At 66.0% G+C, this 41,672-nt stretch carries 35 protein-coding genes (1 of these 35 only partly in view); 21 read left to right on the forward strand and 14 right to left on the reverse strand.

Annotation, left to right across the window (positions count from 1 at the left end; all coding sequences use genetic code 11):
• Nucleotides 1-590: the 3' portion of a DUF4333 domain-containing protein gene (locus B4394_RS19500; protein ID WP_078316002.1), read on the forward strand. Its footprint begins 121 nt before the window's first position; the window shows 590 of its 711 coding nt (coding positions 122-711); the start codon falls outside the window, past its left edge; the stop codon is at nucleotides 588-590.
• A gap of 55 nt (nucleotides 591-645) precedes the next feature.
• On the opposite strand, the gene B4394_RS19505 is transcribed toward B4394_RS19500, so the two are convergent.
• Nucleotides 646-1,581, reverse strand: a complete 936-nt coding sequence (locus tag B4394_RS19505) for a 5'-3' exonuclease (protein ID WP_078311836.1) — start codon at nucleotides 1,579-1,581, stop codon at nucleotides 646-648.
• Between the two features lie 60 nt (nucleotides 1,582-1,641).
• Between B4394_RS19505 and B4394_RS19510 the strand changes: the two genes are divergently transcribed.
• Nucleotides 1,642-2,784 (forward strand): M24 family metallopeptidase, encoded by a 1,143-nt coding sequence (locus B4394_RS19510; RefSeq protein ID WP_078316003.1) that lies wholly within the window; start codon nucleotides 1,642-1,644, stop codon nucleotides 2,782-2,784.
• On the opposite strand, the gene B4394_RS19515 is transcribed toward B4394_RS19510, so the two are convergent.
• Entirely contained in the window at nucleotides 2,781-3,206 is a 426-nt protein-coding gene (locus B4394_RS19515) for a F420-dependent biliverdin reductase (protein WP_078311707.1), read from the reverse strand. The genes B4394_RS19510 and B4394_RS19515 overlap by 4 nt on opposite strands.
• Nucleotides 3,207-3,307: 101 nt before the next feature.
• Here B4394_RS19515 and dprE2 point away from each other — a divergent pair, with 101 nt between their 5' ends.
• The 4 genes from dprE2 to B4394_RS19535 are packed head-to-tail and all read left to right on the forward strand — an operon-like array spanning nucleotide 3,308 to nucleotide 6,748.
• The gene (dprE2, locus tag B4394_RS19520) at nucleotides 3,308-4,033 is read left to right on the forward strand and encodes a decaprenylphospho-beta-D-erythro-pentofuranosid-2-ulose 2-reductase (protein ID WP_078311834.1); all 726 of its coding nucleotides are present in this window, start codon (nucleotides 3,308-3,310) and stop codon (nucleotides 4,031-4,033) included.
• Complete coding sequence (gene cbiE, locus B4394_RS19525) at nucleotides 4,030-5,247, forward strand: precorrin-6y C5,15-methyltransferase (decarboxylating) subunit CbiE (RefSeq protein WP_078316016.1); 1,218 nt, start codon at nucleotides 4,030-4,032, stop codon at nucleotides 5,245-5,247. The genes dprE2 and cbiE overlap by 4 nt, the downstream gene beginning before the upstream one ends.
• Nucleotides 5,244-5,999 carry a precorrin-4 C(11)-methyltransferase gene (gene cobM / locus B4394_RS19530; protein ID WP_078316004.1) on the forward strand — a complete coding sequence of 252 codons (756 nt, stop codon included), beginning with the start codon at nucleotides 5,244-5,246 and terminating at the stop codon, nucleotides 5,997-5,999. Before cbiE ends, cobM begins: the two co-directional genes overlap by 4 nt.
• A gap of 20 nt (nucleotides 6,000-6,019) precedes the next feature.
• Nucleotides 6,020-6,748: a cobalt-precorrin-6A reductase gene (locus B4394_RS19535; protein WP_078316005.1), complete on the forward strand. Its 729-nt coding sequence runs from the start codon at nucleotides 6,020-6,022 to the stop codon at nucleotides 6,746-6,748.
• Here the strand turns inward: B4394_RS19535 and B4394_RS19540 are convergent.
• From B4394_RS19540 to cobG, 3 genes are read right to left on the reverse strand one after another with little or no spacing between them, the layout of a single operon-like run.
• Entirely contained in the window at nucleotides 6,720-8,198 is a 1,479-nt protein-coding gene (locus B4394_RS19540) for a precorrin-2 C(20)-methyltransferase (RefSeq protein ID WP_078316006.1), read from the reverse strand. The genes B4394_RS19535 and B4394_RS19540 overlap by 29 nt on opposite strands.
• The gene (locus tag B4394_RS19545) at nucleotides 8,195-8,821 is read right to left on the reverse strand and encodes a precorrin-8X methylmutase (RefSeq protein ID WP_078316007.1); all 627 of its coding nucleotides are present in this window, start codon (nucleotides 8,819-8,821) and stop codon (nucleotides 8,195-8,197) included. The genes B4394_RS19540 and B4394_RS19545 overlap by 4 nt, the downstream gene beginning before the upstream one ends.
• Before the next feature lie 9 nt (nucleotides 8,822-8,830).
• Nucleotides 8,831-9,991 (reverse strand): precorrin-3B synthase, encoded by a 1,161-nt coding sequence (cobG, locus tag B4394_RS19550; protein ID WP_078316008.1) that lies wholly within the window; start codon nucleotides 9,989-9,991, stop codon nucleotides 8,831-8,833.
• Nucleotides 9,992-10,024: 33 nt separating this feature from the next.
• On the opposite strand from cobG, the gene cobN reads away from it, so the two are divergent.
• The 7 genes from cobN (at nucleotide 10,025) to B4394_RS19585 (ending at nucleotide 19,225) form a co-directional block, all read left to right on the forward strand.
• Nucleotides 10,025-13,642: a cobaltochelatase subunit CobN gene (gene cobN, locus B4394_RS19555; protein WP_078316009.1), complete on the forward strand. Its 3,618-nt coding sequence runs from the start codon at nucleotides 10,025-10,027 to the stop codon at nucleotides 13,640-13,642.
• Between the two features lie 9 nt (nucleotides 13,643-13,651).
• Nucleotides 13,652-14,056, forward strand: coding sequence for a PPOX class F420-dependent oxidoreductase (locus B4394_RS19560; RefSeq protein ID WP_078311700.1), 405 nt, complete (start codon nucleotides 13,652-13,654; stop codon nucleotides 14,054-14,056).
• 10 nt (nucleotides 14,057-14,066) lie between these two features.
• The gene (locus B4394_RS19565; RefSeq protein ID WP_078311699.1) at nucleotides 14,067-14,468 is read left to right on the forward strand and encodes a PPOX class F420-dependent oxidoreductase; all 402 of its coding nucleotides are present in this window, start codon (nucleotides 14,067-14,069) and stop codon (nucleotides 14,466-14,468) included.
• A gap of 51 nt (nucleotides 14,469-14,519) precedes the next feature.
• Entirely contained in the window at nucleotides 14,520-15,032 is a 513-nt protein-coding gene (locus tag B4394_RS19570) for an FxsA family protein (protein ID WP_078311698.1), read from the forward strand.
• A gap of 92 nt (nucleotides 15,033-15,124) precedes the next feature.
• Complete coding sequence (locus B4394_RS19575; protein ID WP_078316017.1) at nucleotides 15,125-16,660, forward strand: amidohydrolase; 1,536 nt, start codon at nucleotides 15,125-15,127, stop codon at nucleotides 16,658-16,660.
• Complete coding sequence (gene lnt, locus B4394_RS19580) at nucleotides 16,653-18,458, forward strand: apolipoprotein N-acyltransferase (protein WP_078316010.1); 1,806 nt, start codon at nucleotides 16,653-16,655, stop codon at nucleotides 18,456-18,458. The genes B4394_RS19575 and lnt overlap by 8 nt, the downstream gene beginning before the upstream one ends.
• Before the next feature lie 5 nt (nucleotides 18,459-18,463).
• Nucleotides 18,464-19,225, forward strand: coding sequence for a polyprenol monophosphomannose synthase (locus B4394_RS19585; RefSeq protein ID WP_078311696.1), 762 nt, complete (start codon nucleotides 18,464-18,466; stop codon nucleotides 19,223-19,225).
• A gap of 12 nt (nucleotides 19,226-19,237) precedes the next feature.
• Here the strand turns inward: B4394_RS19585 and B4394_RS19590 are convergent, their stop codons facing one another.
• The 5 genes from B4394_RS19590 to B4394_RS19610 all read right to left on the reverse strand — a co-directional run bounded on the left by B4394_RS19590 (nucleotide 19,238) and on the right by B4394_RS19610 (nucleotide 24,933).
• Nucleotides 19,238-19,999, reverse strand: a complete 762-nt coding sequence (locus B4394_RS19590) for an SDR family NAD(P)-dependent oxidoreductase (protein WP_078316011.1) — start codon at nucleotides 19,997-19,999, stop codon at nucleotides 19,238-19,240.
• 23 nt (nucleotides 20,000-20,022) lie between these two features.
• The gene (locus tag B4394_RS19595; protein WP_043079148.1) at nucleotides 20,023-20,358 is read right to left on the reverse strand and encodes an RNA polymerase-binding protein RbpA; all 336 of its coding nucleotides are present in this window, start codon (nucleotides 20,356-20,358) and stop codon (nucleotides 20,023-20,025) included.
• Between the two features lie 202 nt (nucleotides 20,359-20,560).
• Complete coding sequence (locus B4394_RS19600) at nucleotides 20,561-21,457, reverse strand: class I SAM-dependent methyltransferase (RefSeq protein ID WP_078311694.1); 897 nt, start codon at nucleotides 21,455-21,457, stop codon at nucleotides 20,561-20,563.
• A gap of 45 nt (nucleotides 21,458-21,502) precedes the next feature.
• Entirely contained in the window at nucleotides 21,503-24,538 is a 3,036-nt protein-coding gene (locus B4394_RS19605) for an MMPL/RND family transporter (RefSeq protein WP_078316012.1), read from the reverse strand.
• On the reverse strand, nucleotides 24,535-24,933 hold the full coding sequence (locus B4394_RS19610) for an MmpS family transport accessory protein (RefSeq protein WP_078311692.1): 399 nt from the start codon (nucleotides 24,931-24,933) through the stop codon (nucleotides 24,535-24,537). Before B4394_RS19610 ends, B4394_RS19605 begins: the two co-directional genes overlap by 4 nt.
• Before the next feature lie 225 nt (nucleotides 24,934-25,158).
• Here B4394_RS19610 and B4394_RS19615 point away from each other — a divergent pair, with 225 nt between their 5' ends.
• Together B4394_RS19615 and B4394_RS19620 are read left to right on the forward strand one after the other, a co-directional pair.
• A complete protein-coding gene (locus B4394_RS19615) occupies nucleotides 25,159-31,563 on the forward strand; it encodes a type I polyketide synthase (protein WP_078316013.1) in 6,405 nt (2,134 codons plus the stop codon).
• Between the two features lie 75 nt (nucleotides 31,564-31,638).
• Nucleotides 31,639-32,358, forward strand: a complete 720-nt coding sequence (locus tag B4394_RS19620; protein ID WP_078311690.1) for a thioesterase II family protein — start codon at nucleotides 31,639-31,641, stop codon at nucleotides 32,356-32,358.
• Nucleotides 32,359-32,379: 21 nt separating this feature from the next.
• Here B4394_RS19620 and B4394_RS19625 read toward each other — a convergent pair whose 3' ends face one another.
• Nucleotides 32,380-32,745, reverse strand: coding sequence for a hypothetical protein (locus B4394_RS19625; protein WP_078311689.1), 366 nt, complete (start codon nucleotides 32,743-32,745; stop codon nucleotides 32,380-32,382).
• A gap of 275 nt (nucleotides 32,746-33,020) precedes the next feature.
• Between B4394_RS19625 and B4394_RS19630 the strand changes: the two genes are divergently transcribed.
• The 5 genes from B4394_RS19630 to B4394_RS19650 all read left to right on the forward strand — a co-directional run bounded on the left by B4394_RS19630 (nucleotide 33,021) and on the right by B4394_RS19650 (nucleotide 37,226).
• Nucleotides 33,021-33,350, forward strand: coding sequence for a hypothetical protein (locus B4394_RS19630; RefSeq protein ID WP_078311688.1), 330 nt, complete (start codon nucleotides 33,021-33,023; stop codon nucleotides 33,348-33,350).
• 138 nt (nucleotides 33,351-33,488) lie between these two features.
• Nucleotides 33,489-34,322, forward strand: coding sequence for an ABC transporter permease (locus tag B4394_RS19635; protein ID WP_078311687.1), 834 nt, complete (start codon nucleotides 33,489-33,491; stop codon nucleotides 34,320-34,322).
• Between the two features lie 10 nt (nucleotides 34,323-34,332).
• Nucleotides 34,333-35,082, forward strand: coding sequence for an ABC transporter ATP-binding protein (locus tag B4394_RS19640; protein WP_078311686.1), 750 nt, complete (start codon nucleotides 34,333-34,335; stop codon nucleotides 35,080-35,082).
• A complete protein-coding gene (locus B4394_RS19645) occupies nucleotides 35,063-36,088 on the forward strand; it encodes an ABC transporter substrate-binding protein (RefSeq protein WP_170915037.1) in 1,026 nt (341 codons plus the stop codon). The genes B4394_RS19640 and B4394_RS19645 overlap by 20 nt, the downstream gene beginning before the upstream one ends.
• A 40-nt stretch (nucleotides 36,089-36,128) precedes the next feature.
• The gene (locus B4394_RS19650) at nucleotides 36,129-37,226 is read left to right on the forward strand and encodes an LLM class flavin-dependent oxidoreductase (protein ID WP_078311684.1); all 1,098 of its coding nucleotides are present in this window, start codon (nucleotides 36,129-36,131) and stop codon (nucleotides 37,224-37,226) included.
• Here the strand turns inward: B4394_RS19650 and B4394_RS19655 are convergent.
• Nucleotides 37,223-38,107 carry an SCO6745 family protein gene (locus B4394_RS19655; protein ID WP_078311832.1) on the reverse strand — a complete coding sequence of 295 codons (885 nt, stop codon included), beginning with the start codon at nucleotides 38,105-38,107 and terminating at the stop codon, nucleotides 37,223-37,225. The genes B4394_RS19650 and B4394_RS19655 overlap by 4 nt on opposite strands.
• 79 nt (nucleotides 38,108-38,186) lie before the next feature.
• On the opposite strand from B4394_RS19655, the gene B4394_RS19660 reads away from it, so the two are divergent.
• The gene (locus tag B4394_RS19660; protein ID WP_078311683.1) at nucleotides 38,187-38,621 is read left to right on the forward strand and encodes a pyridoxamine 5'-phosphate oxidase family protein; all 435 of its coding nucleotides are present in this window, start codon (nucleotides 38,187-38,189) and stop codon (nucleotides 38,619-38,621) included.
• A gap of 13 nt (nucleotides 38,622-38,634) precedes the next feature.
• Here the strand turns inward: B4394_RS19660 and B4394_RS19665 are convergent, their stop codons facing one another.
• Together B4394_RS19665 and eccE are read right to left on the reverse strand one after the other, a co-directional pair.
• Nucleotides 38,635-40,491 (reverse strand): CocE/NonD family hydrolase, encoded by a 1,857-nt coding sequence (locus B4394_RS19665; RefSeq protein ID WP_078316018.1) that lies wholly within the window; start codon nucleotides 40,489-40,491, stop codon nucleotides 38,635-38,637.
• A gap of 83 nt (nucleotides 40,492-40,574) precedes the next feature.
• Nucleotides 40,575-41,528: a type VII secretion protein EccE gene (eccE, locus tag B4394_RS19670; RefSeq protein ID WP_078316019.1), complete on the reverse strand. Its 954-nt coding sequence runs from the start codon at nucleotides 41,526-41,528 to the stop codon at nucleotides 40,575-40,577.
• Nucleotides 41,529-41,672 lie beyond the last annotated feature (144 nt).

Genomic DNA, 41,672 nt, shown 5'->3' on the forward strand with positions numbered 1-41,672 from the left:
AGCAGCCGGCCTACGGTCAGGGACAGCAGTATCCGCAGTACCAGCAGCCGGGTTTCCCGGGTGGTGGATTTGGGGATCCTAGCCAGTTCGGCCAGCAGCCCGGTCAGCAGGGATTCGGCGAGCCGAGTCAGTTCGGACAGCCTGGCGCCTACGGCCAGCCGGGACAGTACGGACAACAGGGTGGATACCCGGGCCAGTACGGGCAGCAGCAGGGACAGCCGTTCCCGCAGTTCGGTGCCGGTAAGCCGCAGCGTTCCACCAAGACCATCGCGATCATCGGCGGCATTGTCGCGGCCGCGGTGATCCTGATCGTGGTACTGGTTACCGCCTTCCTGGCTCCCGGCTGGGCCATGACCACGACCCTGGACGTCAGCAAGGCGCAAGAGGGCGTGACCAAGGTTCTCACCGACGAGACCAACGGATACGGCGCCAAGAACGTCAAGGATGTCAAGTGCAATGACGGCAAAAACCCCGAGGTGAAGAAGGGTGCCACCTTCAACTGCGATGTCAGCATTGACGGCACCAAGCGTCAGGTCACCGTGACGTTCCAGAACGACAAGGGCACCTACGAGGTAGGCCGCCCCAAGTAAAGAGGTTCTCACGAAAACGCCGAGTGTGCCCTCCGCGCACTCGGCGTTTTTGTGTTCAGGGGAGTCCGTCGAGCGCCTTCTGCAAGCGTGTGATCGCCGACCCGATGCCCCATTCAGCGCCCAGTTCGGCGACGCGCTGCGGATCTCGCGCTGTCAGCGGTAGCGCATCGCTGTCCCGATCGATCGTGACCGGCGCATCCGCGGCCACCCGCACCACCGGTTCGGCAGCCGCGATGTAGTCGGTGGCGGCCAGCAGCCTGGCGCGAACCGCCTTGGACAGCCCGGATTTTGGATCGTCGGCGGCGGCGAGAATGCCGGTCAGCGACCCGTACTCGGCGAGCAGCTTGGCCGCCGTTTTCTCGCCTACGCCGGCGACACCGGGCAGCCCGTCGGACGGGTCGCCGCGCAGCAGAGCGAGCTCCGCGTACGCCGCGCCGGCACGCTCCGCGGGCACTCCGTACTGCTCGGAAACCTCTGCCGGCCCGAACAATGTGGCCTTGGCGAACCCGCGTCCCATGTAGAAGACGCGCACCGGGACCGGGGCATCGGTGACCACCTGCAGTAGGTCTCGATCTCCGCTGACCACGATGACCGGGTCCCGGCGTTCGGTCGCCGCCAGGGTGCCCAGCACGTCATCAGCCTCGAAGCCGGGTGCCCCCGCTGACGCGATACCGAATGCGTCCAACATGGCGGCGATCATGTCGACCTGGGGTGTCAGCTCGTCGGGCACCTCTTCAACGTCAACCTCTGTCGCGATCTCCTCGACGACTCTGTGCGCCTTGTAGGAGGGGATGGCGGCAACGCGCCAGGCCGGACGCCAATCCAGATCCAGGCACACCACCAGCCGATGGGGCCGGTGCAGGGTAACGAGCTGCGACATCGTGTCCAGGAACCCGCGGACGGCGTTGACGGGTCTGCCGTCGGGGGACGTGATGGAATCGGGAACTCCGAAGTACGAACGGAACCACAGGCTGGCGCCATCGAGCAGCAGGACGGGTCGCGCGAGATCATCTGACACGGCACTCAACCTATGCCAGATAGCCTGGACGGTATGGCAGCCCAGCGTTTCGAATCGGATGTGTACGCCAACCGCCTGCGACGTGCCGCCCAGGAGGCCGCGGCGGCCGGGGTGGCGGGACTGGTGATCACACCCGGATATGACTTGAGGTACCTGACGGGGTCGCGCGCGCAGACCTTTGAGCGGCTCACCGCATTGGTGGTGCCCGCCTCGGGAACGCCCTCTGTGGTGGCCCCACGGATGGAGCTTGCGGCGCTGCAAGATTCGGCGATCGGGGATCTCAACATCCCGATCAGCGATTGGGTCGACGGTGAGAATCCCTACGAGCTGGTGCGTGCGGCATTGGGTGGTGCGGGCGGTGCTGTGTCAGGCACCGTGGCGGTCACCGAGTCGATGCCCGCAATGCATCTGCTCCCGCTGACCGAATTGATCGGGACGGTGCCGGTACTGGCCACCGGGGTGCTGCGCCGACTGCGCATGGTCAAGGATGCCTCAGAGATCGATGCGCTGCGCAAGGCGGGCAGCGCGATCGACCGGGTGCACGCCCTGGTGCCCGAGCTGCTGGTGCCGGGGCGCACGGAGGCACAGGTGGCTGCCGATATCGCTGAAGCGATTGTGGCCGAGGGGCATTCGGAGGTCGCCTTCATCATCGTGGGTTCGGGCCCACACGGGGCCGACCCGCACCACGAGTGCTCCGAGCGCGAGCTGCGGGCCGGGGACATCGTGGTGGTGGATATCGGCGGCAGCTACGAGCCGGGTTACAACTCCGACTGCACGCGTACCTACAGCATTGGTGATCCTGACCCCGATGTGGCTCAACGCATTTCGATTCTTGAGCAGGCCCAGCAGGCCGCGGTTCGGGCGGCTCGCCCTGGTGTGAGCGCGCAGTCCGTGGATGCCGCCGCGCGCCGTGTTCTCGACGAGGCGGGGATGGGCGAGGCGTTCGTGCATCGCACCGGACACGGCATCGGGCTGTCGGTCCACGAGGAGCCGTACATCGTGGAGGGCAATGATCTGATCCTGGAGCCGGGAATGGCCTTCAGCATCGAGCCGGGCGTGTACTTTCCGGGACTGTGGGGCGCGCGGATCGAGGACATCGTCATCGTCACCGAAAACGGTTGCGAGTCGGTGAATTCACGGCCACACGGCCTGACGGTGGTGCCGTCCGGCCGCTAATCAGCCGGGGTGTCGCCGCGGTTCAGCAGATCCGAGGAGCCCAGCACCCGCTCGATCTTGACCTCGATGACCACCCGCTGCGGGTTGACGCGGGGAGTGCGGTAACGCTGCGCGTAGCGCAGTTCGGCGTCGCGCACGGCTTCCTTGTCGGTGACGACGGCGGCCGTGCCCTCCAGGGACAGCCAGCGGGCTCCGTCGACCTGACTCAGCACGGCGAGGCCACCGCGCTCGGCGTTGACGGCCTTCTGCGACCCGCCGGTGGTGATGACCCGCGCGATGTGAGTCGCGGGGTCGAAGGTGAAGCCGACGGCCACCACATGCGGGCTGTTGTCCTGCCGCAACGTGGTCAGCATCGCGAGATGGCGCTCGGAGAGGAACGCCAGCGCATCATCGGTAAGTCGGGTCGTAGGGGTGTTCGCCATCAACTCTCACGCTAGCGCAGGACATAATCGCTGACGTGACCGACACGGTGCGACACTCCGGCCAGCTTGGGGATGAACCGCGTCCGGGAAGACCGTCGACGGTGGTGATTTTCGGTGGCCGTAGCGAAATCGGGCTCGAGGTGGCTACGCGCCTCGCGCCGGGAAATGCCGTGGTTCTGGCCGCGCGCCGGGCCGAGGACCTGCAGGAGGAGGAACGACGCGTCCGTGACGCCGGTGCCGTTGCCGTCGACTGCGTCGAGTTCGACGCGGACCGGCTCGACACCCACGAATCCGTGTTGGCCGCGATCATCGAGCGACGGGGAGCCATCGATGTGGCGGTGCTCGCGTTCGGGCTGCTCGGCGACCAGACGCGCGCGGAAACAGATCCCGCTCATGCGGCGGCCATCGTGCACATCGATTACGTGGCACAGGTCGCCCTGCTGACTCAGTTGGCGGTTCGCATGCGCGGTGCCGGCCGCGGCGCGCTGGTGGTGTTCTCGTCGATCGCCGGATGGCGGGTACGGCGCGCCAATTACGTGTACGGATCCGCCAAGGCGGGACTGGACGGATTCGCGAGCGGTCTGGCCGATGCCCTGCACGGTTCCGGCGTACACCTGTTGATCGCGCGCCCGGGCTTCGTGATCGGGCGGATGGCGGCGGGCATGTCCCCGGCGCCATTGGCGAGCACACCGCCCCAGGTGGCAGAGGCGACCGTGCGGGCGCTGCGGCGCGGGAAGCGCACCGTGTGGATCCCGCGAGCACTGGGAACGTTGGCATTCGTCATGCGGTGGGTACCGTCGTCGGTATGGCGCAGAATGCCGCGATGAGTCCCTCGGGCGAAGAGCATCGAACTCAGATGATTACCGTGGTCGGGATAGGTGCGGACGGGGTCGACGGGCTATCGATGCGTTCTCGCCATGAATTGCAGCGTGCATCAGTCATTTTCGGCTCATTGCGCCAGCTGGAACTGCTGGCCGCCGAATCTCTGGCCGCCGAATGCCGAGTATGGCCCTCCCCGCTGCTGCCCGCGTTGCCCACCATGTTCGACGGTCTCGGTGACGTCCACGTCCTTGCCAGCGGTGACCCCATGTTGCATGGCGTTGGCACCACACTGACCCGGCTGTTTGGCGGCGAGCGGGTGCGGGTGTTTCCGCATGTATCCAGTGTGTCGTTGGCCTGTGCCCGAATGGGTTGGGCGGTGAACGATGTCGAGATCATCAGCCTGGTGAACGCGCCGGTCGACTCCGCCCGCAGGTTCGGCGGACGGGCGGTGGTGCTGAGCCGCAATGCCAACACTCCCGGGGACCTGGCGCGAGCCTTGACCCGAGCCGAGCTGGGCGACTCGCGGTTGACGGTCTGGGAACAGTTGGGCGGTGCGGCCGAGCGTTCGTTCGCCGGTGCCGCCCGCGGTTGGGATCATTCACCCGGCGACGCGTTGAATGTCATTGCCGTCGAATATGTTCCGGAGGTGGAGGGCACCGTCCTGCCGCTGGTCGCGGGGCTGCCCGAGGACGTGTTCGAGCACGATGGGCAGATCACCAAGCGTGAGATCCGGGCGGTCACTTTGGCGTCGCTGGCGCCGCGGCCGGGCCAACGGTTGTGGGACGTGGGCGCGGCCTCGGGCAGCATCGCGATCGAATGGTCACGCAGTGGCGCCGGCTGTAACGCCTCGGCCTTCGAGATCGAGTCGTCGCGGCGGGCCGCCATCACGGCCAACGCGGAGAAGTTTGGCGTCGATATCGAGGTTTTCGGCTCGGCGCCAAAGGATTTCGAGCAGGCCATGGCCCCGGACGCGATTTTCGTCGGTGGCGGCGTTACCGGACCCGGATTGCTTGAACGCTGCTGGGATCGGTTACCGAGCGGCGGCCGCATTGTCGTCAACGCAGTGACCGCGGAATCCGAAGCGCTTTTGTTGCAATGGTATTCCGGCCACGGGGGAGAGCTGCGCAGGTACCGCATCGAGGATGCCGCCCCCCTCGGTGGTTTTACCAGCTGGAGATCCCGGCTGCCTGTCACGCAATGGAGCGCGGAAAAGCCATGACGGTTTATTTCATCGGTGCCGGACCGGGCGCCGCCGACCTCATCACGGTGCGCGGGCAGCGGATCCTGCAACGGTGCCCGGTCTGCCTGTACGCGGGATCGATCATGCCGCGTGATCTTTTGGAGGTGTGCCCGCCGGACGCCCGGATCATCGACACCGGGCCACTGACCCTGGATGCGATCATCGGCGAGATATCCAGCGCCGACGCGCAGGGACTCGATGTCGCTCGGCTGCACTCGGGTGACCCCTCGCTGTACAGCGCCGTCGCTGAGCAGTGCCGCCGGCTGGATGCCCTCGGCATCGGTCATGAGATCGTGCCGGGTGTTCCGGCCTTCGCCGCCGCCGCGGCGGCGTTGGGCACCGAGCTCACCGTTCCCGGCGTCGCGCAGACCGTGACGATCACCCGGGTGTCGACGTTGTCCACCGCGATGCCCGCCGGCGAAGATCTGCGCACCCTGGCCGCGCCGGGGGCGACCCTGGCGTTGCATTTGGCGGCGGCTCAAATCGATACCGTGGTGGCTGATCTCGTCGCTGGGGGATACTCGCCGCAGACACCGGTTGCTGTGGTGGCGTATGCCAGCTGGCCATCCGAGATCATCCTTCGCGGCACTCTCGCGGATATCGCCGGGCAGATGACGGAAGCGGGTGTCACCAAGACGGCGGTCATTTTCGTCGGGAAGGTGCTTGCGGCAGAGGGTTTTACCGACAGCTATCTGTACTCGGCGGGACGCCGTAGAGGGGCTTCGCACTGATGCACCCATTAAGAAGAGTCTTGATCCTCGGAGGTTCGGCGGAGGCGCGCCAGCTGGCCGAGCGGCTGGTACCCCGCTTCGATGTCACCACCTCGCTCGCGGGGCGGGTGCGCAACCCGGCGGTACCGGCGGGCGAGCTGCGCGTCGGAGGATTCGGTGGCGAGGTAGGTCTGCGGACATGGCTGTTGGATAACAACATTGAAGCGGTGGTCGATGCCACCCATCCGTTCGCCGCGACGATCACCGAGAACGCCGTGGCGGCCTGCGGACGGCTGGGCATCCCTCACCTCATCCTGCGCCGCCCACCCTGGCCGACAGGCGATGCGACGGTGGTCTCTTCGGCGGCAGAGGCCAAGGATGCGGTGGTGGCGCAGGGTTTTTCGCGGGTGTTCCTGACCTCGGGACGCTCGAGCATCGGGGCGTTTCTGTTCTCGGACGCCTGGTTCCTGATCCGTGTGGTGGAGCCGGTGCCCGCCGACGAGCTACCCGAGCGGCATCATGTGTTGTTGTCGCGCGGGCCGTACTCGCTCGGCCAGGAAACCGAGCTGATGCGCCAGTATGAGATCGAAGTTCTGGTCACCAAGAACAGTGGGGGGACAATGACCTCCGCCAAGTTGGAAGCCGCTGCGGCGCTGGGTATTCCCGTCGTGATGATCGACAGGCCGGCATTACCGGAGAACGTGACCACCGTGACCACCGTGGACGCTGCGCAGCAGTGGGTTACGGAGCGGGATAACGCCGAGGCGTGAACACCTGAGGCCCGGAATCGGTGTCCTGCCACTGAGTCTGCGAGGAACCGATGATCAGCAGGGTGCGCATGTCCACCGCTGACGGGTCGAGCTCACCCAGCGTCGTCACCCGCACGGATTCTCCCGCGCCGCCGACATCGCGTCCCAACACGACCGGCGTCGCTGGGTCGCGGTGTTCCAACAGCACATCACGCATGGACGCCACCTGCCATGTCCGCGACTTCGAGGCCGGGTTGTACACGGCGAGCACGAGATCTGCGGCCGCCGCGGCACGTAGGCGGGATTCGATGATCTCCCATGGTTTGAGGCGATCGGACAGCGAGATCACCGCGTAGTCGTGGCCCAGGGGTGCCCCCACCCGGCTGGCCACGGCCTGCGCTGCCGTCATCGCCGGGAGCACCCGCACCGTGACATCGGGCCACGCACGGGCCTCTTCCATCACTGCGGCGGCCATCGCGAATACACCAGGGTCGCCAGAGGACACGACGGCCACCCGGCGCCCGCCCGCCGCGAGCTTGAAGGCCAGTTCGGCGCGTGCGGGTTCGTCGCGGTTGTCGCTGGCGTGACGAACCTGGCCGTCCCGGGCGGGGATGCGATCCAGGTACGGGCCGTAGCCGATGAGATCGGTGGCGCGCGCCAGTTCCTGACGGACCTCGGTGGTGGTCCAGTCGTGATGGCCCGGGCCCAATCCGACCACCGTCACCATCTCGTCGAGCCGGGTGTCGGTGATGGGTTGCGCCCCGGGAACCAGGACCAGTGAGAAGTACGGCACCGAGGACGGGTCGACATCGGCGGCGGGAAGCACCCGCTGCTCCGTGGTGCTGGCCCGCTCTACGTAGTAGGCGCGATCGAGCACGCCGGCGGTGTCCAATGCCTGTCGCACGGCGCCATACGAGCGGCCCAGTTTCATGATGACCGCGGCATCCGAATCGCCGAGTCTGCGGGCGATTTCGTCGGCCGGCAGAGTGCCGGGGATGACGGTGAGAATCTCGTCGCCCTCGACCAAGGGCGTCCCCGTCGCCGCGGACGCGGCGCTGACCGACGTCACACCGGGGATGATGACCGCATCGAATCTGTCGGTCAGACGGCGGTGCATGTGCATGTACGAGCTGTAGAACAGCGGATCGCCCTCGGCGAGCAATACCACATTGCGGCCCGAATCCAAGTGGGCGGCAATCCGATTCGCGGACTCTTCGTAGAAATCATCGATCGCGCCGCGGTATCCGCCCGGGTGCTCGGTCGTCTCGGTGGTGACCGGGTAGACCAGATGCTCCTCAAGCTGGCCGGGCCGCAGATACGGCTGCGCGATCGAGCGGGCAATGCTGCGCCCATGCCGTGCGCTGTGGAACGCCACCACATCGGCCTCGCCGATCACTCGCGCCGCCTTGACGGTCACCAGCTCGGGATCGCCGGGGCCCAGGCCCACGCCCCACAGGGTTCCTCTACTCATTCCTTATCGCTCGCCATCGCGTTCACCGCGGCGGCGGCCATCGCGCTGCCGCCCCGCCGACCCCGTACCAGGAGGTAGTCCATGCCACGCGGACGGTCGATCAGCTCCTGTTTGGACTGTGCCGAGCCGACGAAACCGACCGGGCCGCCCAGGACGGCCACCGGGGGAGCAACCCCTTCGTCGATGAGTTCGAGGATGCGGAACAGCGCGGTGGGGGCATTCCCGATCGCGGCGACCGATCCGGGCAACCGATCGGCCCAGAGGTCCACGGCGGCAGCCGATCTTGTGGTTCCGGTGCGCTGGGCCAATTCCGCGGCGCGCGGATCGGCCACCAGGGACACCACCTCGTTGTCGGCGGGGAGGCGCAGGCGGGTGATCCCGGCTGCGACCATCGACGAATCACACAGGATCGGGGCACCGGCGTCCAGGGACGCCCGGGTGCGTGTCACCACGTCGGGGGAGAAGGCGATCTCGCCGGGCAGATCCACCTGCCCGCAGGTGTGAATGAGCCGGACCACCACGCGCGCGACGTCGTCGGGGAATGCCGACAGATCGGCCTCAGCCCTGATGGTCGCGAACGATTGCCGATAGATCTCGGCTCCGTCTCGCACGTAGTCAAGCACGCGCTCACCCTACGGGTGCCGCTCCAGCGGCCGATAACCCAGCTCCGTCGCCACCAGCACCTGGCCTGTGGCGGGGGAGCCGCAGGCGCGTGGACAGCCAACCCAGTGCCGATGCACCGGGGAATGGATTCCGCTGGCGATCTCCTCGGCGACTTCGAGTCGCACATCGGCGTGCACGTCGGCCCGCGAGCGCCCACATCCGGGTAGTCCGGTGCATGAACTGGCATTGAGCCAGGGGGAGCGTTCGTCGAACACCAGGCCCAAAGGCGCCAGCACCCGCAGTACCACGTCGGCGTCTTCGTGGGGCAGATCGCACAGCAGTACAGATCGCCACGGGGTGATGACGACAGGTTTTTCGGCCGCCGCCAACAGCGCGGCCACTCTCGCCGGTAGCTGACCCAACGGAACCGCGGCGCCCAGTGTCACCATGTCGCTGGCAGAGTTACCCGAGGAAGGCTGCTCGATCCATCCCACGGGTGCACGTACCGTGGCCGTCGGATGAGGTGGGCCTTCGATCAGCGTCGCGCCGATCGCCTGAGCAAGGGTCTCCGCCGCGTCCGGCAGCTCCGCCACGCGCCACGCGTTCCCGCGGATGTGCACGAACGCCTGCGCGATCGCGAGCACGCGTTCCACGGCGGCATCTGGGTCGTCGATGCACACTGACGTGGTGCGGCCGTCGAGAATCAGTCGCCATCCACCTGGGTAATGCCGCAGTCCGATATCGGCCCCCATGGCCGTCATATCGCCCCGCCCGTCATCGAGGCTGAACAAAAAACGCCCCGGCAGGTCGGCGAGAACGGGAGCAGAGATCAGCCCGCGGTCCAGCGCGACGACCAGCGGACGCACATCGGGAAAGTCGCCGGACCGACCCGACAGCGGTGAGGCCACGATGTTGCGTACCCGTTCATGGCTCGGCGACGGCAGCAGCCCGGCCTCCGATAAGAGGGTGCCCACCGCATCCGCATCACGGATCGATCGCAGCTGAACATTGCCGCGGGAGGTCAGTTCCAATACCGGCGCGCCATAGTCGCCGGCCGCCTTCGCCAACGCGGCCAACTGCGCTGACGTGACCATTCCGCCGGGCAGCCGGATGCGTGCCAACGCTCCATCGGCAGCCTCGTGTAGACGCAGCGCGCCGGGGCACGCGTCGTCTGGGCTGGAGCGGGTCACCTACTCACCGTAGGACTACGGTACGAATGTCCTGTGAGCAATGCCCCGATCCTGATCCTGTCGACATCCGACACCGACCTGCTGAGTGCGCGTGCCAGTGGTGCGAACTATCGATGGGCCAACCCTTCTCGTATCCACGTCGACGACCTGCCGGCCCTGCTGGACGGGATGGGGACGGTGGTTGTTCGGCTTCTTGGTGGCCGTCGCGGTTGGGAAGAGGGCATCGATGCCGTCATCGCCTCCGGTGTGCCGGCCGTCGTGGTCTCCGGTGAGCAGGCTCCCGATGCCGAGCTCATGGAATGTTCGACCGTCCCGGGCGGCGTGGCCCTACAAGTGCACCGGTACCTGGCCGAGGGTGGGACGGCGAATCTGCAGCAGCTGCACGCCTTCTTGTCCGACACCGTGCTGATGACGGGAATCGGCTTCGAACCGCCGACGACAAACCCCGCCTGGGGGGTGCTACAGCGTACCGCCCGGAATGTCGACGGTCCCACCATCGCGGTCCTGTACTACCGCGCTCAGCAGCTGGCCGGAAACACCGCGTACATCGAGGCTCTCTGCACCGCCATTGAAAACCTTGGAGGACGGGCGCTTCCGGTGTATTGCGCCTCGCTGCGGACCGCGCCGGCGGAGCTTCTGCAGACCCTGGCGGCCGCCGACGCCATGGTGGTCACCGTGCTGGCCGCCGGTGGTGCGACTCCCGCGGCAGTGGGGGCCGGCGGAGCCGACGACGAGTGGAATGTCGGCCACCTTGCGGCCTTAGATATCCCAATCCTGCAGGGGTTGTGCCTGACCAGCCCCCGCGATGATTGGGACGCCAACGACGACGGTATGAGCCCGTTGGACGTCGCCACCCAGGTCGCGGTTCCCGAATTCGACGGACGCATCATCACCGTGCCCTTCTCGTTCAAGGAGATCGACAGCGACGGCCTTATCACCTACGTTCCCGACGCGGAGCGTTGCGCACGGGTGGCCGGTATCGCACTGCGGCACGCAAAGCTTCGATCCATCCCCGCCGGCGAGCGTCGGATAGCGGTGGTGTTCTCCGCGTATCCCACCAAGCACGCCAGGATCGGCAACGCGGTGGGACTGGACACCCCGGCGAGCGCGGTGGCGCTGCTGACAGCGATGCGTGCGGCGGGCTATGACGTGGGCGCCGACGGTGACATCCCCGGACTGCCCGCTACCGGTCGGCCCGCGACGGACGGCGACGGGGACACGCTGATTCATGCGCTCATCGAACGGGGCGGCCAAGATCCGGACTGGTTGACCGCGGAACAGCTGGCGGGCAACCCAATTCGTGTACCCGCGCGACAGTACCGGGAGTGGTTCGCGCGGCTGGCGCCCGGGCTCGCCGAGCAGGTGGTCGAACACTGGGGCCCACCACCGGGAGAACTATTCGTCGACACCAGCGTCAACCCCGACGGCGATATTGTGATTGCGGCGTTGCAAGCAGGCAATATCTTGCTTCTCGTACAGCCGCCGCGTGGATTCGGGGAGAATCCGGTAGCCATCTACCACGACCCCGACCTGCCACCCAGTCACCATTACCTCGCCGCGTACCGCTGGCTGTCGGCCGGACGCGAGGAGGGCGGGTTCGGCGCCGATGCTCTGGTACACCTGGGCAAGCATGGCAATCTGGAGTGGCTGCCCGGGAAAACCGTTGGCCTGTCGGCAGATTGTGCTACTGATGCTGCGATCGGTGATCTGCCGCTCATCTACCCTTTCCTGGTAAACGATCCGGGCGAGGGCACTCAGGCCAAAAGGCGCGCGCACGCGACCCTGGTCGACCACCTCATCCCGCCCATGGCCCGCGCCGAAACCTATGGGGATATAGCGCGTTTGGAGCAACTGCTCGATGAGCACGCGAACATCTCGGCGCTGGACCCGGCGAAACTGCCGGCAATCCGCCAGCAGATCTGGACGCTGATGCGTGCGGCGAAGATGGATCACGACCTGGGGCTGCAGGAGCGCCCCGACGAGGACGTCTTCGATGACATGTTGCTGCATGTCGACGGATGGCTCTGTGAGATCAAAGATGTGCAAATCCGCGACGGCCTGCACATTCTGGGCAGCGCGCCCATCGGGGGAGCTCAGGTTGATCTGGTGCTGTCGATCCTGCGTGCCCGACAGATGTGGGCCGGTGAACAATCGGTACCCGGATTGCGTCAGGCGCTCGGACTGGCCGAGGACGGCACCGACGACCGTGGGCGCGTCGATGAGATTGACCAGCAGGCGCATTCGCTGCTGACGGCGCTGCAGGCTACGGGCTGGAATCCCGGCGCGGTGGACGATCTCACCGATGACCCTCAGGTCGCGCAGATCCTGCGGTTCGCGGCGGCCGAGGTAGTGCCCAGGCTGGACGGAACCAACGGCGAGATTGACGCGATCCTGCGCGCTCTGGACGGCCGGTTCATCGAGGCTGGGCCCTCCGGCTCGCCGCTGCGGGGGCTTGTCAACGTGCTGCCTACCGGGCGCAATTTCTACTCGGTGGACCCCAAGGCGGTGCCGTCGAAGCTGGCCTGGGAGACCGGGCAGGCCATGGCGGACTCGCTGCTGGAGCGATACCGCACCGACTATGGAGATTGGCCGCGGTCTGTAGGTCTTTCGATATGGGGTACCTCGGCGATGCGGACCTCCGGTGACGATATCGCCGAAGTTCTTGCACTCCTGGGTGTTCGGCCAGTGTGGGATGAGGCCTCCCGGCGCGTGGTGAGCCTGGAGGCGATCTCCCTGGCAGAACTCGGGCGCCCACGGATCGATGTCACGGTGCGCATTTCCGGATTCTTCCGCGACGCCTTCCCGCATGTGGTGACCATGCTCGATGACGCGGTCGCGCTGGTGGCGGGTCTCGATGAACCCGCGGAGCAGAACTATCTGCGGGCGCATGCCGAATTGGATCGCGCCGAGCATGGGGATTGGCGACGCGCCACCATGCGCATCTTCGGTTCCAAGCCCGGCACTTATGGCGCAGGACTACTTCAGCTGATCGATAGCCAAAACTGGCGCAACGACTCGGATTTGGAGCAGGTCTACACCGCGTGGGGCGGATTCGCTTATGGTCGTGGATTGGATGGTGCCGCCGCGAGTGAAGATATGCGTCACCAGTATCGCCGGATCGCGGTCGCGGCGAAGAACACCGACACCCGCGAACACGATATTGCCGATTCGGACGACTACTTCCAGTACCACGGCGGCATGGTCGCCGCGGTGCGCGCACTCACTGGTAAGGCTCCGGCGGCGTATATCGGTGACAACACCCGACCGGACGCTGTGCGTACCCGCACGTTATCTGAAGAAACCACAAGAGTTTTCCGTGCACGTGTGGTCAATCCGCGGTGGCTGGAGGCGATGCGCCGGCACGGTTACAAGGGCGCGTTCGAAATGGCGGCCACCGTCGACTACCTGTTCGGGTACGACGCCACCGCGAATGTGATGGCCGACTGGATGTACGAGCAACTCACCAACAGCTATGTGCTCGATGAGCAGAACCGCAAGTTCATGCAGCAGTCCAACCCGTGGGCGCTTCATGGCATTGCCGAGAGGTTGCTGGAGGCGGCCAGTCGGGGCCTGTGGGAGAACCCGGATCAGCAAGTTTTGAGTGATTTGCGCTCAGTGTTCTTGGAGACCGAGGGCGAGCTGGAGTCGTAGCATCGGAGCATGGCCCGGAATATCGGCTTGGACATCGGCACCGTAGCGGCCGGCCGCTACATTCTGTTGACCACATTCACCAAAGATGGTGTGCCCAAGCCAACTCCGATGGGCTTCGTCGCCGAGGGCGATGAGCTCTTGCTGACCACGAGTGCGAACACCTGGAAGGTCCGAAGGATCCGGCGAGACCGGAAGGTGAGAGTGGCCGTCTGCACGCAGCGCGGCCGGGTGATCAGTCCGGTTGCCGATGCCACTGCGGTGATCGTCGAGGATCCGGCCTCGGTGGCGCGTATCCGGGAGGCGGTGGTCAAACGGTACGGACTACCCAGCCGGATCGTGACGGCGTGGTTGGACCGGCGCAACGGCGCCAGAGTCGGTATTTCGGTGACGCTCGGCGCGCCGGAAACGCTGTGAGGTTCCTAGACTGATCGGCATGGGTGCGAACCTCCCGGTGCCGACATTCGACGACGTCTGTGCCGCCAAATATGTCCTGTTGACCACCTACACCAAGGACGGTCACGCCAAACCGGCCGCGGTGTGGGCGGCACCCGAGGACGGCGAGCTTCTCGTGTGGACGGAAGCCAACTCCTGGAAGGTGCGCCGGATCCGCAATACCCCGCGCGTAACGCTGGCCGTCTGCGATGTGCGTGGCAAGGTCCGCAGCGGCGAGATCGAGGGCACCGCACGAGTCCTGGACCCCGACGGGACCGAGCGGGCGCGGGCGGCCATCACCCGGAAGTACGGCCTGCTGGGGTGGGTGCTGGTCAAGGCCAGCGTGCTGCGTCGAGGCACCAGCGGCACCATCGGGCTAGCCATCACCGCCTGACCCGGAACGCCGAACCGGGAACCCGGCGACGGGCCGGTGCGTTGTCCGGGTATGTGGCCAGGCCTGTTTCTCCTGTATGTGATCGTCGAGGTGTCCGCCCTGGTGGCGTTGACCTCGGCGGTGGGCATCGGCTGGACCATCATCGCCGTCGCCGCGGCCTTTGTCGTTGGTCTGATACTCGCGGGCTCGCAGGCCCGGCGCGCCGTGGATCAGCTGCGGCGGGGAGTGCGATCCCCCGGGGGCGCCGTCGCGGACGGTGCGCTCATCGCGCTCGGAACTGTCGCGGTGGTGATCCCGGGGCTGGTGTCCTCGGCTATTGGGCTGCTCATGCTGTTGCCCCCGACCCGTGCCGTCCTGCGGCCGGTGCTGACCCTCGTCGCGGCACGGCAGCTGAGCCGGCGCGCGCCCCTCATCACCGTCATTCCCGCCGGATACGGCGCGTTTCAGGCCAGCCGAACGCGGCCGAGCACCGTCGACTACATCGATGGTGAGGTCGTCGACGTGGCGGAAGATTCAGGCGAGCAGACCTCCAGGTACCGTCCCGGCCACGACCTGCCTGCGTAGACGTCCCTCGAACCCGGCAGAATTACCGAGTGCAGACTCAACTGCTCGTCAACGCGCGCGTGCATAGCCCGTCGCATCCGGCGGCGACCGCCATGGCCGTGACCGGCGATATCATCAGCTGGATCGGCGAGGACGACCTTGGTCGCGCAGAGTTCCCCGGCGCCGACATCGTCGACCTGGAGGGTGCCTTCGTCGCGCCCGCGTTCGTCGACGCCCACGTTCACCTCACCGCTCTGGGGCTGTCCATCATCGGGCTCGACCTGTCCGACATGACCTCACGCGAGCAATGCCTGGCCCGACTGGCCGCGTACGCCGGTGAGCATGCCGATGAGGTGATCTGGGGACACGGCTGGGACGAATCGCGATGGCCGGATCGGGAACCGCTGAGCACCGCCGAACTGGACGCGACAGCACCCGGCCGGGCCGTTTACCTCACCCGTATTGATGTGCACTCGGCCGCGGCGTCGACGGCGCTGCGCCGGCAGGTACCGGGACTTGCCGATGCCACGGGATTTCACCCCGAGCGTCCGCTGGCCGGGGCGGCTCACCACCTATTGCGGGCACACGCCCGCGGTGCGCTCTCCGTCAACGGGCGGGCGCGGGCACGGCGCGCGGCCCTCGACAGCGCGGCATCGCTGGGCCTGGTGTCGGTGCACGAATGCGGCGGGCCCGAGATCGGTGGGCTGGATGATTTCCGGGAGCTGTTGGCCACCGAGCATGGCGTGCAGGTCACCGGATACTGGGGTGAGCCAGCCCGCGACCCCGATCACGCGCGCGAGCTCATCGCCTCGACGGGGGCTGCCGGTCTGGCCGGTGACCTCTTCGTCGACGGCGCGCTGGGATCGCATACCGCCTGGCTGCAGGAGCCGTATCACGATGCGCCGCACACCTGCGGCACGATGCATCTGGACGCTGAAACGGTTGAGACGCATCTGGACTCGTGCACGCAGGCCGGCATCGCCGCAGGGTTCCACGTGATCGGCGACGCCGCCGTCACTCAGGTGATCGACGCGCTGGGCCGTGTCGCCGACCGTTATGGCGTGCCGGCGGTGGCTCGGTGTGGACATCGTCTTGAGCACCTCGAAATGGTCTCCGCGGCACAGGCCGAGCAACTCGGTCGCCTCGGGGTGATTGCCAGCGTGCAACCGGCATTTGATGCTCTCTGGGGTGGCCCAGATGGCATGTATGCGGAACGACTCGGCCCGGACCGAGGTGCTCAGCTAAACCCGCTGGCGCTGTTAGCATCCCAAGGCGTGCCTCTCGCGTTCGGTTCTGATGCCCCTGTCGCGCCCATGGATCCGTGGGTGACGGTGCGGGCAGCGGCACATCACCGCACCGCAAGCAGTTCCGTTTCGGTCCGCGCGGCATTCGGTGCCGCGACCCGGGGCGGCTGGCGTGCGCAGGGCGTTCATGACGGCGCGACCGGCACGTTGACGCCGGGAGCGCCTGCCAGCTATGCGGTTTGGGAGACAGGGGACTTGACCATCAACACCAGCCAACCGGGAGTGCAGCGGTGGTCCACGGACCCGCGCTCGCGGGTCCCGGCCCTGCCGGACTTATCGGACGCCGCTGCTGTGCTCCCCACATGCCTCCGGACCGTGCACCGCGGCACGGTGATCCATGGCTGAAGAAGCTGTCGGCGAATCCGTTGACGAGACTGTTGGCGAGGACATCGCGGATCGCGGTGTGGAGGCCAACGTTCCGGTAGACGAGGAGCCGCAGGCTCCGGGCAACGCCGGTCCCTCACGCGGTGCGGCCTTCGCCGGTGCGGTGCGTGCACGCGCTGTCGCGTTCGGCACGGCCTGGCTGCGCGCGGCGACCCGTCAGGGCGCGGCGTTGATCGGGGGCCTCGCATTGTGTGCGAGCTTCCCGCCGTGGGGTTACTGGTGGGCCGCGTTCCCGGCACTGTCGATCCTGGGATTGGTGTTGTGGTCGCCGAAGACCAGGTTGCGCGGCGGGCTCGGGTACGGCCTGCTGTTCGGTCTCGCGTTTTACATCCCGCTGCTGCCCTGGACAGGCCAGCTGGTCGGCGCCGTCCCGTGGCTGGCGCTGTCCTTGCTCTGTGCGACCTGGGTGGCCCTATTCGGTGTCTTGGCGGTCGCCGTGCGGAACCTGCCGGGTTGGCCGCTGTGGTTCGCCGCCGCGTGGTCCGCTGCCGAATGGGGTAAAGCGAGCGTTCCGTTTGGCGGGTTCCCTTGGGGCCGTATCGCTTTCGGGCAGGGCGACGGTCCAATGCTGAGCCTGGCGCGATACGGGGGAGCGCCGTTGGTGTCCTTCATGGTTGCCCTGGGGGCCTTCGCGGTGACCGCACTCGGTATCGAGATGTACCGCTGGTGGCGAAGCCCATCCTTGGGTCCGGACGGCGCCCGGCCGATGCCCTCGGTGCTGCTGCCCGGAGCCTGCGTGTGTCTTGTGCTGTTCGCCATGGCGGTGAGCTGGCAGCAGGTTCGGCACGCGAGCCACGGCGCCACGGATGGTCGGACCGTCACCGTCGCCGCGGTGCAGGGGAACGTTCCGCGTTTGGGGCTCGATTTCAACGCTCAACGCCGCGCTGTGCTCGACTACCACGTCAAGGAAACCCTCCTGCTGGCCCAGGACGTGAAGGCGGGCAAGGCTCCGGCACCTCAGTTCGTCGTGTGGCCGGAGAACTCCTCGGATATCGATCCGATCCGCAACGCCGACGCGGCCGAGGCCATCACCGAGGCATCACAGGCCATCGGTGTGCCCATCCTGGTCGGCGGCGTGCTGCGGCACCCCGATTCCACCCCCGAACAGCCCAAATCGATCAATTCGATCATCGTGTGGGATCCGAACACCGGCCCGGGGGAACGTCATGACAAGCAGATCGTGCAGCCGTTCGGAGAGTATCTGCCGTGGCGGAGTTTCTTCGCGCACTTCTCGGAGTACGCCGACCGCGCCGGGTACTTCGTGCCGGGAGACGGCAACGGTGTCGTCACCGCCGGTGGAGTGAAGATCGGTGTGACGACGTGCTGGGAGGTCCTGTTCGACAGGGCAGCGCGGCTGTCCACCCTCAACGGTGCCCAAATTCTGGCGGTGCCGAGCAACAACGCCCTGTTCGGCAGTGCGATGAGTGAACAGCAGCTGGCCATCTCCAAGGTTCGGGCGGTCGAGCACGACCGGGAGGTCATCGTCGTCGGCACCACCGGGATCAGCGCATTTATCTCTCCCGATGGTGTCGACGCGGGCCGCACCAAGTTTTTCGAACCGGCGTACATCGACATGCAAGTGCGACTGCACGACGACCTGACACCCGCCACACAATGGGGTCCCTGGATCGAATGGGCACTTGCTGTGATCGCTGGACTTGCCGTCCTGGCCTCGGCTGGCCTGGCGATACTGCACAATGGAGGGCTGAAGAGGCCGGAACGTGAGGTAGAGCCGGCCTCACCGATTAAGGAGACCTGACCGGAGTGGATCCCGTGACCGAACGTCCGAGCGCCCGGACCCTGGTGATCATTCCGACGTACAACGAGCGGGAGAATCTCCCGCTGATCCTTGGTCGGCTGCACAAGGCGCAACCCGATGTCCATGTGCTGATCGTCGATGACGGCAGCCCTGACGGCACCGGTGAACTTGCTGACGAGGCCGCGCTTGCCGACCCGGATCGCGTGCACGTCATGCATCGCAAGGAAAAGGGTGGCCTGGGAGCCGCCTACATTGCCGGCTTCGGTTGGGGCCTGGCCCGTCAGTATTCGGTGCTGGTGGAGATGGACGCCGACGGCAGTCACGCTCCTGAACAGCTGTCGCGGCTGCTCGATGCCGTCGACGCTGGAGCCGATCTGGCGATCGGTTCTCGCTACGTCCCCGGGGGCACCGTCGTCAACTGGCCCTGGCGGCGGTTGGTGCTATCCCGCAGCGCGAACGTCTATGCGCGGCTGGTGCTGGGCGTCAAGCCCCACGACATCACTGCGGGATACCGCGCGTACCGGCGTGAGGTGCTCGAAAAGCTGGATCTGGCGGCCGTCGAATCACACGGCTACTGCTTCCAGATCGACCTCACTCTGCGCACCATCGCGCACGGTTTCGAGGTTGCCGAGGTGCCGATCACCTTCACCGAACGCGCCATCGGTGAATCCAAGATGAGCGGATCGATCATCAACGAGGCCCTGGTCAAGGTCACCAAATGGGGTATCAGCAGTCGCCTCGATCGGGCGCGCGGCATCAATCGCTGAGGTACTCAGCCTTCACGCGTTGCGGGCCATCAGGCCGCCGTCGACGGGAATGACCGTGCCGGTGAGATAGGACGCGGCCGGCAGGCACAGGCTCAAGGTCATGTGTGCCACTTCCTCGGCGCGACCGTAGCGCCGTAGCGCGGTGCGCCGGCGGGCATAGGTGTCTTTGTCTTCGGAGGAGATCGCTGCCGTCATCGCGGTATCGATCGGCCCTGGGCAGATGCAGTTCACCGTGATGCCGTCGCGTCCAAGGTCGACGGCCAAACTCCTGGTCAGACCAGCCAGGCCGGACTTGGCCGCGACATATGGGCTGTCGTACGGGGTGGCGCCGAGAGCCTCCGTGGAGGCGATGTTCACCACGCGCGGGGCAGGGGAGTTACGCAGGAACGGAAGCGCCGCACGGACAATCCGTTGGGGTGCGGTCAGATGAACGGCCAGTGAGCGCGCCCAGGTCTCGCCGTAATCGGGGTCATCGAGGGACCTGAATGCCGCGAAACCGGCGTTGTTCACCACAATGTCCAGCCGGCCGAATCGCTCGGCGACGGCCGTCACCACCTCGGTGATCTGGGCATCATCGGTGACATCCAGTGCCCAAGGGGCGGCGGAATCGCCGATCTCAGCGGCGACCGCCTGTGCGTCCTCCAACCGAAGATCGGTGACCGCCACAAACGCGCCGTCCTCGGCGAAAACCCGGGCAGTTGCCTTCCCCATGCCGCTGCCGGCACCGGTGATGAGAACTGCCGAACCCGCGACGGATCTGCCGGAGGCACTCATCAGGCGAGTTACGCTGCCGCGCCCTAGCCCCTGCGACGGCCCTTGATCAGTTCCAGACGCTCCTTGAGCAGCTCGTCGAGTTCCTCAACGCTGCGGCGCTCCAGGAGCATGTCCCAGTGCGTACGGGGGGGCTTGACCTTCTTGGGCTCGGGCACATCGCCGTCGAGGAGGGTGCCTTCCAGGCCATTGCGGCACGCCCAGTTGGCAGGGATCTCGGCATCGTGGGCGAAGGGAACGTCGAACTCTTCACCGTTGTCGGTGCGGTAGCGAGCCATGCGGCGGGGCGCCAGGTCGTGGTCACGATCGGTTTCGTAGCTGACGGCGCCGAGTCGGCTGCCCCGTAGAACACGATCTGCCATGTGTACATCTCCTCTTCACTGCGGGTCTCTGCGGATCGGATCCCGCGCTCGAATTGCTGGTGGCTGTCTACCTCAACGCCGTACCCGCGCCATTAGTTCCCTGTTCGCGCAGGTTGTGGCCCTCATTATAGCTGGTGAACGCCGTTGTGGCGGTCACCGCTTTGCGTCTGCGACGCGTGGCGGGGTATCACGATTGCCCGAGTTAGGCGCGCTGTGCCGTGGTGATAGCTGCCCGGCCATCGGCGGGCGATCGGCTGGCATAGGTCGGTGCGTACCGCTGCAGTAGTTCGCGTGTGGTCAGGTGCTTTTGGCACTGGAACCCATGCGAGGCCAGCAGTGCGTCGGCGTCACCCGCGGTGAGGCCCGTCAGGTATGGCTCGCCAAAACGTGCGGCCGCCTCGGTCCACAGTCGGGCGCGTACAGACTTGCTGTCTCCACCGGTGACGACACTGGTGTCGAGGTAGTCGAAAACCAGCAGGCTCCCGGGCGCGCAGACCGTCGCGAGGTCGGCAAGTGTCGCGTCCAGTGCGTCCTGGGTGAGGTAGGCAGTCACACCGAGCCAGATGAACAGGCTCGGCCGGGTGGGATCGAATCCGTGGGCGAGGAGTCTTTCGCGCAATACGTCGTGTTCGAAATCGCAGGGCACCCAAACGATCTGATCGTTGTCATCGGGTGAACGGAGCTGTTCCATGACGGCGCGTTTGTCCGCTTGGGTGGTGGGCGCGTCGACTTCGAAGATCCTGACCGAACCGTGTGCCGCCCGCCGCAACGTGGTGGTGTCGAATCCGGCGCCCAGCAGCACAACCTGATCGACACCGTCGTTGATGGCGGCATCGAGGACATCATCGGTGTAGCGCACCCGTAAGACCAGGAAGAAGTGACCCGCAGCGCCGAACACAGATTTCAGTACTCCGATAAAACCGCGCGCCACCAATGGATGGATCAAACAGGCCCGTAGCAGGGGGCTGCGGATGAAATGCCGTGAGTACGGATCGTCGAGCAGGCGCCGCCGTGGCGGCTGCAACGTTTCCGCCGCGCGTTGGGCCGCGCAGGATTGCGCCGTAAAACTCGCCCGACGATCAAGACGACGACTACTCACACCGGTCTCCGCTTCTGGTGGCCAACACATTCCCCGCATCCACGTCTAGGTCCGGTGTCCGCCGGACGTTGAGCCGACCAATGCCGGATCCGACTCCCGCAGCGCGCGGCACGGCACGCGCATCGGCCACCAGAACCACCGGCCCAGGAGCGTCGCGATGGAGGGGATGACGAGCGAGCGGACGATGAGCGTGTCGAGCAAGAGTCCGACGCCGACGGTCGTGCCGATCTGCGCGAGCGTGCTCGAGTAACCCGCGATCAACGCGAACATCGTGAAGCCGAAGATCAGGCCCGCGGTGGTGACCACGCTGCCCGTCCCCACCATGGCGCGGATGATCCCGGTTTTTATCCCGGCGCGGAGCTCTTCCTTGAACCGGGCCACGAGCAACAAGTTGTAATCGGCGCCGACCGCGACAAGGAAGATGAAGGAACACGGTGCGACGGCCCAGTGCAAAGGCAGACCGATGCCGTACTGCCAGATGGCGACACTGAGCCCCCACGCGGAAAGAAAGGACAGTCCCACGGTGCCCACGACGGCGACCGCGGCGACGAAGCTGCGCAACAACAGCAGCACGACGCAGAACACGAAGGCGAACGCCGCGACCGCACTGGTGAGGAAATCCTCCTTCGCGAAGGCCGCGATGTTGAGCAGCGTGCCGCCGGCTCCTCCGATGCTCACCGTGCTCCCGCCGAGTGACGTGCCCTTGAGCGCCGCCTTGGCCGCGGGGACGATCTTTGCGCTGTAGTCCATGCTCTCGCGGCTGAACGAATTCACGTCACCCATGACGAGCATGCGGGTGATCTTGCCGTCCGGAGAGAAGAAGACGGAGAGCGCGGATTGGAACAACGGGGATTCGAAGGCCTGGCTCGGAAGGAAGAAGTACCCGCTCGGGTCTCCCTTCATATAGGTGTCGGCGATCTCTCGTAGGAACTGGGTGACTTCGTTCATCTGCACCAGCAGCGAGTCCGCCATGCCGCGGATCGGCGTCAGTGTGCGTTGCGAGTCGGCGAGAAAACGGTCCAGCAGCCGGACCTGGGCCACCAAGTTGGGCAATGATTCCGAGGCGACGCGGGACGCGTCCACGATGTCCTCGAACTTGCGTCCCCCCGTCTGATTGAGTCCGTCGAGGACGGCCAGACCGGTGAGCGCGGCGTTGCAGGGGAGGAGCTGCTTGCAGTCGGGAACCATGTCGACGAGCTGGCCCGCCGCGTCGATGCCATCCGCGACGAGCGGCTGCATTTCGTTATGGATCCCTTTCGCCACCTTCAACAGCTCAATGAGACGTTGCCGGGTGGCTGCGCCGGTGCCGCCGGGCAGCTCGACCGCGCGCTGGGTTACCTCAAGGTCTTTGAGCACCACCTTGACCCCCACGGACAGCTGATCGATCTGACCGGTGATTCTGGCGATGCCGTTGAGCTGCGTGCTCACCATCTCGGCTATCTGGGACATCCGTTCGCCGATGTATCCGCCCTGATAGGTCAGGGTGCCTTGGGGAAGTGGCGTGATGAGCGGGCGGGTGATGCCTTGCACCGCCTGGACGCCTTCCACGGAGTAGACGGCGTTCGTCAGCTTCGCGAGTGCGATCAGGTCGGCGGAGTTGCGCATGTCGTGATCGGACTCGACGAAGAGCAGATTCGGGTTCAGCAGATTGGGCGGCAAGTGCCGATCCGCGGCATCGAGACCCAGGTTCGCCTCGGTGTTGGCCGGTTGGGCCGCACGCTCGTTGTAACTGATCACATAGGTTGGCAGCACAAGAATCGCGAGTGCCAGCACGGCGAGGCTGCCGGCGAGCACCGGACCCGGCCAGCGGACCACGTGGGTGGCGATGCGCCGCCAGCGCCGGACGGCGCGCTCTCCGCGCGGTTCGTACAGTCCGAGCCTGCATCCGATCGCGAGCAGTGCGGGGCCAAGGGTCAGCGCCGCGGCAAGTGCGGTGAGGATGCCGATGGTGCAGGGCAGACCGGAGGTGGAAAAAGCGGCGAGTCTGGTCAGCGTCATGCACGCGGTCGCGCCCGCCACGGTCAGCCCCGAGGCGAAGATGATGCGCTGCACGCTTTTCAGTGCGGTGTAGTACGCCGTGGTCGGGTCCTGGCCGGCTCGTCGTGCCTCCTGATATCTGCCGAGCAGGAAGATGCCGTAGTCGGTCCCCGCGCCCAGCACGATTCCGGCGAGCAGGCTTGACGCGAATATGGAAATGCCGATGATCTCGTGCTGGCCGAGAAGGGCGACGATCGGCCGGGCCGTGACCAGAGCGACGGCCACTACGAGCAGTGGCATCGCGGCCGTGAATAGCGAGCGGTAAGTCAACGACATGATGATGGTGATGCAAATGGCGCAGGCGAAGATGATCGGCAGGATCGATCGGTTGATCGCGAGCAGCTCGTCGTTCACGACCGCGGATGGACCGGTCACGTAGATCTTGACGCCGTCCGGCGGCGGATACGCCTTGACGATGTCGCGCACGGCCTGAGTGGATTCCATGGCCAGCGCGGTGCCCATGTTGCCACCCAGGTTGAGGTAGCTGAAGGAGGCCTTCCGATCCTGGCTTTCGAACGCCGGAGCAAACGATGGGTCGGACCATAGGTCGATCGTCGTGATGACGTGTTTCTTGTCGGCCTTGAACTTCTCCATCAGGTTCGCGTAGTAGCGGTGCATCTCCGCGCCGAACGGCTGGTCGCCCTCGGCGAGCACCGCGACGAAGTTGTTCGTACCGCCGTTGCCAAAATACTTGCCCATGTTGGACAGTGCCTGCACCGACGAGGCCTGATCGGGCAAGAAGGACAGGGCGTGTCCCTCAATCACCTTCTCCAACTGAGGGCCTGCGGCATTGAGCCCGCACGCGAGTAATACCCATAGGACAACAATGGGTATGGAGAGTCCATACAGCAGTCGGGCGTACAGGGGTCGGTGCTGTTCGGTGCCCGCGTAGGTCTCACGACGGAACGGCACCGAGAATTCCCCGCGCACTCGGCGACCGAAGGCGCGCGATCGGGCGGCGAACCCATCAGCTGCGGCAGGCGCGGCAGGTGTGCCGGGAGCGGGTATCGGGCCGGTATCCGCTTCGGCCTCGTCTGCGGTCATGCGACTTGCACTTTGCAACTGGCGATACCGCCGGTGGCCGTCGCGACTTGTTCATCGCGGACCTGTCCGTTGACGGTGATCCGGCATCCGACGCCAGCGGCATTGGATTGCACGACCATGCTGGTCACCAGGGAGGGCTCCACGGTGCGCAGCGCCTCCTGCCATGGCAGGACCGCGCCGACATTCTGGTTGTGGCCGTTGTCATCAAGATAGGACACCGTCGCCGGCGTCCCGGCGGGCCCGATGGCTTCGTACTGGATGGTCCGCTCGGAGAGGCTGCCGAGTACAGGGAGACGGCTCACGGTTCCCACCGCCTCATCGGGGATCTCGCTCGACCGCAACTTCAGAATGAACACGGCCGCGACCGTAAGGACCGCCAGCACAACAAGATACACCCAGGCGCTTCTCATCAAGCGACCTTTGGAGGAAGCGGCAAATCCATTGTGAAACACCCTTCGTGTTGCCAATCAGGCGCGTACAGTGCGAATTCCACAGGATGACACGGCAGGCAAAGCTTCTTTGATGGTGACGATGATTGCAGATGAGTTAAGAGCGTCCCGCTGTTTCGGCAAAAGTTCCATTGTTTCCGGACGGTCCAGTAACTAGGAGAGGGCAGAGCATTGGTCGCGGTGGCCATTATTGGCATTGGATGCAGGTTCCCCGGGGGCATTGAAGACGCGGATTCCTTCTGGGAGTTCGTATTGCGCAGAGGCGACGCCGTGGCCGATATCCCGAAGGATCGGTGGGATGCGGACAAGTACTACGACCCCGACCCTGACACCCCGGGCCGGATGTACACCCGGCGCGGCAGCTTCCTGACCCAAGGATTCCGGCGGTTCGACGCGGACTTCTTTGGGATCTCGCACCGCGAGGCCGCCGTCCTGGACCCACAGCAGCGGCTCCTTCTCGAAACCTCGTGGGAGGCACTCGACGACGCGGGCATCGCTGGAAAAGCGTTGGGCGGCAAAGTGGGAACGTTCATCGGCGGCTTCATGAACGACAACATGGTCAGCCGGGCACTCGCCCGCAACCTTGAGAAGATCAACAACTTCGCCGCGTTCAGTGCGTCTCAGACTTTGCTGTCCAACCGGATCGCTCATGCGCTGGACCTGTGGGGGCCGAGCATGACCGTGGACACGGCGTGCTCGTCCTCCCTGGTGACAACGCACCTTGCGGTGCGGGCGGTCGCGAGCGGTGAGTGCGATGTGGCGCTCGCGGGTGGTGTGAACGCCATGTTCCAGCCGGAAACCTTCATCACGATGTGTAAGGGCAGGTTTCTCGCCGCAGACGGGCGTTGCAAGTCATTCGATGCGGCCGCCGATGGCTACGGTCGTGGCGAGGGCGTCGGTGTCGTCGTGCTCAAAAACCTCGAACAGGCACAGCGCGACGGCGACCGCATCTATGCGGTGATCCGGGGCAGCGGTGTCAATCAGGACGGCAGAACGATAGCGCTGCCGGTGCCGAATCCGGTGTCGCAGCAGCGGCTTGCGGAGCAGGTGCTCGAGGAGGCAGGTGTCGACCCCGCCCTCGTCGGGTACATCGAGGCGCATGGCACGGGGACGAGCGTCGGCGACCCGCTGGAGGCGGAGGCGTTGGGACATTCGTACGGTCAGGCAGCCGGCCGCACACAGCCTCTGCTGATCGGATCGGTGAAGAACAATTTCGGGCACACCGAGGCCGCGGCGGGCGTCGCGGGTCTGATCAAGGCCGCGCTCACCGTCCAGCGCAGGACTGTTTTGCCGCAGGTTGTCCTCGACAAGCTCAACCCCGCAATCCCGTTCGACGAGCTTGGGATTCGGATTCCGACTGAGGTTCAGACCTATCCCGATCTGGGCGCTCCGGCGTACGCCGCGGTGAACAGCTTTGGCTATGGCGGGACCAACGCACACGTCCTTGTGGAGGGGCCGCCGGCACCCGTGGCCGCGGAGCCTGCTGTGCCGGTCAGGGACAGCATCCGGATCTTCCCGGTCTCCGCCCGCAGTGGTGCCGCCCTCCACGAGGTCGCCCGGCGGTACGCCGCGCTCCTGGAGCCCGGGGAGGGCACAGCGGGCACAGTCTCCGATGAGGCCGCGCAACGCCTGAAGACCGCGGTCACCGGCCGCAGGGCACACCATTACCTCCGTAAGGGCTTCATCTACCGCGGCGCGGATGACCTTCTCGCGCAGCTGAATTCCTATGCCGAAAGTGACGAAGCGGCACCCGCGCGTGCCCTGGTCGAAGGGATCTCCGATCCCGTGTTCGTCTTCAGTGGCATGGGTCCGCAGTGGTGGGGGATGGCGCGCGGTGTGTTGGAGCGCCCTGGCGCGTTCCGCGATGCCGCAGCCGAGATCGACGCGGTGTTCCAGGAGGTGTCGGGCTGGTCGGTGATCGCCGAGTTGCTGCGCGCTGAGGGCGACTCCCGTGTCAGCCGCACGGAGATAGCCCAGCCGGCGAACTTCCTTGTCCAGGCAGCACTTGCGAAGCACCTCGAACAGTTCGGAATCCGTCCCACGGCGGTAGTGGGACACAGTGTCGGGGAGGTGGCCGCGGCGTATGTGAGCGGTGCGTTGTCCCTGCGGGACGCGGCCACGGTGTCTTATCACCGTTCCCGCCTGCAGGCCAAGACGGCAGGCTCCGGCGGCATGCTCGCCGTTGGTCTCGATGCCGAGGAAGCGCAGCGCCGGGCCGCGCGCTTCGGATCGGCGGTATGTGTCGCGGCGATCAACAGCGCCGCGGCGACCACGCTTTCCGGTGACTCGAAAGCCCTGCGGATACTGCACGATGAGCTTGCCGAAGACGGCGTCTTCGCCCGGATGCTGCATGTGGAGGTCCCGTATCACAGCCAGCTCATGGACCCCATCCTTGGTGAGCTCGCCGCATCGCTGGCCGGACTTGCCCCACGCCAGGCCGACGTGCCGCTGTATTCGACGGTCACCGGCGAGAAGACCGATGGTGAGGCATTTGCGGACCCTGACTATTGGCTGAAGAACGTGCGCGAAAGCGTGTTATTCGCGAAGGCGATCGACACGCTCATCGATGACCGGTATCGAGTGTTCCTGGAGCTTGGGCCGCACCCTGTGCTCCTCGGGAACATTCGTGAAAGCTTTGTGCGTCATAGTGTCTCGGGTGCCGCGGTCCCGACGCTGCATCGTGAGCAGGATGACGAGCAGTCGGTGCTGCAGGCCGTCACCGACTTGTACGCGGTAGGCGCGATCGATGCCCCCGGCGAGGCCGATCTCTACACGAACGGCTCGATCCCGCACATGGATCTGCCGAAGTACCCGTGGTCGCAAGAGGAACTGTGGGAGGAAGATCCCCTCACGCTGCGCGCGCGGTACGGGGACGCCGATCGCTTCGCCCTTCTCGGCGACAGGGCGGAGGCGCTGACGCCGCAGTGGGAAGTGACCCTGGCTCCGGCGAACCTGCCCTGGCTGCCGGACCATACGGTCCTCGGTTCGGTCGTGCTGCCCGGAACCGCGTATCTCGATGCCGCGCTGTCCGCCGTGCGTCAACGTTCTGGCCGTGGCCAGGCCGGGCTGGACTCGGTGGTCTTCGCGGTGCCTTTGGTCGTTGCCGAACACGATGCGCCGATCACCCGCCTCACCGTGGACGAGCCCACTAAGCGGTTTACCGTCAACGGCCGTTCCGCGCACACCCAGCTGTGGACGGCACATGCCAACGGCAGACTGGTCGAGGCGAATCTAGGGACATTGCGGATCGATGTTCCGCAGTCCGGGCACGACACGATCTTCGACGGCGCAGACGTCTATAAGGGGTTGGCGGCGGTCGGACTGTCCTACGGTCCCGCCTTTCAGCGGATCCAGAGTGCGCGCATCGGTTCGGCGGGCTGCGTCGCGCAGCTGGCGAGCCCCGAAGCGGTACCCGAGCCCGGGGTTGACCCCAAGCACGCTGTCCACCCCGCACTCGCCGACGCGGCCTTGCAGTGCATCGCGGTCCTCTTGGCCGCGCGTCCGGAGCTGGACATACCTCCCACGGCGCATATTCCGGCTTCGGTGGACCGGGTGCGGCTGTACCACGAGGTGCCCGAGGACCCCATCGCGGTCGTCGAGATCACGAGCACGCAGCCGCTGCGCGCGAACGCCTACCTCGCTTCGCCCGATGGCGACGTGGCCCTGGCCATGACCGGAGTGACGCTGCGGCCGGTGGGAGCGGCGTCGGACCCGCTGTCCGAGCTTGAGCAGTACTTTTACGAGCCTCGGTGGGAGCCGTTCGACGAGGAGCCGGAAGGGCAAGAGGGACAACGTGTCCCGGCACCGGTTACCGCTGCTCGCGCGGCGAACGCGGTCGTCGAGATCGGGGGCGTCAGCGCAGCTGTCGCCGAAGGCGTCCGCCGAGCGGCCGGCGCCGGTGTACCGATCCTGCGCGCCGAATCGCACCAGGGAGCAGATCTCGCCGAGACGTTCGGGGAAGCGTTGCGCGCAGACACGTTCTTGCGCGTGCTGGTGGCCGTCGGCTCCGGGAAGTCCTCGGTAGAGAACCTTCATCAACTCGTCGTGGTCGCGCAGGCGTTGCGGACGGTCATGGAGGCCGAGACCGACCGCGGTGTCGTGAATCCGGACGTGCAGGTCGTCGTCGTGAGCACGCATGCCTTCCTGGCGCCGGGTGATCGTGGACTCGTCCTGGACCAGGCCACGCTCGTGGGGGCGCGCCGGGTGTTGGCGAACGAGCAGCATCCCGCCAAGTGGTCTCTGGTGGACCTGTCCGATTCGGTCACCGCAGACGAGGTGGCCGCAGAGATCAACGCGATGAATCGAGCGGAAGAAGTCGCGGTGCGCGCGGGTGTGCGGTGGACCCAGCGGATGCGTCGGTCGCTATCCGAACTCGTCGCGCCGTGGGAAGAGGCATTCGAGCCCACAGACCCGGACGTGGCCTACGAGGTGCAGATCCCGGATACGCGGACGCTCAAGGACATTGCGCTCCGTGCATGCGATCGCGTCGAGCCGGGACCCCGGCAAGTGGAGGTCCGCGTCGAGACTCTCGGACTCAACTACAAGGACCCGTTGAAGGTCCTCGGGATCCTGACTGAGCGTGAACTCGGCGAGACGTACTTCAAGCTGGATCCGGGCATGGAGGGTTTCGGTGTTGTCACGCGCGTCGGCTCCGCGGTCAGCGAGCTTCGGGTTGGCGAGAGCATCGCGGTCGCGGAGCGGGGTCTGCTGCGCCGCTACCTGACCTTCGACCTCGACGGCGGTGCCGCGTGGGAGCGGATAGACGAAGAGCATCTTCAGCGTGCGGACTTCGATCCGCTCGCGGTGGGTTCCGGTGTGCCGTTCTTCACGGCGGGCTATGCCTTCTACAAGCTGGCGGATCTGCAGCCCGGCGAGACAGTTCTTATCCACGGCGCGGCGGGCGGCATGGGCATGGGCGCGGTGCAGATCGCGGTCAACATGGGTGCGGTCGTGTACGCGACCGCCGGCAGCGAGGAGCGTCGGCGTGCGGCGCTGGAGCTCGGCGCCACCGCGGCCTTCGACTCGCGGTCGGTCGGGTTTGTCGACGACATACTGCGGGTCACCGAAGGGCGCGGGGTTGACGTCATCTACAACTCATTGCCCGGCGAGATGATCGCCCAGAACTTCGCAGTCGCCGGGGAGTTCTGCCGGATCATCGAAATCGGCAAGGCGGACATCTATTTCGGCGGAGCGATGGATCTCAAGCCGTTCAGCGGCAACCTGTCGTTCCACGCGATCGACATGGACCGCATGCTGCGGCTGCGTCCGGAAACATTCCGCGAGCTCAGGCGCGAGTGCACCGAGATGCTCACCTCCGGCAAGCTCACCCCGCTCCCGTTCACGCGGTTCCCGATCGACGAGGTCGTGGGGGCGTTCGAGGCGGTGTTCCGGGCGGCACACATGGGCCGGATCGTGCTGGATCTGCGTGATCAGACGCCTAAGCTGCTGCCGCGCAAGCCAGATCCGGCGCCGGTGCGCCCCGGTCACTCCTACCTCATCAGCGGTGGATTCGGCGGCTTCGGTCTGGCCACCGCACGTTCGTTGGCCAGGGCCGGGGCGACCCATCTGATCCTCGCGGGCCGCAGCGGTGCCACAACGGACGTTGCGCGAGCGCAGATCGAGGCGCTCAGGGCCGCCGACGTCGACGTGTGGGAAGAGCGGATCGACATCAGCGACTATGACCAGGTCGCGGATCTGATCGCGAAAGTGGAGGCCTCGGGCCATCCGCTGCGTGGCGTCTTCCATGCGGCCGCGGTCGCTCACGACGAGGTGCTCGCGGATATCAGCGCGGAGTCGTTGTACAAGGTGTTCGGGCCCAAGGTCGAGGGTGCGCTGAACCTCGACAGGGCCACGCGCGAGCACGATGTGCCACTCGACCACTTCGTGCTGTACTCCTCGATCAGTGGCCTCATCGGCATCGTTCCGCAGCTGACCTACGCGGCGGCGAACAGCACGCTGGACGGCCTCGCTCAGGCGCGGCACGCGGCCGGGCTGCCTGCTCTGTCGGTGAGCTGGGGTGCCATGAGCGGCGGTGGCATGGCCGAGGTTGAGGCCATTGTGAAGTTTCTCGATTCGGTTGGGCTGCGCCGCCTCAACATGGACCTCGGGGCGACACTCATGCACGAGTGCTCCCGTTTCCAGCTTCCGCACGTCGCCATCGCGGGTGTCGATTGGGGGGTCTTGCGCACGCCGCTGCCCTCGACGGCCAAGAGCACGCGCTTCGCGCATCTGTCCGCTGAGGCCGCCGCCGTGTCGAACGAACAGGCTGCCTTCCGTGCGGCGGTGTTGGCACTGCCGGAGGAGGAGCGCGGACCGATGGTTACCAAGGAACTGGCCAAGGAGCTCGCCAACGTGCTCAAGGTCGATGTGGACAGCATCGACCCCACGGGGCCGATCGCCGATTTGGGAATCGACTCCCTGATGGCGGTCGAGTTCGCCGCCCGCGCCGGCAAGCAGTTGAACATCCAGATCAGTGCGTTCCAGTTCACCCCCGACCTCACCCTCGAGGCTGTCGGTGCCCGGGTCGCATTACTCATTGCGCAAGGGGTCGGCGATCCCGAGCACGACGCGATATAGAGGATCCGCGTGACTGTTGCGACTCCGCTTGAATGTTGGTGGTGGCCCAGGGCGTATCAACCGTCCCTGCCCACCGTGCTGTTTTTCCCGGGCGCTGGGGCAAATCACGCCGGTGAGCAGCACTTGGTCCCGCACCTGGCGGGGGTGAATTTTGGGGTGTGGCGGATGCCGGGGCGCAGCACCCGGTCCACCGAACCATCTCCGGAGAGTCTGCGCGCGCTGTCGGAGGAGTGCGCGTCGGCGATCATCGGGCTCGGTTGCCGCCGACCGGTCCTCGCGGGAAAGAGTTTCGGCGGGCTGTTCGGCTACACGGTGTGTCAGGCATTGGAGTCGCGGGACTTCGCCGTGGGCCGGTTCGTTCCGGTGGTGAGCGGGCATCCGTCTCTCTGGCGAATGGATGCTCTCTACGCCAAGACCCGGGGGCACAACCCGAAACAACACGCACTCTGGAGACTTACCAACGATGAGCAGCGCGGCGCCTGGCCGCCGAAGAAGATTGCGGATGAGTCATTGCTGGAGCAGGCGCGGCTACATGCGGTGATCGATTTCAGTCTTGGCCTGCAATCGATTTCGCGTCGCCGGATCACGACGCCGATCACCGAGGTGAGCGCGAAGGATGATGAGGTGATTCCGAAGTTCGCGCCGCCGCGCCGATGGGCCCCGTACACGAAGGGGGAGTTCACGAGCATCCTCGTGACAGGCGGGCACTACTTCTACTGGTCGAACCCGCAGGCCTTGGCGAGCATCTTGACGCACGAGGCCGAGCTGGCCCTCGGCGGCTCGTACTCCTACTAGCCGCCGAGGGCCAGCGTCGTATTACGGGGTTTCGCGCTGGCAGTCCGGGCCGGTGTACTGCCAGTTCGGGTTGCTTGAGTATTCGCAGCCCGGGCCCACGTACTTCCAGTTCGGGGCCGGGGCAGGCAGGCGCCCGCCTTCGCCCTGCCAGTTGCGGCCGGAGTATCGCCAGCCCCACGCGTCGAACCAGCTGTCGGGGTTGACGCACCCTTCGACGTTTCCTGGTCCCCACGGGGGTGGGGGTGAGGGATACGGTCCGTTAAAGCACACATCCGTGGGGGCGGGGATCGGCTGCGCCGACGCCGGGCCCGCGCTCAACAGAGCGATCGGGGCGGCGATGACGCCTGCTGCTAACACGGCCTGCCCGACCATGATGATCTTGTTCATCGCACAACCTCCGACGCTGGATGCCGCTGTGATTCCGCAAGATTAGCGCACTGTCGCGCGTTTTCTCGGTAATTGTGGCAATTGCGCTCGCTGACATATCACTACGCGAACCGGCGTACGTCGCACCTGCGCTACCAGCCGTGTTGTCGATCAGAGGGGTGCCGACATCGCGCTCGCGGCGGAGGCCCATCGGTTCGCTGACCCCGATGCCATGAACCCTGCTGAGAGGTTGCCGCGCCAAGGGGGCGGCCGGGTCACCGCTACGCTCCTGAGACGTGGCACGTCGCAAACACGCTCAGCCCTGCAAGTGGTGCGGGCGCGAAGTCGATGACGCAGAGCTGGGTCGCCGGCGGCAGTATTGCCGCCAGTCCTGTCGCCAGCGCGCGTACGAACAGCGTGCGGCGGTCAAGGGCACCTCGGTGCCCGCCGACGCCGTGGTGCTGACCGCCGACGAAGCGACCGATCTGGCCGATCGGGTGTATCAGGCGAGGTGTGCGGCCGAGGATGTCGCGACGGCCGTCGACGAGGGCGCGACCCAGGACCAGCTGCGCCAGTTGTGCGAAGAATTGCTGCGCGCCACCAAGGCTGCCGACGGCTGGCGCTAGTTTCGGTCGTTCACCTCGGGTGAGGGATACCCGTCGAATCAGCGCGATATTAAGTCTTCACGGAATCCAAACGCGCCCATAGTTTGTCAATACTTGTCGAAACGCAGCCGCCGACCCGTGAGGATTCCCGAGCTTTTCATGACCACCCGTAATACGTTGGTGGCCGCTGCGGCGACTGACACCGACGCCCCGATATCCACCCCGTCCCGACGGGAGTGGATCCTCAGCCGGCGCTGGGAGATCATTCGATTTCTTTCGCCGTTCGTGGTGCTGCTTGTTTGGCAAGCGGGGAGTGGCTGGGGTCTGATCGATCCGGACATCCTGCCGGCGCCGTCGACGATCGGGCACGCCGGAATCGAGTTGGTCGGCAATGGTCAGCTCACCGCGGCACTGCGGGTCTCCGGCATCCGTGCCGCCGAAGGACTGCTGCTGGGTGGCTTGGCAGGCGTGGTGCTGGGCGCGGCGGTGGGTTTGTCGCGGCTCGTCGATGCCGTGGTGGACCCGACCATGCAGATGGTCCGGGCGTTGCCACACCTCGGGCTCATCCCGCTGTTCATCCTGTGGTTTGGAATCGGTGAGCTTCCCAAGGTGCTGATGGTGGCCCTCGGGGCGGCCTTCCCGCTGTACCTCAACACCACTTCCGCGATCCGGCAGGTTGACCCCAAACTTTTCGAAACCGCACAGGTACTTGGGTTTTCATTCTGGCAGCGGTTGCGCGTCATCATCATCCCCGGTGCTACTCCGCAGGTGCTTGTCGGGCTGCGTCAATCCCTGGCGTTGTCCTGGCTGACGCTCATCGTCGCCGAGCAGATCAACGCCGACGCCGGGGTCGGTTTCCTTATCAACAACGCGCGCGATTTCCTGCGTATCGACGTCATCATCTTCGGGCTCGTGGTCTACGCGCTGCTGGGCATCGTCACGGACGCCATTGTGCGCGTGCTGGAACGGCGCGCGCTGCGGTACCGATCATGAAAGGCACATCATGACAGCGGTTTTCGAGGTCACTGAACTGGCACGGCAATCTGCTGTACCGGCGGCAGAGCTGACATCGGTCACCAAATGGTACGGACGCAATCGCGTTCTCGATGACGTCTCACTGCGGGTGGGCCATGGCGAGATCGTCGCATTGGTGGGCCGCAGTGGTTCGGGCAAGTCGACGGTGCTGCGGGTGCTGTCCGGGTTGGCCGGCGACTACGAGGGCGAGCGTCAGGTGCTGGGCGCTCCCGCGGTGGCGTTCCAGGAGCCACGACTGTTCCCGTGGCGTTCGGTGCGCGACAACGTGTTGTACGGGCTCACCCGCACCAAGTCGTCCAAGGCGGAAGCGCTTTCCCGCATTGATCGGGCCCTTGATGAGGTGGGGCTTGCCGATAAGGCACAAGCCTGGCCGCTGACACTCTCGGGCGGACAGGCGCAACGCGTGTCCCTGGCGCGTGCGCTAGTCGCGGAGCCGCAGTTGCTGCTGCTCGACGAGCCCTTCGGCGCACTTGACGCGCTCACGCGACTCTCCATGCACCGACTGCTGTTGAACCTGTGGCGAGAGCACGAGTTCGGCGTGCTGCTCGTCACTCACGATGTGGACGAGGCGATATCTCTGGCCGACACCATCCTGGTGCTGGATGAGGGCCGGCTGGTGCACACATTGCGCATCGGCAATCCCCGTAAACCTCATGGCAAGCACGACGCCGAAACCGAGAAATACCGAGGAGAGCTCCTTGCGCAGCTTGGTGTTTAAGTCAATCGTCAGCGCGACCGTGATCCTGCTGTCTCTGACGGCCTGCACCTCCGGCCGCGACGGCAAGGGTGATACCGCTGTGCCGCAGCTTGTTCCGCTCTCAGAGCTGGCGAGCCTCACCCTGCGGGTGGGCGATCAGAAGGGTGGCACCGAGTCGCTGCTGCGGGCGGCGGGCGAGCTGGACAACGCGCCGTACAAGGTCGAATTCTCGACCTTCAGCTTTGGCCCCCCGCAGATTGAGGCGCTCACCGCGGGCAAGATCGACTTCGCGGTCACCGGCAATACACCGCCGATCTTCGGCGCGGCCTCCAAGGCGAGAATCAAAGTGGTGTCTGGGTATACCAATGACGCCTCCGGTGACCAGATCCTGGTTGCCGACACATCCCCGATCCATTCCGTCGCTGACCTGCGGGGTAAGAAGGTGGCTGTCGGGAAGGGCAGTTCGGCGAACGGTCATCTGTTACTTCAGCTGCAGAAGGCCGGTCTCACCATCAAGGACATCCAGCCGGTCTTCCTGCAGCCTGCCGATGCGTTCACCGCACTGAGTCAAGGCCAGGCTGACGCCTGGGCGATCTGGGATCCGTACACGGCGCTGGCCGACAAACAGCTGAAGGTTCGTACCCTGGTGACCGCGACCGGCGTCGCGAACGGGTACGGATTCGGCGTCGCATCGCAGGTGGCGCTGCGTGATGCTCAACGCAATACCGCATTGTCCGACCTGGTGCAGCGCATCGCGCGTGCCAGCGCATGGGCCCAGGCCCATCCACAGGAGTGGTACGGAAAGTACGCCGCGGCAATCGGAATCGACCCTGCGGCAGCAGAGCTGGCGCAGTCGCGCAGCCTGCGGCAACCAATACCGCTCGACGGCGAGGTGACGGCCTCGGAACAGAACCTGGCCGACCTGTTCGCGCAGTCGGGACAGATTCAGGGCAAGCCCACGTTCTCTGATTTCGTCGACAACCGCTTCAACGACGTCCTCACGCAGTTCTTCACCCAGTCCCACTAACCCATACGTCCTCGTATCCCACACAAGGAGAGCAATTCCCGTGGCCGCCAAGTTTTTCTGGTTTCTGCCCACCAATGGTGACAGCCGTTCCATCGTGGGTGCCTCGCATGCGTCCTCGCATCACACCATCCCGGTGGGGTACCGCGAGCCCAGCTTGCGCTATCTCGGTGAGATAGCTCGCGCGGCGGACCGATTGGGCTTCGAGGGTGTACTGACTCCCACCGGCACCTGGTGTGAGGACGCATGGCTGACGGCTTCGGCGCTGCTGGAGCAGACCGAGCGCCTGAAGTTCCTCGTGGCCTTTCGGCCGGGGTTGGTGCCGCCGACACTGGCCGCGCAGCAGGCAGCGACATTCCAGCGGTTCTCGGATGGGCGCTTGCTGCTGAACGTCGTCAGCGGCGGCGACGATACCGAGCAGCGCCGTTTCGGTGATTGGCTCACCCACGACGAACGGTACGAGCGCACCGGGGAGTTTTTGCAGATCGTCCGGGATATCTGGAAGGGCGAACCCGTCGACTATTCGGGCAAGCACTACACAGTGACCGATGCGCGCGTATCGGAGCCGCCAACACCGTTGCCGCAGTTGTATTTCGGAGGCTCGTCCTCGGCGGCGCTGCCGATTGCCGCCGAGCATGTCGACGTGTACCTGACCTGGGGTGAGCCGCCCGCGGCGGCGGCCGCGAAGATCGAGACGGTGCGCGCGTTGGCCAAGGAGCGAGGGCGCAACCTGCGATTCGGCATCCGCCTGCACACGATCAGCCGCGACACCTCCGAGGCGGCGTGGGCCGTCGCGAACTCTCTGGTCGGGGAGCTGACTCCCGATCAGATCGCCGCGGCGACGGCACTGCATTCCACATCCGAATCCGAGGGGCAGCGGCGCATGACGGCGCTGCACGGCGGTCGGCTCGACAAACTGGAGATCTACCCGAATCTGTGGGCGGGCGTCGGGCTGGTGCGTGGCGGCGCGGGCACGGCGCTGGTGGGCAGCCATGAAGAAGTCGCCAATCTGATTTCCGAATACCACGCGCTGGGGTTCGACGAATTCATCCTGTCCGGATACCCACACCTGGAAGAGGCGTACTGGTTCGCCGAGGGCGTGCTTCCGCTGCTCAAGAAGCGGGGAGCGCTGGCGGCCTAGCCCAGACCCGCGCTGTCGTCATCGAGGTCGTTGCGCTGCAACCCCATGGGTGTCGACGCCGGCAGATCGCCACCCGCGATGACCTGTCGTGTGATCGGCGTGAGCGCCCGAAAGAGAGCCTCCACCTCGCTGTCGGTCAGGGCATCGAGTACCGGCAGTGATGCCCGGTCGGTTCGGCTCTCGATATCGGTCTTCAGCGCCCGGCCCTGTGGCGTCAAGTCACCGCCGTCGAGCAGGCCGCGCCGAGTCAGGTTCTGTTCGATGACCGCCCACTCGCCGTCGTCATAGTCGCGGCTGCGCATGATGCCGTCCTTGGTGACCCGTCCCGCCGCAACGTGAAACACGTTCGATTCACGGCCGTCGATGCCCGCGGCGACCAGCGCGGCGACATGGGCATCGCCGCGCTGCTCGCGTAGCAGGGTGGCGGCATGCCACAGCACCGCCACGGGTTCATCGGGCCAGGGAACAGCGGTGAGCGCCGCGTACAGGGGGCGCCCGGCCGGAGAGGCGTTGCGGGCCGCCTTGCCCAGCAATTCGGCTGCGGTGCATAGGTTGTCATCCTCGGTGAGGCCGTAGCGCCGTAGTGCCGCGACGGCGCCGGCCTGCCGCGCGGCCAGCGCCTGCTCCGGGCTGACGGTATCCCAGGCCCCATCGAGGGATTTGGCGACTCGGAATGCGGCGAAGTTGTAAAAGACGGCCTCGACAAGTCTGGGGGCCGCCCTGCCCAGGGGTGCCGATCGGGTAGCGAAGTATCCGCGCCAGAATCCGCGGTAGCCGAGCTCGTCGGCGGCGGCGCGTGCCTCGGGGGCGAAGTAGGTGATGCCGTGTACCGGTTCGAAACGCTCGTAGAGACGCCGGGCGAGTGCGGGTGGACGTGCCATCGATCCAGTGAACCACGGCGTGCCCTCGCGGACTGTCGAGTCCGGTGCGGCTGTCGGTGCGGGCTCGTAGTGTGGTGTCATGGGATTGAGTTTGGAAGAACGACAGGCATTTTTGGCCGAGCCCCACGTGGCGGCAATCTCGGTGAGTGCCGGGGCGGACCGCGCGCCGCTGACGGTGCCGATCTGGTACTTCTATACCCCGGGCGGCGATCTTTGGGTTCCGACGGGCAAGGGATCGCGTAAGCACCAGCTGATCGAGGCCGCGGGTCGGCTGACGCTTATGGTCGACCGTGAGCAGCCGACGGTGCGGTACGTGAGTGTCGAGGGGCCGGTGACCAAGGTCGTGCCTCTCGAGCACGACCAGCATCGGCAGGTGGCTGCCCGGTACATCCCGGAGGAGCTGCTCGACGGGTATCTCACGTACTCGGAGGGGTACGGCGAGCAGATCGCTGTGTATGTCTCTCCGGAACACTGGCTCTCGGCGGACCTTGGTGGCCCGGAGAACTGGGGCTAGCGTTCCCGCGTGATCACCGGGGCAGCGGGAACTGTTCGGTTCCCTGATCGCCCGCGGGTATGACGGGCAGTGTGAGTGTGGACGGGTGCTCCGCATCATGAAGGATTGTCTGTGTGGCGGTGCGCAGCTCGGAGTTCTGTCCGAATGGTGCGCCCGTGTTCGGGTTGGGCGCGTACTGCGGGAAGTCGCTGCTGGAAATCTCCAGTCGGATGCGCTCTCCGGCGCGGAACTGGTAGCTCACCGGCCATACGTCGATGTGGTATCTGTGCGGCCGGCCCGCCGCTACGGGATGCGGGTCGGACAGCGATTGTGCCAGTGAGGTGCGGACAACTCCGTTGTTGAGATTGACGGCGGCACCATCGGATTGCACGACAACCAGTTTCGCGGTGAAGTCGGTGTCGGGGGCCGAGGACGCGGCCCATAGGTCGACGCTGATCGGTCCGGTGACCTCGGTTTCGGTGGTGAGCGGCTCGCTGGTGTAGGTCAGCACATCGGGGCGCTGTTCCACGGCGGTCTGGTCGTAGCGACCTTCCGGAGCCGAATCCGCGGCACAGCAGGAGTGCCCACCCGCGCTCGGTACCGGATTGGCCGGGTCGTAGCGGTAGGTGTCGGGTGGATCATGGGGTGGGGCCGAATTACCGAGCCTTCCCTCGTGCTTCGCGCCGGGACCGCCCAAGTGATACACGGTCCAATTCGTCTGCGGTAGCGGCCAGGAGGGGCCGTTCTTCCATCGGTTGGCGCCCATCAGGTAGTAGTCGACGCGGGGTGACTCGGGAGCGACACCATTGTCCGTGCCCTTGAGGAAGTGGTCGAACCATGCCAGTTGCAGCTCGTTCACGGGGCTGCTGGCGCCGGTTCCCAGGCTCTTCAACAATGGTGAAGGGCTGGATGTTTCACGGCCCCAGGCCAGATGATCCCAGGGGCCGATGACGATGCGCTGATGTCGGCGCGCCTCCGGCGACCCGCCCCGTGCGGACATGCCGGCGAAGTTCTCCAGGCCGCCGCGCAGGAAGGCGTCGTACCAGCCTTCGAAGTGCAGCACCGGCACCTTCACGTTCTCGTACCGATCCCGGATGCTCCACCGCTGCCAATACTCGTCGCGGGTTGAATGCCGGATCCACTCGAAATACCACGGCGCAACGTGGGGATTGCCCGGCTGCATTGGTGGAAGATCCTGGTATGGAAGGAAATTGAGCCAGCGATCACGTTCTTTGTCGGCGGCCTCCAGTTGTTCGACGGCCGCCTCATCGCCCCGGTTCTTCGCTGCGGTGGTGGCGATCGTCTCGATCGCCCACGGGAGCACGAAGCCGAGCCGGAACGCGCCGCCCTCATAGGTCCACCCGTCGTAGTAGTCGGAGGCCGTGTTGGACGGGACGATGGTGGTCAGGTGCGGGGGAGTTGTGGTGGCAGCGAGCCATTGTGTGGCACCGACATACGAGGACCCGTACATTCCGACCTTGCCGGTGGAACCGGGTAATCCCGCGGCCCACTCAACGGTGTCGTAACCGTCGTTGCCGTCGTTGCCGAATTCGCTGAATATCCCATCCGAAGCGCCTTGACCCCGAACGTCCTGCACCACCACGAGATAGCAATGCGAGGCGAACCAGCCGGGAGTCTGGAACCGTGAAGGCTTGACCTGCGCGCTGCTCTTGCCGTACTGGGTGCGCATCAGGATGACTGGCACCGAGTCCTTGAGCTTGGGACGGTAGATATCGGCGCGCAGGATCGTGCCGTCGCGCATGGCCGCTGGCACGTCGGTCTGCTTGGCGACCGCACAGGGGCCACCGCCGTCCGCCGGGGGCCAGGAGGTGCGACCGGGACCCTCGTGGCCGCACGCGGTGAGAATGAGGCCCAGAATGGCGGCGAAAATTGCCAGACGACTGGCCGAACCTGCGATCACCCCGAAAGGGTACCGAGACGGGCTAGCGCACCCAGGTGCGCTAGCCCTCGTGCTCATACCAGTGCCGGCGCCTCGTCCTGCAGCGTGAGGTTGTCGAGGAACTCCTCGGTGACTGCGGTGCCGACTCCGCCGAAGGTGCCGGACGACAGCGGGTTCATCGCCTCCAGGACGAGCAGGTGCTCGCCCCAGCATGGTGTCAGCCCGGCCCACGGTGCGCGGGACTCCGGCTTCTCCTGGGTACGCAGTGCGCACACCACGGTCAGCCGCGGAGCCTCGGTGGTGCCGGTGAGCTCAAGAGCGGTCCAGCGCTCCGGTAGCGGCGCATTCCAGATGTTCCCCAGGGTGTCCGGCAGACTCCCGTTCACCGTGGCGCGGTAGGCGGCCAGGTAACCGCGATCGTCGGCGACCGCCCGCGATCCCTCCTTGACCTCCGCGGACAGCGGCGCATCCGGAGTGTCGACCGCATTGACCTGCCAGCCCAGCTCGCGCAGGTGATCGGAGAGTCGGCGCCCCACGATATCGGCGCTCTCGCGCAGTGGGATTCGCGGAGACCGTGCCTGCAGTGCGGCGAGATTGTCCGCGGCACTCAGGGTCAGGCTCACCCAGGTCTTGCCCTCGGCGCCGACGACATCGGCGGTGGTGACGCGGATCGATGAGCAGCGCATGCCGTAGCGGTCCAGGTATCCGGCGAGAAGCCCGACCGGGATCTCCTCACCGGATGCGGGTGCCTTGAGCTCGAGTGCCACGGTGGTGCGCGCGTCGACTCCCGCCGCGACAACCTGTGCGGTGTTCGAGGGGGAACGACGAGAGAACCTACGGGTCAGCATCTTCGTGAACCGTCCGAGAATGTCGGTAAGGAAGGTGCCACGCCACCACACCAGCAGAACCAGCGCGAGCACCGCAGCGGTGATCGCGATCCAGCGGTCGTCAGGGTCTCGACGGTAGAGCGCGAACGCGCCCGCGGCGACCAGCGTTGCTACCAGGGTCAGCCGCAGCGTGCACGGCACCGGGGGTCGATACAGCTTCACGTTCTTACTCACTCGTGCTCTCCTGTCTGCGACGTGCACTGAGCCCGGCGACGACGATCACCGCGATCAGACATACACCGGCGCCAAGGAAGGCGAGTCGCCGGGGAAGGGGGTTTTCGGGGG

The sequence above is a fragment of the Mycobacterium sp. D16Q16 genome, from assembly GCF_002013745.1.
Classification (GTDB): Bacteria; Actinomycetota; Actinomycetes; order Mycobacteriales; family Mycobacteriaceae; genus Mycobacterium.

Excerpts from the sequence above, each read along its gene's own strand:
- B4394_RS19510 (WP_078316003.1), top strand. The coding sequence starts at position 1,642 with ATGGCAGCCCAGCGTTTCGAATCGGATGTGTACGCCAACCGCCTGCGA.
- B4394_RS19515 (WP_078311707.1), bottom strand. The coding sequence starts at position 3,206 with ATGGCGAACACCCCTACGACCCGACTTACCGATGATGCGCTGGCGTTC.
- cbiE (WP_078316016.1), top strand. The coding sequence starts at position 4,030 with ATGAGTCCCTCGGGCGAAGAGCATCGAACTCAGATGATTACCGTGGTC.
- cobM (WP_078316004.1), top strand. The coding sequence starts at position 5,244 with ATGACGGTTTATTTCATCGGTGCCGGACCGGGCGCCGCCGACCTCATC.
- B4394_RS19540 (WP_078316006.1), bottom strand. The coding sequence starts at position 8,198 with ATGAGTAGAGGAACCCTGTGGGGCGTGGGCCTGGGCCCCGGCGATCCC.
- B4394_RS19560 (WP_078311700.1), top strand. The coding sequence starts at position 13,652 with ATGGCCCGGAATATCGGCTTGGACATCGGCACCGTAGCGGCCGGCCGC.
- B4394_RS19570 (WP_078311698.1), top strand. The coding sequence starts at position 14,520 with ATGTGGCCAGGCCTGTTTCTCCTGTATGTGATCGTCGAGGTGTCCGCC.
- B4394_RS19575 (WP_078316017.1), top strand. The coding sequence starts at position 15,125 with ATGGCCGTGACCGGCGATATCATCAGCTGGATCGGCGAGGACGACCTT.
- lnt (WP_078316010.1), top strand. The coding sequence starts at position 16,653 with ATGGCTGAAGAAGCTGTCGGCGAATCCGTTGACGAGACTGTTGGCGAG.
- B4394_RS19590 (WP_078316011.1), bottom strand. The coding sequence starts at position 19,999 with ATGAGTGCCTCCGGCAGATCCGTCGCGGGTTCGGCAGTTCTCATCACC.
- B4394_RS19595 (WP_043079148.1), bottom strand. The coding sequence starts at position 20,358 with ATGGCAGATCGTGTTCTACGGGGCAGCCGACTCGGCGCCGTCAGCTAC.
- B4394_RS19605 (WP_078316012.1), bottom strand. The coding sequence starts at position 24,538 with ATGACCGCAGACGAGGCCGAAGCGGATACCGGCCCGATACCCGCTCCC.
- B4394_RS19625 (WP_078311689.1), bottom strand. The coding sequence starts at position 32,745 with ATGAACAAGATCATCATGGTCGGGCAGGCCGTGTTAGCAGCAGGCGTC.
- B4394_RS19635 (WP_078311687.1), top strand. The coding sequence starts at position 33,489 with ATGACCACCCGTAATACGTTGGTGGCCGCTGCGGCGACTGACACCGAC.
- B4394_RS19640 (WP_078311686.1), top strand. The coding sequence starts at position 34,333 with ATGACAGCGGTTTTCGAGGTCACTGAACTGGCACGGCAATCTGCTGTA.
- B4394_RS19655 (WP_078311832.1), bottom strand. The coding sequence starts at position 38,107 with ATGGCACGTCCACCCGCACTCGCCCGGCGTCTCTACGAGCGTTTCGAA.
- B4394_RS19660 (WP_078311683.1), top strand. The coding sequence starts at position 38,187 with ATGGGATTGAGTTTGGAAGAACGACAGGCATTTTTGGCCGAGCCCCAC.